Origin of the sequence: Varibaculum massiliense (genome assembly GCF_900106855.1) — a bacterium.
Lineage (GTDB): Bacteria > Actinomycetota > Actinomycetes > Actinomycetales > Actinomycetaceae > Varibaculum > Varibaculum massiliense.
Genome location: NZ_FNWI01000004.1, coordinates 979,182 through 1,036,852, shown reverse-complemented (window position 1 = coordinate 1,036,852; position 57,671 = coordinate 979,182). Strand labels below are relative to the sequence as shown.

Sequence of the window (57,671 nt, the reverse complement as noted above, 5' to 3'; positions counted from 1 at the left end):
GCCACCACACCGCAGCTATCAGCGCGGCAGCAACTATTATCCCGATAACTACTGCCCAATTTATTTTCTTCCGCTTCTTTTTACGGGCAGCTTCTTCGTCCTCTTCTTCCTGTTCAGGGTCTTCTTCTAATACCTGTGACCATTGGGCAGGAGGATAGGAAGCCTGGGGTTGCATAAAACCTTCAGTTGGGGTGCTAACTGGCAACGGAGGCAACATCGGGGCAGAAATTTCGGCGCCCGCTGCCGCCCTGACCATATCTGAACGCATAGAGGCAGCATCCTGATAGCGTTCTTCTGGCAGTTTAGCCAAGGACTTCATCACCATTCGATCAAGTTCGGGACTGATATCGGACGCAATTGAAGAGGGAAGTGGGGGCATTTCCGCTACATGTTGATAAGCAACAGAAACTGCGGAATCACCTTTAAAAGGGGCCCTGCCGGTCAGCAGTTCAAAAAGCATACAACCGCAAGAATAAAGATCCGAGCGGGTGTCAACGGTTTCCCCCCGTGCCTGTTCCGGAGACAGGTATTGCGCGGTGCCTACCACGGCATCCGTGCTGGTCATGGTTTGACCAGAATCTTCTAAAGCGCGGGCAATCCCGAAATCCATCACCTTGATCTTGCCGGTGTTGGTAATCATCACGTTGCCGGGTTTAATGTCGCGGTGTACTAACCCGCGTTTGTGGGAATATTCCAGGGCGTTAAGCACCCCGGTCATAATTTCTACTGCTTCGTTGATGGGAACCGGTTGACCATCGGTCAGCAATTGATGGACTGTATGCCCCTCTACCAGCTCCATTACTATATAGGGGACGTGTACTTCGGTGCCCTCCGGGGTAGTGACTACCTGTTCGCCAGTGTCGTAGACCTGGACGATATTCTCGTGATTCAAGGAAGCAGATGCCAGGGCTTCGCGCCGGAAGCGGGTTAAGAACACCGAATCTTTTGCCAGGTCAATACGTAGCATCTTGATGGCGACAACCCGAGAAAGCAAGGTATCATAAGCCTGATGTACCTCGGCCATCCCGCCCCTGCCGATTAGGGAACGAATCTCGTAGCGGCCTCCGCCTATGCGGTATGGAGAATCTGCCATGTGTCTTCCTTTTGTTCCGAAACTATCTTTATCATAGCTGTTTGATTGGGGTGTGCCGGGGACTTAGCGGCTGAAAAGAGTAAGCCAGCTCCCAGGCTTAGGGCGGTTACCAGAATCCATAACAATAAAGTAACCAAAACTAGGGGTAACACCGAACGCTGATTTCGCCGTCCGTGCCGGGCGCGGGAAACATCTTGGCTCCACCATTTTCGGCTGAAGGGGACTACCTTTTCGTAGGGACGCCGCAGCCGCGCTACCTCGGCGTCTAGGGGGTCTGCTTGATGCAAACCAATTTGAGATTCCAGCCGGCGACTCCAAGAAACTAAAGGCGCAGCTAGCGAAGAGGAGGTCTTGTCAGTTTCGAGAGCGTTGGGCGTGGCGTAACGAGGAGGAGCTGGGGCTTTCCGCCAGTTAAAAACTTGGGGCAAGGCTCGCAGCCTTTTCATTTGGGAACGCGGACGAGAAGCGGAAACCGGGGGAATCATCTCGGCAAATTCGCGGGGACGTTCCCGTTGGCGCAGGCGCTGAGCCCACGCGCCCTCCGGAAGAGGAATCGAGTTAGGGAGCACTTGGGGAGCGGGAACGGTGCCTCCGGAAAGATATAGCATTCGTGACCCGTCTTCTTCTTTCGGCCACGAAGCAGCAAAGGGAGGCTGCCAGCTGGAGGCGGGGGAAGTAGCAGAGGCAGGGGTAGTTTCGGCAGGCAGAGGTGAGGAGGAGGCGGGGGAAGAGGGTGCTTGTTCAGTAACTTTTTCAACGGCAGTGGAGTCTTGATTTGCCTGCTCGAGCTCGGCTAGTTCCTCTAAATCTTCTGAGAGAGTTTCTAAATCAGCAGCTGGCGCGGAAAGCGCTCCAGTTTCACTGGGGCTAAGTTCTGCCTCTTCCACAGGTGGAGACAGCTCCGGTGCCTGCTGGGCACCGGGCTGTTCCGGTTCCTTATGACCTGGATGAGAAAGAGCAAACTGTACTTCCTCCAGACGCTGCATCAAATCATCTGCGCTGGACAGGCGATTTTGCGGTTCCTTTTCCAAAAGCTGCATTACTAATTCGCACAGCTCAGTCGGAACTGACTCCGGTAGCGCCGGAACTGGTTTGTTAACGTGGGCAAAAGCGATGTCTACCGGTTTTTCCCCACCAAAGGGTCGCTTTCCAACTAGAGCTTCATAGGCGATAATCCCCAATGCATAAAGGTCACCCGCTGGCGTAGCTGGCTGTCCCATAGCTTGTTCGGGGGGCAGATATTGGGCAGTACCCATTACCATTCCCACCTGGGTTAAATTGGCTTGCCCAGGTGCTTTGGAAATCCCGAAATCGGTAAGTTTTACTTCTCCAGTAGGGGTAACCATTATGTTTCCGGGTTTTATATCTCGGTGCACAATCCCAGCGCTATGAACTGCGCTGAGGGCATCCGCGGTTTGGTACAACACCGAAAGTAGAAAATCACTGTCTAAGGTGCGTTCCCGGTCAAGGATTTCGGTTAGGGAAACCCCATCAACCAGTTCCATACTGATCCACCCCAGCCCGCCATCCTCGCCGGAAGCGTGAACTGCCGCCAAGTTAGGGTGATGCACCCTAGAAGCGTTGTAGGCTTCAATCCGCAGGCGGGAGAGGAAAAGTTTCTTTCCTGCCAGCTCTGGACGCAGAATTTTTAGCGCCAGTCTTTCCCCGGTTTTTTCATCTAGGGACTGCCAAACTTCTCCCATACCGCCAATGGCTAGGCGAGAAAGTAGTAGGTAGCGACCGGAAATCTTCATTCCCACCTTCAAAGCGGCTATCGCTTTTTGGGCGCTGGTTGCTTGCTGGGTAGAAGCGGTGACTGGATCCAGGGGGGTGGACATTTCTGCTTTGCGCCCGTGTGGCGGAACAGGTAAAACGCGGCTATCAGTCATGGTTCATCGCCGCCTGGATAATAGTTTTGGCAATCGGTCCGCTAACTGGGCCACCGTGGGGAGTCGGATTAGCAGAATCGCCCTCAACTACCACCGCAAATGCTAGGGGATAGTCGGGAATATCTGCCCAACCCACATACCAGGCATCGGTTTTGCCGGAAGCAATCTCGGCAGTTCCGGTCTTGGCGCCCATTTCCACCCCGGAAACACTGCCAGCCTTGCCGGTGCCTTCCGTTACCGTTTGGATCATCATTTCGCGTAGCTGCTGGGATACCTCTTTGGAAATAGGCCTGCCCAAAGTACCGCCGGAGCGGTAGTTGCGGGTTTCTTTGCCATCTGGTCCCAGCTCGGACGCCACCAAGAAGGGACGTACTTGAGTGCCTTGATTCGCTACCGCTCCAGCTACCGTTGCCATCATTAATGGAGAAGTCCGCACCTCATATTGCCCGATTGCGCTCATCATGGTAGAGGCTAGGCCGGGGTCAGCAGTGGGAAAATAAGGTTTTTGCACCGGTAGAGGTACATTCAAAGCAGTTTTTGGGTTGAAACCAAAATCTTCAGCTTGTTGCTTTAAAGCTTCATATCCTAAATCATGAGCAATGGTAGCGAAGGGCGTATTGCATGAAAGCGCAAAGGCGTAACTAAAAGTTGGGCTACCGTTTCCGCAATTGGTGGACTCAACATTAGAAATCCTGGCATTTGAACCGGGTAAAGGTACCGATACCGGGGCGTCAACCTCACCCTCGGGGGAGCGAATTCCCTGTTCAAGGGCAGCGGCAGCGGTAATAATTTTGAAGGAGGATCCAGGAGGGTATTCTCCGCGCAGTGCTCGATCTAGCATTGGCTGTGCCGGATCTGAGTTCAGTGCTTTTTGCGTCTTTTGTGACTCTTCCTCGCTGCCGCTAGCTAGGGTATTGGGGTCAAAACGGGGGGTAGTGACCGCCGCCAGGATTGCGCCCGTCTGGTAATTGATTGCGACGGCGGCGCCCTTGCGGTTCCCCAGCGCTTGCGCGGCGGCCTGTTGAATCTTGGGGTTAATAGTTAGGCGTACCCCTCCGCCCTTCTGGTTTTCTCCCGCCGCGTACTTAAGTATTTGGGATAATGCCTGGCTAGAGGCTTCCCCCATAAGAACTGAGTTCTGTAGCCGCTCGAGCCCGGTGGCATTGCCTCCCGGGGAAAGATAACCGGTCAGGTTAGAGTAAAGCGGTGCCTGATCAGAGTAAACCCGGTGGTAGCGCTTGCGATAGCCGGTAGAGTCTTGCGTAGGCTCTGAAGCCGCAATCGCGTTTTCGCCCACCATAATAGGGCCGCGTTCAATATATTTGGAGCGGTAAAAGGCGCGAGAGTTTCGTCCATCCGCGTTGAGGGAATCCGCGCCTAAGAACTGGATATAGGTACACGCCACCATCAGCGATAAAAACATTACGAAAACTACGAAGAAAAGTCGTTTAATCTGCGGATTCATGGCGTTCACCTCCAAAAGGTTGTTGGAGGTGGGGGGAGGCATTGGGGGCGGGCTTAGCTGGGCGGCGCCGCGCAGATCTGGGCGCCCAGGTAGCAGGCTGGGGGGCTTTGCGAGGAGGGGACGCGGTAGCTTCCGCAACTGCTGGGGAGGTGGAGGCTGCGGGCTTGTTAGCGGGTCGTTTGTCGTGTTGGCGCGCAATCACCGCTTCTAGTTCGGCGGTATCAATAACTCCGCTTTCGGTAGTTACCGGCTTGCGTGCTTCATTGGAAATTCGCAGTAATAAAGCCAGAATCACCCAGTTGGCTACTAGGGATGAACCACCTGCTGCCACGAACGGCAGGGTGAGACCGGTAGAAGGAATAACTCTAGTCACCCCTCCTACCACTACAAACACTTGGAATCCGATAGTGAAGGCAAATCCGGTTGCCAGTAATTTACCGAAACTATCGCGCACTATTAGAGCGGTGCGCAGCCCTCGTTCCACAAAAATTAGGTAAAGAGTGAGGATAGCGAGCGAGCCGGTTAGCCCCAGTTCTTCCCCTAGAGAAGCGAAAATAAAATCAGAGTTGGCAAAAGGAGTGAGCGAAGGGGACCCTTGCGCCCACCCAGTCCCCAGGATTCCCCCATCGGACATTCCGAAAAGCCCAGAAACTAGCTGTCCGGAACCACCGATGGTTCGGGAATAGATTTCGGGGTCGAGGGCGTGAAGCCAAACATCGATTCGCGCCTGCACGTGTGAAAACATTCGGGCAGCCAAGACTACTGCCGGTGCGAAAAGGATCGCCCCAATCAGCAGCCAAGAGGTTTGGTTAGTGGCCACATATAGCATCGCCACGAACAATCCGAAGATTAGTAGGGAAGTTCCCAGATCCCTTTCGAACACCAAAATCAAGATTGAGGCTGCCCACACCACTACCAGCGGCCCGAGATCCCGCAATCGCGGCAAGCGCATTCCCAGCAGGGATTTCCCGCCTTGGATTAGAGCATCGCGGCGGGTAGTTAAATATCCGGCGAAGAAAATCGCCAGACAAATTTTGGCGACCTCGGAAGGCTGGAAGGAAAACCCGATATAAATCCAGATACGGGCACCATTAATGGTGCGCCCAATCACCGGTGCTAGCGGTAATAAAAGTAGCGCTATCGCCAGCAGCATCGAAAGGTAGGTATAGTTACGCAGTTTGCGATAGTCACGCACTACCGCCAAGGTAACTACCATTAAAATCACGCCTAGCAGAGTAAAGGCAGCCTGCTTAAAGCCTACGTATAGCTGGGAATCGGGCCCATACGCCAAGTCAAGGCGGTAAATCATCACTAGACCAATCCCGTTAAGCATCAAAACTGCAGGTAGCAGTACTGGGTCGGCGTAGGGTGCTAAGAAACGAACTGCCAGGTGGGTGGCGAGAGCGAAGGCGGCCAGGATGCAAATATGCAGCACAAAGGAGGTAGGAAGAGCGCCGGTACGGTTGACATTAATAGAAAAATATCCGGCAAAACAGGCAGTTAAAGCTACTGCTATCAGAAGTAGTTCTGCCAATCGACCAGTGGGATGTTTAATCTTTACCAAAAGCGCTTACCCTCCTTTCCTTTACCGGAACCGCATTGATTTCCTTACTCGCGGCTATCACTGCCGCTTAAGAGTTATCGGCTTTAGCGGATTTAGAGGTTTCGCTTTGCGAAGGATTGTCGGTTGCAGTTTTTTCTTTCGCAGGCGAATTGTCGGTAGATTCCGTTTCAGACACCAAGGTCAAAGTGGCAGTCGGGGAGGGAGTGGGGCGAGAAGCCATTCCATAGCGCAGAGCTCCCACAAACAGTCCAATTAAGACCAGTAATCCCAGGATTACCCCAAAGACTCGACCCCAACGGAACCGAGGATTCCCAGTTTCCTCAGCTAATGCCTCCGTCGGTACCGCCGCCCGCGCCGGAGAAAAAGAATCGTCCTCGTCCCTAGCGTCATCAGTGGCAGGGGCAGGATTGTTGGGGCTAGCCGAAGGGGTGTCTTCGGGCAGGGCATCTAGCTGCCTGCGCACTTGCACCAGCCGGTCAGTGGCAGCCGCCCCTACGATTTGTGGCTCGCTTTGCTGCGGATTCTCTACAATATCGGCAACCACGCAGGTCACATTGTCCGGTCCCCCGGCCTTTAGAGCTAGTTCCACCAAGGATTCGCAAGCCTGCTGCGGAGTTTCACTGTGATAAAGCACTTTGCCGATAGTTTGCCCGGAAACGAAACCGCATAGTCCATCCGAACATAGCAGCCAGCGATCACCAACTTTGAGATCCGGATGGGACTCATCGAGATTTACGTCCTCTTGGGAATCCCCTAAAACCCGCAGCAGTACCGAACGTTGCGGATGATTTTCCGCCTGATCCGGGGTGAGCTGTCCCGTGTCTACCAGGTATTGCACGAAAGAATGATCATTGGTCATTTGCCGCAGTTCCCCACCCCGCAGCCGGTAGGCGCGCGAATCCCCGATATGGGTCATAGTCAGAGCGTCCTCACTGCGGCGAATAGCGATACAGGTAGTGCCAAAGCCGGTCAGGGCAGGATCTTGGGTGGAGCGTTCACAAAGTTCCTGATGAGCCTGTCCTAAGGCAGTGCGCAGACTGTCCAGTGCCACATCGGGGTTTTCAGCTACGGAGTCGAGACCGCGCACATGGTCGATAGCTATTGACGAGGCAATATCTCCACCGGCTGGCCCTCCCATCCCGTCTGCTAGTATCAGCAGATTCGGACCGGCGTAACCCGAATCCTGATTAGATTGCCGGATCTTACCGATATCGGAGAGGGCAGCATAGTTGAATCCGATGCTCATCTAGTTAGCTCCATTGTTGTTTGTCCAATCCGCACCACGACTCCTAGCTCTAGGGGCTGAGCAGCGGTGAGGCGTTTGTTACCAACGAATGTTCCATTCGTTGAGTTCAGATCCTCAATAAACCAGTTCCCGTTGTTGTTGTAAATGCGGGCGTGTTTATTAGAGGAGTAGGAATCTTTTAAGGGAACCGTACACTCGCCTGAACGCCCTAATAAGATGGGATTCCCGTCAAGTTTTAAACGATTTCCCGCCAGGGCGCCACCGGTGAAAGCCAAGTAGCGAGGGCGACCTTTGCGTTTGGATTTTTGCGGTTTACTTTTCTTATTTTGCGGGTTCCGTCCGCGAGAACGATTGAGAGAAGATTTCGCGGATGCCGAGGACGCCAGGAAAATGTCGCGGCGTAGCACTAGTACCAATCCGATTACCAGCAGCCACAATAGGGCTACGAAACCGAATCGAAGAATAGTGTATAAAAGTCCTACCGCCACAATTACCGCCTATTATTCATCCGCGCTTGATGTCCAAAATAGCAGGTGAGTGCGACCGATAGTTATTTCGTTTCCATCTAAGAGGGTGGCGGCACTAATGCGATGACCTTCCACATAAGATCCATTAGTGGATCCTAGATCGGTAGCGATTACTCCTTGGGAAGTGATTCGCAGTTCCAGGTGGCGGCGGGATACTCCCGGATCGTGAACCACAATGTCAGCTTCAGATCCGCGACCTATCACCGTGACCGGTTCGGTTAGTAGCCACTGTTGTCCCTCGATATCAATAATCGGATGGGCAGGACTGGCGCCAGCAGTGGTCACCGGGGCGGCAGGGCCGCGCCGGATGGCGTTTTCGATTTTTAGTTCTCCCAGCGGATATTCTCCGGCAGAAAAAGTAACTTCCACTGGTCCCACAAACACGTAGCTTTGTTCCGTGGCGTAAGAAGTGGCGTCTTGCGCCAATTCTTGCGCGAATACTTGCGAGTTCTGATCCATCACTGACTGGAAGTCTTTTTCGTTGAGAAGTACCCGGTACTCGTTAGCGACTACTACCCGACCATCGCTCAAAGTAGCACGGGAATTATCCATGCTTTCTCGGATTGCCGACTTTACATCTACAGCTTTAATTGAACTGGCGAACATCTTAGAAAAAGGGGCATTCACCCCCTGGGATACGGCTCTTTCGAAGCGGTCAACCACTCCCATATTTTCGTCCTCTCTGTAATAACCAGATCTGAAGCATCTTGCGGCGCTATTTTTATCTGGCAGATTTTGCCGGTAAAAACAGCGGGCAAGAAATACATCTAAGTCCCAGGGTAATAGAAAAATGTCTGAGAAGTATTATCGCAGGGTAAATAGGGCGATATTAGGCGCGGCGGCGGAACGAAAAAGTCTAAAGCAGCAGGGAAAATCCGCCCGGGGTCGCAAAATTGGGCGGCGAACGTTGTGAAACGTAACGCCTTTTGCCCCTGGGCTTGCTCCCGCCTTTGGTTTCGGGGTAGATTTCTATTCGTTGGTTAACGCTTTCGGGCGTTAAACCCAAGCGCAAGTGGCGGAATTGGTAGACGCGCACGGTTCAGGTCCGTGTGCCCTTTACCGGGCATGGGGGTTCAAGTCCCCCCTTGCGCACCAAATATTAAAACTCTTACCAGCGATAACGCAAGAATCAAAATGAAAAAGTCCCGGCGTTGTCTCAACGCTGTCTCATGAAATTGCTGCGTGCAATATCGAAATCACTTCTACCGCGGACGCGTCCTAGTCATCTACAAAGGCACAAGTGTGAGTGCCGGAGGCAGTAAGTTTCCCGTCCTCGGAAAAAATCCTTAAAAAATAAGTGGCAAGGGTGCGCCCGCTTTGCGCTAAAGTCGCCACGCAATAAACCCGCCCCGCGAACGCCGGACGATGATGGGTGACAAAAATATTCGACCCCACCGCGTGTTTGCCTTCCGGAGCCAGATAGTTGGCAGCCAAAGACCCGGTAGTTTCCCCCAACACTGCATTCGCCCCGCCGTGTAACACTCCCAGGGTTTGGCGGTTACCCTCTACCGGCATGGAACAAACCATTAAATCCCCGCCCAAGTGGTGACAACGAATCCCCATCGTCTCAATAAGTTGAGCTTTAGTCGAGGGACACTTGTCGGAAACATCCGGCAATGACCGCAAGAACTGAGCAGTTTCTTCCGGGTCGCTCAGATCCGGCAAAGTAATCGGGTCATCAACTTCGTCGCGGTAAACCAGTTTTTTTTGCATACACCCATACTATTGCTGGCAGCAAGGAGTGAATGACTAGATTTCGATTTCCGAGGCTCAATTTCTTTAGTGTCTTAAGGCGGCTGCTGGAGGGATTTTAGCAGCACGTAAGGCAGGAACCAGGGATGAGAGTATTCCGATTATCATCCCTCCGGGAATTAATAGCAGCGGTATTAGCGGGTACATTACTGGCGTCCACCCTTGTAGTCTGACTAGCACTAACAGTGACACTAAGCCGAGAAGTACTCCAAAAAAAGCGCCGATGCCTCCAAGAAACACTCCTTCGATAATAAACTGGTATGCAATGTGACGCGGACGTGCCCCAAGCGAACGACGCAACCCTATTTCTGTAGTGCGTTCAATAACCGAGGTTAGTGTAGTTGTCATAATTCCTATTGCGCCTACTACTAGGGAAAGAATAGAAACCCCGATTGCCATTGTGTTTAATGACGTTGTTACTTTACCTCGGAGTTCTTCGGTGCTTGGTGGCATTCTGACTGCGACTAGCTCCGAATGTCTGGCAGATACTGCATACGGAAGCGCAGCTGCCACTTTTTTAGTGGCACCTAACTCGGTTTCAACCACGCCAGCAAGTCCGTCTCCAGCTTGATATGACACATCACTGCCGTCTAGATTCTTGGAAATAATTACCGCTGAACTTGCGCCCGCGGCTTGGCCGGTGGAGGATAAGACCCCAAACACTGGAATAGATTTGCCATCGCAAATAATTCTTGTGGTGCCGTCAGTTGTGGTCATATCCAAGTTGTTAGCAGCAGTTGGCCCTAACAAGGCGACCGGCCCCGGAAATTTCTCGATGCTTTTGTCGAAAAATCTCCCGCTTTTTACTTTCATCCCACTGGCTTGTAAAAACCCGGGATCAGCCACGATTATAGGAGTGGCTCGAGTCTCGCCGGGGTGAGTGCGGCAGTCGGCTTGGGGTGCGCTGCTGTAACGTCCTGCTGCTTTTACCCCCTGCATTTTCATTACCCTGTCAGTGAAGTTTTTATCTAGTATTTGCTCAGCATCTTCGCGGGCAGTAACGGTTATGGTAGTCGCTGTGCGCTCATCGAAAGTTGCGTTTATGTCGGCGCTGGCGGAGAGAGACCAACCTAAGGTGACCAGAAAAACTAGAATCCCCACGGTTATCCCAAACGCGGTCATGACGGAGCGCATTTTTCTGCCCCAGATGGCACCAAGAGATTGCTGTAGTAGCAGTCCCCAATTAACTCTTGTCATAATCGATCTGCTCCACGTTTCCATCTACCACCAAATAGCCGTGGCCGAAGTGGGCGCGCACTTCCGGCTCATGCGTGACCACTACCAGAGCGCATCCGCTGCTCCGTTGTACCTGCAATAAGAGTTCAATAGTTTTTTGGGAATTAGCTTGATCGAGATTACCGGTGGGTTCATCAGCTAACAGTAGACTGGGCGATCTAGTTAAGGTTCGTGCAATGGCTACCCGCTGTTTTTCGCCCCCAGATAAGGTGCTAATGCGAGCGGTTGCTCGATGTTCTAGCCCCACTGCAGATAGACAAAAGAGTGTTTTTTCTTTTCGTATGTTCCTTTCGAGATTGCTGTAGGTAAAACCCAACTCGATATTTTGTATTACATTCAGGTAAGGAATTAAACCGAAATCCTGAAAAATAAAACCAATGTAATCAGCTCGTAATTGATCAATTTGTGCTGGTTTTAGTTTACTGCAATCCTTCCCATGTATCCTTAACGTGCCTTCGTAGTTGGGGTCTAACAATCCCAGGATATTTAGGAGAGTGGATTTTCCCGCCCCAGAAGGACCGGTAATTACTACTGATTCCCCTTTTTTTATTTTTAGATTCACATTTTTTAACGCATAAACAGTAGAATTTCCTGTCCCGAAGGTACGGTTTAAGTTATGTATTTCTATAATAGGGGGATTATTAGTAGTCGAAGGGGCTATATCAAAGGTATTAACCTGAGCATTAAAGTCCACTTATTTATCTCCCAGCAAGACAGTTTCTCCAGTTTTTACTGCCCCTTTAATGGCTACGGCTCCATCGCCACTTTCTATAATTTCAACATAAGTTTTCTGGGTAGAGTCTCCGGTCTTCTTTTGCACATAAGTCCCTCTGTTGTCCTCACGGATTGCTGCCGCGGGCACAGTGAACGGATAAGTAGTGTTGGAACCGATAGTCACGCTCCATTGACAAGTAGTTAGGGCGTTATTTGGGGGATTATTTAAGGGAATACGCAGAGTGTATGTTGGCTGTGACTTTTGTTCTTCATCTTTATCATTGGAGTCGGGGGAGTTGGGAATTGCGGGTAATGTGGTCTCGTTATTCCATTGACCAGACTCCAGTTTTATCGGTAAACCTTCGCGCAGCTTCAGTATCTGTTTTGCGTCTAATTCCAGGATTGCCAAGGGTGCGCCTACCCCGATTTTCACGCTAGTTTTTTCACCTAGATAACTGCCCAAATCAGGCAGCTCGGTAATAGTGGAATTGGCAGGTAGATAGGCGACTTCACTGCGGGGGATAACTAATGAATCATCTGAGGCAGTTTCATTTTCAGTGCTATTGGTGTCCGATTCGGCCTGGGGTTTGTTGCCAGGCGTATCCTGACGTGCGTTTCGTGTCTTCGGGTTCTGGGCCGGAGCATAACCGTTGTTTCGATAGAGCTTCGCGACGAGCTGGGCAGTGTATTTTCCTAGTTGTCCATCTGTTGCAACTGAATAGCCACAGCTATTCAAAGCTTTTTGCAGCTGGGTGACATCCTTGCCGCTGTCGCCGATATGGAGGTCGCGGTAGGCAGGTATTAATCCGTTCAACGCTAAAAGGGGACGCCCTGATATTTCTAGTAAAGTGTGACAGTAGGGAACAGGTTTTCCAGCGCTGACTGGCAACGCCGAGATTACCCCTACTTCATCCTCGCTTCTAACTGAAAGAGGAATTTCTCTTTCGCTAGAGGACGAAATGTTAGCTGTTCCTGTTAGCGTGCGAGATAGTTTTCCAGCTTCTACTTTCGCGGTAGCGACCGGGTGAGCGCTAGAGATAGGACGCGCCTTGGAGGGGGATAAGAAACTCAGCGTCAGAAGTAAAACAAAACCCAGACATATAGCTGCTCCAGTGGCAGTAAAAATGACTGTTTTCCACGTAACTCTGCGTTTACTGCGGCTCAAGAATTTCAAGTTATAGCATCCTAAGTGGTGGGGCGAAAATATTAGTTTTCTCCGGAAATATTTTTACTCTTTTTTAGGCTATCTTGGCGTAGTTCTTGCCACTCCGTGATTAGCCCTGGTTTTTTCGCTAATATCTTATGTACCGCTAGTGCCTCTGCTTTGGAAACTTTTTCAAGATACCTGGTGCTTATCATGCAGCGAGAAGCGGCCTGAGCTGCCTTTATTTCTTCTATACCGGGATTTGGTGCTGGCCAAGACATGTCGGGAGCTTCATCCCCCTTCGGGCTAGACAGGGAAGAGGGAGATAAAAACTGAGCGTATCCCTCGTTTTTCATGCATTTATTCCAAGATCCTGCAGCTTTTTCTTTCGTTGTGGAGATTGCGTCTGCGGCTTGTAAGGAAATGTTGGTTGCTTCCTGCTCTAGTTCGACCATGCGTTTATATTTTGGAAGTACCTCTTTCAGAGCTTCGTTCGCACATCCTGAAGGATTTTTACTGTTTTCCTCTCCGTAGAGCGCCCGATCCTCAGGAGACGAAACTTTATCGTCTGGAGCTTTATTATCCTTGTCGTACCATCCTGGAGCTGCGACGCCGTACTTTACCGCATCTTCTTCCGAGACATATTCATAAACATTTTCAATTGCCTTTTCGTTCATTGAAATCAAATCCAATGATGGGGAATTGGTGTCTGTGGGAGTATAAGAAAATCCTTGTTTCTGCATACAAGATGTAACTGCGGCATAATACGCGTTACGCAACTGGTTAGTTTCTGCCTGTGGGGGATAGAGAATAGCGTTGGTCTCGCTTAGATAAATGTGGCTATTTACGGCAGATTTACTAGGAGTCCACTCGGCGCTATCTTCAACCGGATGCGAAGCGCACGCCGTCACAAAGCTAACCAGTGAAATTCCGCAGAGTATTTGTAAGATTTTCAGCGCCTTTTTGGCTCTCATACGAATCCTCAATATATCTGGAATGGAAAGTAGGAAATCCCTGCCCAGCTGGGGCGGAATAGGAATCTCTTAAACTTTGTTAACGATGAATCAATAGGCTAACTATAAAACCAGATTCTTATGTTTTCAATGGTTTTCGAGGACGAATTTTGGGCTAACTTTTCTTAAGCGCCCTGAAGGGAATAAAGTTAAGTTCTGACCGTAAAACTTAAGCAGACCCGCGCCCGGAAAGGGCAGAGTCTCCTACTGATAGGGACGAAATGTCTAGTAACGATCAGAATCTTCAACCCGTATCCCCCCAGAAATCCCAGAAAAAATCTCTCCTGGGTTTCTGGAAACTTCACGGTGATGGCCGCTCTATCGGTCCCGGTGAAGTGGTAATGCCTCGCGAGAGGCTCTCCTGGCCGCGCACCGCTGGCATTGGCGCCCAACACGTAGTTGCCATGTTCGGAGCGACTTTCCTGGTGCCTTTGCTAACCGGCTTTCCTCCCAACACCACCCTGTTCTTTACCGCCATTGGAACTTTGCTCTTTGCACTGGTAACTGCGGGTAAACTGCCCTCCTATTTGGGTTCTTCCTTCGCTTTGATTGCCCCCATCACCGCGGTATCTTCCCAGTACGGACAGTCAGCGGCGCTCGGCGGGGTGATCAGCGTCGGGGTAACTTTGGCGCTGATTGGGGTTATCGTGCATTTTGCGGGCATCGTCTGGATTGACCGCATCATGCCACCCACCGTGACCGGATGTATCGTGGCTCTAATCGGCTTCAACCTGGCGCCAGCCGCCTGGAACTGGTTTAAAGAGGGCGCGATTACCGCAGTCATTACCGTTACCTCCATCGTGCTGATTACCGTCCTCTTCAAGGGGATCATTGGTCGCCTGTCCATTCTGATTGGTGTAGGTGTGGGCTATATTGCAGCGGTAATCCAACATGAAGTGGACTTCAAAGCCATTGGCGAAGCCGCCTGGATTGGTCTTCCCGAATTTCACAGTCCCTCTTTTGAGCCCTCTACCTTGGGACTCTTTATCCCGGTAGTGCTGGTGTTGGTGGCAGAAAATGTCGGTCACGTGAAATCGGTATCCGCCATGACCGGAGAAAACCTCGACCACTTGACCGGGCGTGCCCTATTCGCAGACGGGGTTTCTACCGTATTGGCCGGTTGTGGCGGCGGTAGCGCCACCACCACCTATGCGGAAAACATTGGGGTAATGGCCGCTACTCGCGTCTACTCCACTGCCGCCTATATCGTGGCTGCTTTCGTGGCGCTGGCACTATCAATGTTCCCCAAGTTTGGGGCGGCCATAGCCACTATTCCCCCCGGGGTGCTCGGAGGCGCAGCTACTGTCCTCTACGGCATGATCGGGATGCTGGGCGTGAGGATCTGGGTGCAAAACAAAGTTGATTTCGCCGATCCGGTGAATCTCAATACCGCCGCAGTCGCCATGATTATTGCCATCGCTGACTACACCTGGCAGATCGGCTCCCTGACCTTCAACGGTATTGCTTTGGGCTCGGCCGCCGCAATCGTGGTTTACCACGTAATGCGGGGGATTTCGAAGGCGCGCGGTACCTTCCTCGAGCAGGCATCCCCGGCATCTGCTCCCGCAGGTACGGATTTAGAGTCTCGCTCTTATGAAAAGCGGGTAGCGTCTGCACCGGGTAGTTCTACCCCGCAAGCGCACGAATAATCTGCTAACGGCGAGAATGCTCAACCTCGTGGAGTTTAGGCGATCTGCACCAGCTTGCAGCCGTCTCTCTCTTCAAGATTCTTTTGCACTTCACCTTTGAATTTTTCGGGGGTAACCATATCGGAGTACCGAGATCCGATAGTTACGGTTACATCCGAGGTGGGGCGGGGATCTAAAACGATTTCTGCGTCCTCGAAGACACGCGACAAAGTGTAGGCAACGTTAACCCCGGTGGGGCCAGTAATAATCTGAATATTGCCCTCATAAGAGCCGGTGGTGATATTTCCGATATCTTTCACCGGGATTCCCCGCTCCTTCAACCCCGCGGCAACCTTGCCAGCCAGCCCGGAAACATCGGTGCCATTGACGACATGAACTTCCATTTTGTCAAGGGGAACCGCTTTTTCAGAGGTCGGACAGGGGACATCTCCAGCCTGAGCGTATTGGGGAGCCTTCTTGAAGTCATTGAAGAACGGGAAAGGTAAAATTCCGAAACCAATCAAAATGGAAAGCACTAAGAGACCGGCCATCACTGAACCGATAATAGTGAAAACCATGGTTTCGCGTTGTTGCCGGCGGCGTACATAACGCTGGTAGGGGCTAAGATTTGCCAGCGGGTCACCAGTATTAGGGGTTGTCGTCATTTCCGGCTGTTGCAAGTCTTTTTCGCCGCCCGGGCTCACCTGGGTTTGATTCATGCTTGCTACTTTACCTCCCTTGGGGGCTAAGACGGGTCGGCGGTGCGTTGCCTAACTTAAAACAGGTAAAGTAAAGCCAGGAAAACCACCGAACCAGAGGAATTTATGGCGAAAAAACTGTCGCTGTCCCGCCCTGCGGGGACATTAGCGATCATCACCAGTGTGTTCCTCACGTTGCTTTCCGTGTTGCTAGCTGCCGGGTTCATGATTTTGTTGGGCAGTGCCTTAGGGCAAGCGTTATCGGGAAAAAGTTTCTCCGGGCAGCTGAGCGGCTTGATTGTCCTAGCTATTGGGATCGGAGGAAGCGAGGGGACGCGAATTGCGATTGAGCAGCGTTCCGTCCATAAAGAACAAGTGGCTTTGCAGTCACGTCTGTTGCGCAGCTATTTTCACCAAGGACCCGGAGTGCTCGCCCACCGCCGTGCTGGTTCCTTGGTCGACATGATTACATCGGGTACCGAAAAAATTCAGCGTTACCGCCAGGCGTTCCTTGGTGCCATGATGGGAGCGATGCTCAGCCCGCTGCTGGTACTGGTAATCATGGCATTGTTTGTTGACCCCTGGTGTGCCTTGATTTTGCTGGCTTTTGTACCTTTAGTACCGTTGTTTATTTTTATTTTTTCTAAACTGACCCGCAAAGTTTCCAGCAAATCACGGCGGCGACGCAACCAACTAGCCGCCGCCTATCTGGATGCTATTTCTGGTTTGGAAACTTTAAGTTTGCTAGATGCTACCGACTCGCGGGGGCAAGAACTAGCAAAAGCCGGGGAAGAAAACCGGCTTTCTACTATGCGCTTGCTCGCGGCCAACCAGCTAATCTTGCTGGTTATTGACTTAGGATTTAATCTCTTGCTGCTTACATGCGGGTTCGCGCTCACCCTCTGGAAGGTTCTCAACGGCTCTTGGGGAACCGATATTACCGTGATCGCTCCGGTGGTTTCCATGTTGGGATTAACCCTGCTGCTGTTGGAGCCGATGAATAAAATTGGCGCCTTTTTCTACGTGGGGATGGCGGGGATGGCAAATCAACGCCTGGTACGTGCCTTTTTAAGCGGGAAACCCCCCTCCCGTCCACAGCACAAACCTGGAAAAGAAGCGCTCTTAACCCCAGAAAATACGGTTGCAGGTGGAGGGCAGACCTGCTCAGAGTACGCCGCCGTGGGTATGGGTGACGGGAAAGATTTAGGTAACGATTGCAATAGGGATGCCAACCAAGATTCCCGTATTGAGGACGGTTTTGAGAGCCACCAGGACTTGGGTGCCGAAAGTGGTAGCCCTGACCTATTGCTAAGTATGCGTGGATTAAGCTTTGCTTACCCCGGTGGCAAGCCCGTCCTCAGCGAGCTCAATTTGCAGGTAAAAAGCGGGGAATGGGTGGCAATTTGCGGGGCTTCCGGAGCGGGAAAATCCACGCTAATGGAACTGCTGAAAGGCAACCTGTTGCCCAGTAAAGGTGCCATTTATCTGCAAGGACACCTCTTGAATGCGGAAAGTCGGGACTGGTTTAGAAGGCAATCTGCCCTGGTGCTTCAGCGCACCTGGATTTTTAGTGGCACTATTCGCTCTAACTTGATGATGGTTTCTCCGCGCGCCAGCGAAGCAGAGCTATGGGATTGCCTAAAGCAGGCGCGCCTCGACCAGGAAATTCGTTCTTTCCCGCAAGGACTAGATACCCCGGTGGGCGAGGATGGCTATGCGCTTTCCGGGGGACAAGCCCAGCGGCTATCGCTAGCGCGGGCATTATTATCTGGGCGAAACCTACTGCTCTTGGATGAACCAACTTCGCAAATAGATTTGGAGTCTGAGGTGGCGATTACCCAGGCGCTCGCGGAGGTAGCGAAAGAAAAAACCGTCGTGCTGCTCACCCACCGTGCCAGCGCCCTGGCTAACGCCGACCGGGTTCTCTATCTCAAAAACGGTGCTTTAGAGGAGGTGACACCGTGAGTAAGAAACCGGGATTTTTCAACAGCTTGCGTCCCAGTAAAGGTGATGTAGAAGACCATAACAGCTCTCAACCTGGGCAAACATCTGCTGCGGCGAGTGGTGAAGCGGCAGGGTCGCCCGTCGCCACGGTGGGGACCCGCCAGCTGATTGTCTGGTTGCTGCACTTGGCACGTCCGGTACTAAAACCCTTATATATATCGGGGGCGGCTCGGTTATTAGACCAGGGACTAGGCATCGGCCTGATAGCTTTCGGGGTTTACCGGGTTAGCGCCGCGGTGGTAGAAATCGCTGGCGGCGGCTCCTTGCCACTGTCATATCTGTGGGTGAGCGTTGCGGTAATGGCGGCATTGGCGTTCCTGAAAGCATTTTTCCGTTACTTGGAACAGTTCGCCGGCCACTATGTGGCCTTTAAAGCCCTGGAAATTTTGCGTCAAGAAATGTTCATGCGGCTGGCGCCCCAATCCCCGGCCTGCATGGTGGGGGCGAAAAGCGGGGACCTATTGGCGCGTATCACCGCGGATATTGACCGAATCGAAGTGTTCTTTGCCCACACCCTGGTTCCAGCGTTTAGCGCCCTGATAATCCCGCTCGGGGTCTCGATTCTGACCGGATTCTTGGTTTCCCCCCTCAGCGGCGTCCTCCTATTCCTGATTTACCTAGTAACCTTGACTTCTTTAGCCCTGTTGGGTGGGGGAGAAGGGAACCGGGCAGCCGATGCCTCTGCCAGCGCCAAAGGGCAGGTTTCGCAGTCGGTGACCGATTCGGTCAACGGGATTAGTGAGGTGGTCGGCTATGGTTTGCAGCGCATGCGGATTATCCAACTAGAACGCTATATGTCGATTGCTGGTGCCGCTTCTCGCGCGTTGACCTCGCTATATGCGCTGCGGCGCGCCTTGACGCAAAGCGGAATGTACTTGGCGGCCCTAGCGGTTATTTGGGTGGGAATGCCGGCGGCAACAGATCTGACAGCGCTGGCTCCCGCCCTGGCCGCCGTATTCGCGGTGTTGCGCTCTTGGGAGGTTTGTCAGGGAGTCGAAGATTTCTCTACGTATCTATCCAACTCTTTCGCGGCAGCGCGCCGAGTGTGGCAAGTTGCCAACACCCCTCCTCAGGTACCCTCTGGTGGAAAACAGCTGCCAGCGGATCCTTTCCCGATTATTTTCGAGGACGTGTCTTTTAGCTATCCCCAAAGCGGTAAACAAATCTCGGCGCCTGCGGCGCTCAGCGATATTTCCTTTACCATTCCTGCCGGTTCCTGGACGGCTATCTGCGGGGCAACCGGGAGTGGAAAATCTACTTTGGCCAGGTTGTTGCTGCGTTATTGGGATGTCGATAGCGGTCAGATTCTGCTGGGTGACCTGCCGCTAAGCGAGTCAGATCCGGAGGCTCTTCGCCGCGCCATTGCCCTGGTTACCCAGCGGATTCATATTTTTTCGGCTTCAATTGCTGATAATTTGCGGCTGGGAAAACCTGACGCCGATGAAGAACAGCTCTGGCAGGTGCTGAAGATTGTGGAACTGGATCAGGCGATTGTGGATTTACCTGCCGGTTTAAATACCCGGGTTGGAAAACATGGCGGGGCGTTATCTGGGGGGCAGCGGCAAAGGCTCTCTTTGGCGAGGGCGTTGCTTACCGACTATCCAGTGTTGGTGTTAGATGAGTTCACCGCCCATTTAGAGGCGGCGTTAGCGCAGAGGCTGCGTCTCCGGGTGCGCGAGCTTCGCCCGCAAGCCACCATTATTGAAATCACTCATACCTTGCGACAGGTGGAGGAAGCTGACCAGGTGTTGGTGCTATCGCGGGGCGAGCTAGTAGAACAGGGCGCTCCGGGGCAGGTGCTGTCGCAGGCAGGTGAACTGGCGAAGTTAGTTGCCCACGAACACGAAGCAGACTTCACGCTTGGGCAAGAAAATACGGATCAATAGGCACCAGGAAAGCACGTGGGGGCTCCCAAAAGTGGCGAGTGACAAAAACTATCCGCAAAAAATCTAAAAAAGCTGTGAAAATGCGCACGTCCTCGCCCCCTATGTGGCATAATCAGCGGTTTCAAACTAGCATTAATACTTGCGTTTGCCGTAGCCCGATGTGGTCTGGTCTGCTGATTCGTCTCTAAAATGCGCAAGGCGGTCACGAAGCAACCAGCGCCCGGAAGGGGCCGGAAACCAGAAATACGCGCGAAGTTACGTCGTCCGGAAGGAATCCTTTTGGCTGCTGAAACCGCATCTGCCAATAAGCCCTCTCGCCTGTCGTTTGCAAAACTGCAGGAAGTTATGGCTCCCCCGAATCTGCTAGACATTCAAAGAAAATCCTTTGAATGGCTCTTAGGCACCCCTCAGTGGCGCGAGAGTGCAGAAGAAAAAGCGAAAGCGACCCATCGCACCGATCCGGTGCTTTCTGGTTTAGAGGAAATTTTTGAAGAGATTTCCCCCATCCAGGACTTTGCCGGCTCTATGTCGCTGTCGTTTTCTGACCCCAAGTTCGAGCCCCCGAAGTATTCCATCGAAGAATGTAAAGCCAAGGATTACACCTATGCGGCTCCCATCTTCGTTACTGCGGAATACATGAATGAAAACACCGGCGAGATCAAATCTCAGACCGTGTTCATGGGGGATTTCCCGCTAATGACCCCGCGGGCAACTTTCATTATTAACGGCACCGAGCGGGTGGTCGTCTCCCAGTTGGTACGCTCTCCCGGTGTTTATTTCGAGAAAGTCGCGGACAAGACCTCTGATAAGGACATTTACGGCTGCAAGTTCATTCCCTCTCGAGGAGCATGGCTAGAGCTGGAAATCGATAAACGGGAAAATGTGGGAATCCGCATCGACCGGCGCCGCAAACAGTCCGGTACCGTGTTCTTGCGCGCCCTGGGAATGACTGCGGAAGAAATCCGCGAAGAGTTCCAGGACTACCCGATTATGCTTTCCACCTTGGAAAAGGATTCGGACAATATTCAGTCCACCGATGACGCGCGGGCAGACATTTACCGGAAGATTCGCCCCGGTGAACCGGCCAGTGCCGAAGCCGGACGCAACCTGATTGAAGGCTTCTACTTCAACCCCAAGCGCTACGACCTGGCCAAAGTTGGTCGCTACAAGGTCAACCGTAAACTGGGTTTGAACAGCGATATTCATACCTCGACTTTGACGCTGGACGATATTGTTGCCGGTTTCAAATACCTGTTGGCGCTGCAAAAGGGTGACCAGACGGTGTCTGCTACCAACGAGGACGGCGAAATCGTCGACCTGCGGGTAGAAACCGACGATATTGACCACTTCGGTAACCGCCGGATTCGCGCAGTTGGGGAACTAATCCAGGCGCAAATCCGCACCGGACTTTCCCGGATGGAGCGGGTGGTACGCGAACGGATGACCACTCAGGATGCGGAGGCAATCACTCCCCAGTCCCTGATTAACATCCGCCCGGTAGTGGCCGCGATCAAAGAATTCTTTGGAACTTCGCAGCTGTCGCAGTTCATGGATCAAAACAACCCGCTATCGGGGCTAACCCACAAGCGGCGTTTGTCTGCGCTCGGTCCGGGCGGTCTTTCTCGTGACCGCGCCGGCATGGAAGTTCGTGACGTGCACCCCTCCCACTACGGCCGGATGTGCCCGATCGAATCTCCGGAAGGCCCGAACATTGGTCTGATCGGTTCGCTGGCGACTTATGCGCGCTTGAACTCCTTCGGTTTCATTGAAACCCCCTATCGCGTGGTTAAAGATGGAAAAGTCACCGACGAGGTTCACTATCTAAGTGCTGATGAAGAGGCCGGTTACAATATCGCCCAGGCTTCGGCTCCCCTAAACGATGACGGTTCTTTCGCGGAAGAACTGGTGCTGTGCCGGATTGCCGGGGAAGACCCGCAGGAAATGCGGCGCGAAGAAGTAGACTTCATGGACGTTTCGGCGCGGCAAATGACTTCGGTAGCCGCCGCCCTGATTCCGTTCCTGGAACACGATGACGCCAACCGCGCCCTTATGGGTGCCAATATGCAGCGCCAAGCGGTTCCGCTGCTAACCACCGAGGCTCCGCTAGTTGGTACCGGCATGGAACGGCGCACCGCTATGGACGCCGGGGAAGCATTAATCAGCGAACACGCCGGGGTAGTAGTAGAAGCCGATGCCGCACACGTACAAATCATGTGCGATGACGGCTCCTACTTCACCTATAACCTGGACAAGTTCCACCGCTCCAACCCGGGCAACTGCTACAACCAGCATGTACGGGTCGCCGCCGGTGACCGGGTTGAGGTTGGGCAGCTAATCGCTGACGGTCCGGCAACCGATCATGGCGAACTGGCCTTGGGTAAGAACCTGCTGGTTGCCTATATGTCGTGGGAAGGCCTCAACTACGAGGACGCGATTATTCTTTCCCGCCGGGTAGTCCAAGATGACGTGCTCACTTCGATCCATATTGAAGAACACGAAATCGATGCCCGCGAAACCAAGCTGGGGCTGGAAGAAATCACTCGCGATATTCCGAATATCTCCGAGGACGCCCTCGCTGACCTCGACGAACGCGGTATTATCCGCATCGGCGCCGAGGTGCAAGCTGGCGATATCCTGGTCGGAAAAGTTACCCCCAAGGGTGAAACCGAGCTGACCAGTGAAGAACGCCTGCTGCGCGCTATCTTTGGCGAGAAAGCCCGGGAAGTGCGGGACACCTCGCTGCGGGTTCCTCACGGTGAATCCGGGATCGTGATCGGGGTTCGCGAGTTTAACGACGAGGACGACGAACTACCTCCCGGTGTTAAACAGATGGTGCGCGTTTATGTTGCGCAGCGTCGCAAAATCACCATTGGCGATAAAATGGCTGGTCGTCACGGTAACAAGGGTGTGGTTTCCAAGATTCTACCGATCGAGGATATGCCCTTCTTAGAGGACGGCACCCCGGTTGACATTATTTTGAACCCCATGGGTGTGCCTGGTCGTATGAACATCGGGCAGGTTTTGGAGTTCCACTTGGGCTGGATCGCTCACCAGGGTTGGGATACTTCCCTGCTGGCAGAAGAGGGCGCCAAGTGGATTGAGAAACTTCCCAAGGAAGGTCTATCGGCTCCTGCCGGTCAAAAGGTGGCCACCCCGGTATTCGACGGTGTGGAAGAAGACGTGCTGACCGGACTGCTCGGATGCACCCGCCCGAACGCGGATGGGGATCGCCTCATCAATGCGGACGGTAAAGCTCGCCTGTTCGATGGGCGCAGCGGCGAACCGTTCCCCTACCCGATTTCGGTGGGCTACAAGTACATGCTGAAGCTACACCACCTGGTAGATGACAAGATTCACGCTCGTTCTACCGGGCCTTACTCGATGATTACGCAGCAGCCCCTGGGTGGTAAAGCCCAGTTCGGTGGGCAGCGTTTCGGCGAGATGGAGGTCTGGGCGATGGAAGCCTATGGCGCTGCCTATTCGCTACAGGAACTGCTGACCGTGAAATCTGACGATATTACCGGCCGGGTGAAGGTCTACGAGGCGATTGTTAAGGGCGAGGATATTCCTGAGCCTGGCATTCCGGAATCTTTCCGCGTCCTCATACAAGAAATGCGCTCCCTCTGCCTGAATGTAGAGGCCCTGGACGCCGAAGATAATGTGGTGTCCCTGGCTGAAGACGATGACGGTGCTGAGCGTGCCAGCGAAGAGTTGGGAATCAATATTGGCTCACGGCCAAACCCCAATGTTTCTTTGGAAGAAATCTAGGCAGCAGGGAAGAGAAGGTAAGAGTCGATTATGGATGCAAATAAATTCGATCAACTACATATCGGCATGGCGACCGCCGAAGGCGTGGCTGAATGGTCATTCGGGGAAGTCAAGAAGCCGGAAACTATTAACTACCGCACCCTAAAGCCCGAGAAAGACGGTCTTTTCTGTGAGCGGATTTTCGGTCCTACCCGGGACTGGGAATGTGCCTGCGGAAAATACAAGCGTGTGCGCTACAAGGGCATTGTTTGTGAACGCTGTGGGGTAGAGGTAACTCGCTCTAAAGTGCGCCGCGAACGCATGGGACATATTGAACTGGCTGCCCCGGTTACCCATATTTGGTATTTCAAGGGCGTGCCTTCCCGTTTGGGTTACCTGCTGGATCTAGCACCTAAAGACCTCGAGAAAGTTATTTATTTCGCGGCCTATATGATTACCGAGGTCGACGAGGATGCCCGCCACCAGGATCTTCCGAATCTGGAAAACGAGCTCAGCTTGGAAATACAGCGTTTGAATGAACGCTTTGAGGCCAAGATTGTTGCTCGCCAGGAAAAACTGGAAAAAGATTTGGCGGCACTAGAGGCTGAAGACGCCAAGAATGCCGAAAAGGAAAAAGTGCGCAAAGCTGCCGATAAAGAGGTGGCGCAACTGCGGCGGCAACTGGATCGGGAAGTTTCTCACCGTGACGAGGTCTTTACCCGCTTTAAGGAACTGCAGGTAGGCGACCTTGAAGGTAATGAGCGGCTCTACCGCGACTTGGAGATGCGTTATGGCATTTACTTCAAGGGCGATAAGGGTGCGCAGGCAGTCCAAAAGCGTCTGCGGGACTTCGACCTAAAGGCCGAGGCTGAAAAGCTGAAAGAGGAAGTGGAAACCGGTACCGGTCAGCGCAAAACCCGCGCCCTCAAACGGCTGAAAGTGGTTTCTGCGTTCTTGCAGACCGGAAATAGGCCAGAATCGATGGTACTGGATCGTATCCCGGTGATTCCCCCGGACTTGCGCCCCATGGTGCAGTTGGATGGTGGTCGGTTTGCGACCTCTGACCTGAATGATCTGTACCGCCGGGTAATTAACCGTAATAACCGCTTGAAGCGACTGCTGGATTTGGGCGCTCCCCAGATCATTGTGAATAACGAAAAGCGGATGCTGCAGGAATCTGTGGACGCCCTATTCGATAACGGTCGCCGGGGACGTCCGGTGACTGGTCCGGGTAACCGTCCGCTGAAGTCACTGTCCGATATGCTCAAGGGCAAGCAAGGGCGTTTCCGCCAGAACCTGTTGGGTAAGCGGGTTGACTATTCCGGTCGGTCTGTAATCGTGGTAGGCCCGCAGCTGCGGCTGCACCAGTGCGGTCTGCCCAAGCAGATGGCTCTGGAACTGTTCAAGCCGTTCGTAATGAAACGGCTGGTGGAACGGCAAGAAGCTCAAAACGTGAAGGCCGCTAAGCGGATGGTGGAACGCCAGCGTCCGCAGGTGTGGGACGTGCTTGATGAGGTCATCACCGAACATCCGGTGTTGCTGAACCGCGCGCCTACCTTGCACCGCCTAGGTATTCAGGCTTTCGAACCGATTTTGATTGAGGGTAAAGCTATCCAGTTGCACCCGCTAGCTTGTGGGGCGTTCAACGCGGACTTCGATGGTGACCAGATGGCGGTACATCTGCCGCTGGGTGCGGAAGCCCAGGCTGAGGCGCGGATTTTGATGCTGTCTTCGAACAACATTTTGAAGCCGGCTGATGGTCGTCCGGTTACTATGCCTTCGCAGGACATGGTGATTGGTATTTACCACTTGACTTCGGATCCTGATCCGGCGCTACCGGTTCCAACCGACGATGACGGAAATCCGATTACCCCCAAGTTCTCTTCACTGGGTGAAGCCATTATGGCCTTTGACCAGAACCGCTTGGATATTAACGCTACTGCGCTGATTCGTTTCGAGCCGGGTACGGTGCCGCCGAAGGATTGGCAGGCTCCGGAAGGCTATGAAGAAGGCGATTCGGTAGAGTTCGAAACCTCTATTGGGCGTTGCTTCTTCAACGAGGCGTTGCCGGTTTCCTATCCGTTTGTAAACGAGCAGATTGACAAGAAGGGGCTTTCTCGGATTGTCAATACTTTGGCCGAGCGTTACGACAAGGGCAATGTAGCGGCCTCCTTGGATGCTTTGAAGGAAACTGGTTTCCATTGGGCAACCTGGTCGGGTACCACTATCGGCTTCGCTGACGTAGTGGAACCGCCGGCAAAAGCGAAGATTCTCGCCGAGTACGATGAGAAAGCCACTCAGGTGCAAGAGGACGCCGATCTCGGTTTGATTACCGCCCAGGATCGCTACAACGAACTGGTGGATTTGTGGACCGAATGTACTGCCAAAGTGGCGCAGGCAATGCGGGAGAACTTCCCGGCACGTAACCAGGTAAACCGGATGGTTTCCTCTGGTGCTCGTGGTAACTGGGATCAGATTCGTCAGATTTCCGGTATGCGTGGCCTGGTGGCTGACCCCAAGCAGAAGCTGATTGAGCAGCCGATTAAGTCGAACTACCGCTCGGGGCTGTCGGTGCTGGAATACTTCATCGCCACCCACGGTGCTCGTAAAGGTTTGGCCGACACCGCGTTGCGTACTGCAGACTCGGGTTATTTGACCCGCCGTCTGGTGGATGTTTCTCAGGATGTTATCGTGCGCGAACAGGACTGTGGCACTCGCCGTGGTCTGGTGCTGCCCATTGGTGGGGTCACCGAGGATGGTCACGTTTACAAGCTGGATATCGTAGAAACCACCGCCTATGGGCGTACCTTGTCCAAGGATGTTACCGATAAGGACGGCAACCTGGTATTCGCTAAAGGTACCGATGTGGGTGACGCCCAGATTGATGTGCTGATCGAAGCGGGAGTCACCGAGATTCCGGTGCGTTCCGTTTTGACCTGTGAATCCGAGGCCGGTACTTGCGCCTCCTGTTACGGGCGCTCACTGGCGACCGGTAAACGGGTTGATATCGGCGAGGCCGTGGGGATTATCGCTGCCCAGTCGATTGGGGAGCCGGGTACTCAGCTAACGATGCGTACCTTCCACACCGGTGGTGCCGCGGGCGCTGCTGATATTACCCAGGGTTTGCCGCGTGTACAGGAGCTCTTCGAGGCACGTACTCCTAAGGGTGAAGCGTTGATCACCGAGGCTTCGGGACGCGTAAAAGTAGTTGATGACCCCGGTCAGACCCGTCACCTGGTAGTGGTACGCGATGACGGTCAAGATGACCTGATTATCGATGCTCCTCGCCGCATGAAACTGATTGTTTCTGACGGTGACCATGTTGAGGTAGGTCAGCAGCTGACTGAGGGTCGCCTGGATCCGAAGAAGGTGCTGCGCATCTTGGGTGTCAACTCTACCCAACGACAGCTGGTAAACGAGGTGCAAGAGGTTTACCGTTCGCAGGGCGTGGATATTCACTCCAAGCATATTGAGGTGATTGTGCGTCAGATGTTGCGGCGGGTAACCGTGTTGAAGTCCGGTGATACGGATCTGTTGCCGGGTACTCTGGTGGATTCGATTCGGTTCCGCTCTATTAACCGTAAAGTTGTTTCCGAGGGCGGGGAGCCGGCTGCGGCACGTCCGGAGCTGATGGGGATTACCAAGGCTTCACTGGCAACCGATTCTTGGTTGTCGGCGGCATCCTTCCAGGAAACCACCAAGGTGCTAACTGATGCGGCCTTGAGCGCGAAGAAGGATCCCTTGGTAGGCCTGAAAGAGAACGTGATTCTCGGTAAGTTGATTCCGGCGGGTACTGGTCTGTCGATGTTCCGGGATGCCAGCGTAGAACCTACTGAGGAAGCGATGGCTAAGATGGGCTGGTCAGCTGACGATTTCAAAGTCACTGAACTAGACGATGACTTCTTGGCCGGCATTAATTTTGAAGATTCTTTCGGTTTGAATCTTTAATCTAAGTAGTTGAGTTCCCGAAGGGGGCTTGCCTAGCTAGCTTAGCTAGGCAAGCCCCCTTGGCTTTTACCTGTGGTTTTATTTGAGGCAAAGCGGCGGACAGCCATATATGAAAAAGCTCTCAAGGAAGATGAGACTATCACCTTGCCTTAATCTTACCGCTTGGTAAGATTTGACTATGAGTATGAGTCGAAAAAGGAATATTTTAGTAGCCACCTTAACGATGGTGGGGCTGGCAATGGGGGGACTGTTCGCAGTTTCTGGGAGCCAAAATGTGCAAGCCGCTGACCGCACTCCTACGGTGCGCGAATGCCGGGTAATGCATAACCAGGTAGCTAAAGGGCAACCCATCACCAATATAGATACCTTTTTGATTGGCGCTACCAGCGCCGACTCTTATACTTTGTCCCTATATTTGGGTAACACCAAGTTCCGCCCAGCAATCGAAGCCGCAACCAAGATGTGGACTGAACGCAGTGGCGGAAAGATTAACTTCCGCTTCGTGGATTCGATGGCTAATCGTCCGGTACGGGTAATCGATTCCCCCTATTCCGAGGGTAAAGCGCTCGGTACTGCCTATGCCGCGCAGCGGCTGCTGTATCTACGTCTTGACCGTAGCGGTTGGCTGACTCAGGTTTCTACAGTTGCCCACGAAATCGGGCATCTTTTAGGTCTGGATCACACTTGTAAAGGCGATTTAATGGCCGCCGGTATGGCAGGGGTTAAAGATTTCAAGAACCCGATTGGGGACGCCGATGTGGCTTTAGCGCTACAAGGTTTAGAAAAATATTTAGGCTACCCGGCGGGCTCCGAGCCGGCTCAGCCCACTCCCAATCCCACTGCTGAGGTTCCTCAGCCCAGTGAAGATCCAACCGCTGTTCCCGAGCCCACACAGGATCTGGCGCCTAGTGAAACCGCGCAGCCCAGTGAAGATCCGACGACTACTCCTGAGCCCAGCCAAGAGCCAGAGCCTACGGCTCAACCTACGAGCGAACCGGCTCAGCCGGAGGGTCCCAGTGAAACCACCAATCCGACCCCGAATCCCACTGCTGAGGTTCCACAACCCAGTGCAGATCCGACCACTGCTCCTAAGCCGACTCCGGATCCGCAGCCAAGCGTAGAACCTACCCCCTCCACCCCAGAGCCTACCTTTACCGAGGCGCCAACTCCGGACGATCCGCCTACTGCGGTACCGGAGCCAACTACGCAGCCAGACGAGCAAGCCGATAACTCCAATAATTTTGTAGTTAAAGTTCGGGTGTTCTTCGTGAGGGTGTTCTCCTGGTTCGGCGGATTCTTCCGCGCGATCTTCTCCTAGAGTTTAAAACCAATAAGTGAGCCCGCTGGTTTTTTCCAGCGGGCTCACTTCGTTTAGGGTGCGTATCGGTTAGCGATCGGCTTTCTGAGCGCCGAGCTGAGCCTCAATCTCGTGGGAGCCGTCCTCCCGGATTACTGTGAGTTTTACTTTGTCCCCCGGGTTGTACCAGCGAACATAGCCGGTCAGTGCAACTCCGGAACCCACCAGGCGCCCATCAATCTTAGTAATCAGATCCCCTTGCTTGAGCCCGGCTTTATCGGCTCCCGAGCCGGGAACTACCGAGGACACCCTCGCCCCCATACGAGCCTCCCCAGAAATCTGGGCAATTCCGGTCTCAATGGTGACTCCCAGCATCGCGTGGGTAACTTTGCCCGAGGTGATAATCTGATCGGCCACGTTACGCACCAGGTTCACTGGGATAGCAAAACCGATACCGATGGAACCGGCCTGTCCCTCCCCAGAGGAACCTAGAGAAGCAATCGAGGAGGTAATCCCAATAACCTTGCCTGAAGCATCAAAGAGAGGCCCCCCAGAGTTGCCAGGATTAATCGCCGCATCCACCTGGATAGCATTGGTAACGACCCGTTCCCCGGCACCAGAACGCTCATTAAGTCCCGGAATCTGAATCCCCGATTTACCCGAAGACTGGGTGACTACTACCGGGCGATCCAGAGCCGAAATGATTCCGGTGGTAACCGTGTTCTCTAGCCCCAAAGGAGAACCGATGGCGGCTACCGGCTGGGCGACTCGCAAATTCGAGGAACTGCCCAGCGCAGCCATCTGTAAATCTTTCGGAGGTTTCACAAACTCTAGAACTGCCAGGTCAGTGGAAGAATCAGTACCTAAAATTTTGGCTTCATAGATTTTGCCGTTATTCAGCTCTATCTGTACTTTCGCTTTCCCGGAAACCGCGGAGGCAACTACGTGATAGTTGGTAATCACGTGTCCGGCCTCATCGAAAATTACCCCGGATCCGCTTTCCCCGGAATCGCCGGAAGCCACCTGGATAGCTACCACCGAGGGCTGGACGGCTTTGGCGACTGCCTCCCAGTTGGTCTGTTTGGCGTTAGCTTGCACTACCGGCGCTTCGGTTGCCACCTTTACTGGAGATTTGCCAAGCGCAGTAGTACGGGACCCAAATTCGGCTGGCAACAGCCATACGCAGAGGGCGGCTGCCACCGCGATTGCGATAGTGGCTAGCCAACCCGGACCCCGTTTAGTTTTTTCTTGTTTCCGGGGAGGCATCGCGGCCGGTTCCCAAGCGGGATGCTCCGGGGAGGAAAATGTTCCCTGGGGTGAGGGGGAGTAGGGGAATGTAGTAGTGTCTGTCATCTGCTCGGGGGCAAAGTCGTTAGAGAAGAAACTTTCATTTTGCGAGGGGGAGTCTCCGCTAATACCAGAGCTGTAGGGGGAAGGATATCCCTCTAGTCGTGCCTGCCCAGCGGGAAAAACCTGATCAGTATGGGGACTGATTCCACTATTGGAGGGTGCCTCCCCGCCGCTAATCGCCGGGTTGCCGGGTTGAATATCGGTAATCCTACCGGTTAGTTCCGGTTGTGCGTGTTCGCCCTCGCCGGAGTTAATGTTTCCGTTGTTCCCGGGATCTGCTGTCGGAAACCTATTACCGCTCGGCTCCGGGATTTCTCCGGGCCAGCCGGCGCTTTGCCAATCGTCCATTTCCCAGTCGTCGAGCGGCTGATGAGCATTATCGGGTCGGGGTGAATCATTGTTGTTCATCATCAATCTCAATCTCCTCTTTATCTCTTTGCCCCCATAATGGCACCGACAACTGTTTCCACTCTGGATGTTTTCTGGATGTTTTCTGAATAGGGAAAGTGGTCTTTGTTGTTCGGACACCAGCTGTTTTTACTGGAACAAGCGTTTTTACCGTGGTCGCCGCTGCTTGCGTTTCTGTTTGTTATGTGTCGCCTTCTCAGAGGTCTTTTTCCCACTTTTTTCGGCTGACTGCTTATTGTGCTTCAGACGGGGAATCTCTAAATTCCCGTCACCTAGTTGCTCGCGGTACCAGGCGGGAGCTAGCCGCGTACCCCGGGAAGGCGCAAATCCCAGCTGGCGATAATAGGCGCGCAGCCACGCCGGACGCACTCCCTCCGGATAGTAAAAGTTGGTTAAACCCCAAATAATCCCTACTAAGCCGATAAGCGCACCGATTAAAAATATAGTCAGCAGCAGATAGTTCCAGGGTCTGGGGGCGGCGTTTGCGGGCAGAGTTGCTCCGATAGTCAGGAAGAACAGTCCCAGCGCCGGCAAGAACACCAACACCCAGCGTTCGTCCATAATCAGAATGCCGGAGCGGGAAATGTCTTTCTTTTGCTTCGGGATCCAAAAGCGGGCTCTCGCACTGCCATGCCGAATCCAGGCTGAGCCAGCCAGTAATACTGCTCCCATAAGCAAGGCGACAATGTGGTTCATAGCAACTAGCCTAACCTGTTTTCAGGCTTGCTTGAGTCTCGCGTCAATACCATCCTCTAAAATTCGTAGACACGTCCCGGGAGTCCCGGTAGCTATCAGCCGCCCGCAGCAACTAGAGATATTGACTAGCTAGCTGCACAGTGTGAGGACCGTAAGATCCTCCGAAGAGGTTAGCGTGTACCGCCAACATATGGATTTGGTGCAGGCCGATGCGTTCTTGCCACCCCGAAGCTAGGGGAGAGACCTGGTTGTAACCCTGGTAGATTTCCTCCAGGTAGGGCTGCCCGAAAACTCCCAGCGCCGCCAAATCAGTCTCCGCGTGTCCACCCGAAGGAGCCGGGTCAATCAACACCCCCACCACTGAAGGCAAGGCTTGATCGGGGGTGGCGCCTCGCCCTGCCAGGGCAGGAAAACGCTTTAACGCTCCCGAGGGAGCCCACATTACATTCCCGGTCCACAGGTCACCGTGGGTTCGAGCTGCCTTGGTTTTTACAAGCTCCGGTTCGGGAACGTCGAAGATTCCATCCCGCAGGCGCTCGGCCAGCCGCTCTAAAACTGCTGCTCCGGCCGAATCGATAGAACCGTTAGCGAGGGCGGGCGGCAGGTTAGGCATAATCCGGTGATCAGCGAAAAACTCGCCCCAGTTTTCCCCGGCGTCCTCATAAATTAACTCTAGGCGGGAGCGACCCATGAAACCGGGTCCGGAATAGCTAAGTGGGGGCTGCCCGTACCAATCGGCTCCGCCCGCGTGGGTAATCGCCAAGGCTGCTCCGAAGGCGTACGCGGCCTCGCGGGTAATCGCGCTGGAGGGGATTAGTTCGGTGTCTAAAAACCCGCGTCCAGATGCCGCGACTTTCGCCACGTGCACTCCGCCTTTATCCATCGGCTCTGCCAGCCACTTTAGCCCCAGTTCTTCAAGCTCCAGAGCCTGGGGATGGCGATTATCAACCTTGTGGTAAACCTGCTCACTCATATTCCTATTGTGCCAGCTGCCTGCCGGTGTGGGCTAGCTCGCCAGATTTGGCGAGAAATACGCCTGGCAGTCTAGGCTTAAAGCATGACTCCAGAAGAACTAAGTGCCCTAATCCGCCAGATTCTTTCTCAACTGGCAGCCGACACCGGTTTAGATTCGGATGCTATCCCGGAAACCGTGAAAGTTGAGCGTCCCCGTTCGCGCGATAACGGCGATTGGTCAACTAACGTGGCGATGCAGCTGGCAAAGAAAGCGGGCATGGCGCCGCGCGACCTCGCCGCTAAGATTACCGACCAGCTTGACCAGGTAGCAGGTATCTCGAAAACCGAGGTGGCCGGGCCGGGATTCGTAAACATTTGGCTGGGAGCCGCCGCTGCCGGGGCGCTTGTTTCCACGATTTTGCAGGCCGGGAAAGACTACGGTCACAGCGAAATTTTGAGCGGGCAAAACATCAACGTGGAGTATGTGTCAGCCAACCCCACCGGTCCCATCCATTTAGGGGGAGGGCGCTGGGCGGCAGTGGGCGATACCCTCAGCCGGATTCTGGCGGCCAGTGGGGCAAAAGTGACTCGCGAATACTATTTCAATGACCACGGCGCCCAGATCACTCGCTTTGCCAAGTCGCTTCTGGCGCGTTGGCAAGGCAAAGAAGTGCCGGAAGATGGTTACGGCGGGCAGTACGTCCTCGATATTGCCAGTAAAGTGGCTGAGCGCGCTAAAGCAGAGGGCGTGCAACTAGCAGAGCTACCGGAAGCGCAGGCAGAAGAATACTTCCGGGAAACCGGCACCACCTTGATGTTTGGTGAGATCAAAGATTGTTTGCATGATTTCCGCGCCGATTTTGATGTTTTCTTTCACGAGGACGAGCTGCACACTTCCGGGGCGGTCACTGACGCGATCGAAGAGCTGCGTTCCCGCGGGGTAATCTATGAAAAGGACGGCGCCACCTGGCTGAAGTCCACTAAATATGGGGATGATAAAGACCGGGTGATTTTGAAGTCGGATGGTGATCCCGCCTATTTCGCAGCCGATATTGCCTATTACCGGGATAAACAGCGCCGGGGAGCCACCCATGAAATCTTGATTCTGGGGGCTGACCACCACGGATATATTGACCGCATGTATGCCATGTGTGCGGCCTTCGGGGGCAAGCCTGGCGAAAGCCTGGAAATCATTATCGGGCAGATGGTTAATCTGAAAGAAAACGGCGTAGAAGTGAAAATGTCTAAACGCGCCGGCACCGTGATTACTCTAGATGACCTGGTAGATGCGGTGGGAGTCGATGCTGCCCGCTATTCGTTGGTGCGAGTATCGATGGATTCCACTGTCGATATTGATCTAGATTTGCTGCGCTCCCATACCAATGAAAACCCGGTTTACTATGTGCAATATGCTCATGCCCGCACTTGTTCGGTGGGGCGCAATGCCGACGAAGCCGGAGTGAAAGCTGACGGTAACTATGAGGCCTCCGCGCTTTCTAGCCAAGCCGATAAGGATCTGCTCGGGGTTTTGGCGCAATACCCGGCTGAACTCAAACTGGCCGCCGAAGAGCGCGAACCTCATCGGATCCCGCGTTACCTGGAGAAACTGGCGGCTGGCTATCACACTTGGTACAACCAGTGCCGGGTGATTCCCCGCTCCGGCGAGGAAATAACCGCCGCGCACGTGGCGCGCCGGCACCTGAACGAGGCTGTGCGGCAAGTGCTCGAAAACGGGTTGGATCTTTGCGGAGTGATAGCTCCCGAGCGGATGTAATGGGAAGATAGGGGCATGGCAACCGTACCGACCACCAAGGCTGCGCGCGAGGAAGCAATCCGCGAAATCCTCAATCAACAGGAAATCTCTAGTCAGTCGCAACTGCTGAGCCACTTGGCTGAACGGGGAATCCCTACCACCCAGGCCACTTTGTCGCGCGATCTGTTAGCGTTACGTGCCACTAAAGTGCGTGCTACCAGCGGAAAAACTGTCTATATGCTGCCGGAACCCTATCCGGTGCGCGTGCGGAGGGGACAGGAAGATCCCGGTAATGAAAAGTTGGCTAAATGGTGCCAAGACCTGCTGGTATCTTCCGCAGTGGTACATAACCAGGTAGTGCTGCGCACCCCGGCGGCCGGTGCCCAGTTGCTCGCGGGCGCGATCGATATGGCGTGGTTTGATACCGTGCTCGGCTGCATCGCCGGTGACGATACTATCCTGGTCATCTGCAAAACCGATGAAGATGCAAACGCCTTAAACGAGCTGTTTATGCAGTTCGTTACCGATTAGTTTGCCGAAATTTACCGCGGGGCTGGCTCGGTAAAAGCACTCCGGGGACCCCGTGACCTGCTACGCAGGTCAAGCCCCTCTCGTATCTTTTACCGGCCGCACCCCGCGTGTAGTGACCGCAAGATATATCCACTGTTTGATTGAACGCTTGGTGTCCGAAGCTTTAGCAGCGTGATGTGAAATCTGGCTAGCCCTCGGCATGAATCTGCCCCTACGCGCTACGTTACAGGTCGCGACCCTTGCTTTCCTAATGCCGCCTGCGCATTTTCTGGTGGATAACCTCTACTGTTTTTCCAGCCCCGCCATGGTCGCGAGCGATGCAATGAGCGTGGGGTCTGGGTTTTATCCGAGTGGGTGCGGTGGGCATAAGAATTTGGAAAACGTCGCTACGTTTTCCCAATTCTTGGGCGGGAGGAAAAATCCAGACCCCGCGCGTTCCCACCGGGACGTCGAGGTGTGAATCGCATTAAATAAGCTGTCTCAGATTTGGAGGGCTTATCGGCTCTGTCTTAAACTGAGGTAGTTGCTTAGGTAACGGCAAATGCGCTCGTGGCTCAACGGATAGAGCATCTGACTACGGATCAGAAGGTTGCAGGTTCGAATCCTGTCGAGCGCGCCAAACCCCGTCCTCGTTGCGATCCAGCGGTGACGGGGTTTTTCCAATTCCCCGACTCAGGAACGCAGGGTTAAAAGGCGCAGGTAGCCAAGAGCCTGTATCGTCTTTTTTCGGCAATAAGTCTGTGGTGTCTAATCCAAAGAATTCTGCCAGAGTATAGATTTCCTCAATACTCCATCCCACTTTACCTGCAACTTTCTTGCTGGCATTTACTCGTGAGCATCCTAGAACATCACTTACCTTTGTTCTGGTTATGGTAGCGGCTTGCAGGTATTGAGCAACCGTAAGCCCTACGGCTTGATCTGCACTTAATTGGCTAGGTGCGATTGCTTGTTTCGTCATATCTCTATTTTATCATAAAACGTCAAAAGGTCAAACAGTCAATCTGATAATTGCTAATTTTAACAAACGTAACTATTCTGAACGTATGACTGTTGAAACGCTTAAAGATAATGGTTTGATCGGTACCTCAGAAGCCGAAGGGTTGTGTGGGGTGCCGGGTCAAACTTTGCGCCGCTGGGCAAACGCTGGAAAGCTCTCCCATTTGCGCACCGCGACAGGAAGATATTTTTTCTATCGCGAGGAAGTAAAGAAAATTAATTTTCTGCTGACTCCAAAGATGTTTGAGGCGTTCCACGAAAAACAATCTTCGCTGGTGATCTAGGTGCGCACCGCGACTTGTATATTTAATATCTTCCCCTCTGTGGTGGAGGGTTTAGGCGCGTGGTTGCGTGCCTGGCCGGTACCGGGCTTTTTAGCATTTTCCCCGGTACCGGCTGTTTTTTTCTACATAACCAACCCTCGGAAGGGGTGGTGTTTATAGGTTAGCCGTATTTGCTGTTTTTAAGGGTATTTCCCGTTTAGTTTCTCATTTTTATTTCACCTGACCAGCGGTGTTTTAGCTGGTTGGGTTAGGTTTTTGTATTCTTTTTAGGAGTTTATTGTGTGTAAAGATTGCGGTGTTGTTGAGCTTGCTCAAGGCCTGGAAGAAGCTGCCCGCGCGCTGGTGCGCGGCGAAATAGCGGTTTCTGGTCAAGGCGAAGTGTTAGTGGCTGCCGATATGGCTAGAGATGCTGCCGAGATATTACAGGGCGTGGCTGATGGCGTTTTCGGCCCGCTTGTAAGTGTGGTTTCCCCTTGCCCAACCGCGCGTTGCCTGGGTGGTGTGTCATGAGTATTAGGGCATTTACGTGGGCATTTGATGAAGTAGCAGGCGTTAATCGCGGCGAAAAGCTAGTTCTTTTAGCTTTGGCCGAGTTCGCTAATGATGACGATATTACCTGGCGTGCCCGCCACGAGATAGCGAGGCGGGCGCTTTGTTCAGATCGGTCTTTAACGGATTATTTAACCTCGCTTGAAGCTAAAGGGTTTATCGAGCGGGAACCAAGGTATCGGTGGTGCGATTCAGGGGAGGGCGCGTGTGAGGGTAGACCCTCGCATAAGCATCGGTGCGGCACCACTTACCGGGTACGCCGGGATCGAAAAAATCCGGTAATCATTCCGCCGCTGTCCACATCCGCAAAATCTGCGGGTGTGGCAAAAAAGAGTGTTAATGCTGGTAGCGCCACTAACGCAAAATCTGCGGGTGTGAAGCCACATCCGCAAAATAGCGCCGTCCACACCAGCAAAATACTGCGACCATATGATTCATATAACCGTCAATTAAATTATCCCAACCCCCCTACCCCCCAAGTGGCACCTGGCCGCGTAGAGGCGGGGCTGGTTGGAAAAAAATCTGAAACTACTTCTGCCCGCTTGCAGCAAAGCTGCTCCGCGGGCAAAACAGCCACTCAACCGGGTGCGCCGGATTGGGATTTGATTCGAGATTGCCTGCCTGCCGATCTGCGTAAACTGTCTACTTCGGCAGCAATAAAAGCTACTAGCCTTCTGCGTGAAAGACTAGGTAATGGCTGGTCTAGGCAAGAATTGCAAAGATTTATCGGGCAGGATCCACTACCCGATACAGTGAAAAATCTTTCCGGCCTAGCGTGTTGGAGAATCGAAAACACTCCCGCTGTGCCACCGGAACGATTAACAGCAAAACAGCAGGTAATACTGCCTTTAGAGGAAGAAACAGCAAGTGAAGCAGAGCCGTTGACGGTGGAAGTGGCGCGGGAGGTGGCCTGGTTTTTTACCCCTGCCGCGTTAGGGATCAACAAGTCAGCCGTTGGTAACGAAAAACATTGGCGCAAGCGGGCAGAGAAAATCTTAGCTGCTGGTGGCGGCGTGTTCGATAAGGCGATTCAGGCAGGAGAATCGGTGTCGCAATCGCTTAGAAAAGCCGTGCAAGCAGGAGTGAGCCATGAGTGAGGGCGGGTTTAATCCAGGCGGGTTTCGCCGCGCTGTATGGGAAGTTGAACAGGCTCCAACTGCCCGTTTCGTGGCGTTAGTGTTGTCTGGTTTGGCTGATGAGTCAGGGTTTGTGATGCGTCCGGTGTTTCGGGTAGCCGATATTACCGGGTTTAGCGTGCGCACGGTACAACGAGTGCTATCCCGACTGGTCAGGGCAGGGTTGATTCAAATGTTCGGGTTGCGATTCGGTGCGGTGCTACTGATCGGTTGCGTGGGTAGCGAGGTGGAGTGAGTGGGTGTGCAGGCAGCAAACTGGGTTAGTCTGCAACAAGGCTTATCCAAACCAGCTAGGGCAGGCCTATTTGAGCTTGCCCGCTGGGTGGACTCACGCGGGGTAGCGCTTGGGGTTTCCAAAGAATACGTAGCGCAGGCCACCGGGTATTCTGTCAGCTCTATCTCGCGGGCTTGGCTATGGCTACAAAACGCGGGTTTACTTGAGATTTCACAAAACTGGGTTGCGGGTTTCAAGGGGTCAATCACGGTTTCCCGTATGGGAATGCATATATTGCCGCAGGTTGAGCCAGCGTTGGTGTTGCCGGTAGAGGACTACCGTTTTGTTGGGGTAACTAAGCGTGACCCGTTGCAACTAGCGTTGCGGGTAGCGCATGAGCGTTGCTGGGATGATGCTGCCCGTGCAACAGTGGTTAATGAACTCTCGCGCGGCCTGGCTGAGCGGTGCAAGTTCGTATCAGCTAATCTCTTGGCGCAGGCATGGGAGTCTGTGCGGGTACTTCGTGCAGATATTATCAACTCATCTGATCCTTGGAGGATAGTGCTACTGGATGCGTTCCGTAAAGTGCAGGCAGAGAAAGATTCCCAAAAGCGCACCCCGCTATTGCTGGGAGATGTAGAGATTTCAGACTTAGCATTTGCCCGAAAGGTTGCGGTACCCGTAGCAAGCGGCCTAGATGCCAGCGATCTTGTAGATTTCGAGGTGCTAATGGCTTCGCGCCCGCTAGTATCATTGGTGCTGGTTTTAATAGAAGGCGGCACGCCTGCCCCCTTAGCGTGGTCAGGCACGCTAAGGGTAGTGCAAATAGCGGCAGCGAATAAGCCAGCACACCGATACCAAAAGGTAAAAGAAGATCGGCTATTGGCCGGCATGGGTGTAATGCCAAAACAGGCTGAGCAATGGATGCGGCTAGTAGTCGGTGCGCGCGGCGCGGGAAGTAAAACGCTGGTTCCCGATGGTGCCGAAAAAGCAGCCGGGCTTGCCACCTGGCTAGGACAGGTTCGAGCAGCATAAAAGACGTGTGAGGGAAGTCATAGCGCCGGTGTTATCAGGGTGTCATGGTGACACCCTGATATTTAAGCGTAAGTGCGATAGCTCACAGTAGGGCTTATGAGTATTCACCCTGGATATGGGTGAGTGCGTTCAATAAGTGATTTGTTTGCCGAGGGGTCTTTATATAGGCGCGGGATGCTGCGCCGATATATGGGTGCGGTTAAACGCTTCGACAAAAGGATCGCTTTGAAGAATAGAACAAGAAAATATGCCGCCGTGGTGGCATTAGGAGTCGCTTTCAGCCTGGGTGCGGGCGCGGTAGCGGGTGCGGGTGCGTATTGGAAAGACTCTGCCAAGGCTACTGAGGTTATTATCGAGCCAGGCAATCTGGATATAAACGAAGTTGGTAGTCAAAGCGCAGTACGCGACATATCCGCTGACGGTATTAGAAACGGCACCATAGTCGATCTTAGTAAAGACAAGATGGTGCCAGGAGATACGTGGGCAAGGGATATTGCCTTAGATGTTGCCCTGGACGGCAAGAACATGGTGGCGGATTTCAAGGTTGATCCTAAAGCCAAAGGTACGGGTGAGTTATTAGCTGATTCTCAAGGCGTAACGTTCACTACCGCGATATTTAAAGCCGATGACAAGGGCGCGCCTATGGGTAAAGCGCTTGCCAGCGGAAACTTAGTATCAACAAAACTTCAATTGTGGCCTAAAGACGTTACTAAAGAGGCCGATGGAAAAGCCGATTACGTGCTGCGGATCAAAGCCGATTTTGATAAAGATACCCCGGATCGGGTAAGAGCGGCCACCAATGCGAACTTAGTGGGTATTAACGGGCAGTTAATCCAGATTAAGGAGGCCAAGTAACCCGTGAAGGACAAGAAAAAACTACTATTACCAACATTATTAGGCGTTTTTGGTTTATTGCTGGGGGGTGCTGGCGCTGCCATATCCCACTGGGAGGATGCAGCAGATGCAGGCAATATCGCTATCCAATCCGGTGACCTAAGAGTCGAGATTACCGGACTACCCACGATCACCCATGACTGTGACGGGAATGTTGAAGCAGTAACGGATGGAGCCGCGTTTGTGGAGCCGGGCGAATCCTACAAGGTGTCCTACCCGGTGAGGATCAGTGCGGAAGGAAAAAACATTGCCGTACAAATATCAGGCAGTAGCGAGATCACCGATAAGGCAGGCAAGAAGATAGATGTAGTACACGGCAGCACCGAAGGATTGCTAACTAAATCGGTGAAAGCCGAGGGAACCAAAGATGCCACTTTAGGCGGGTTGCTAGCGGGGCAAGCACCTCCTGCGAAAGTCCTAGAAGATGCCAAGATTACCGGAAAGCAGGTGCGTGACAATGGGTAAACACGCGAAAACTAGCTCTATTAGACGGCGAGGAATACTTGCTTTAGGCATGGGGCTGGCCTTGTCGTTTTCGTCTGTGTCCTCAGCTATGGCGCTATGGAGCGACAGCGACAGTGCGCCCGGCCTCACCGTTAAAACTGAGGCATTTAACGTTATGGGGATCAAAGCTAATGGGGAGGAAAAATCCATATTCTCTAAAGCTGACGTAGACAGCAGGGAATGTAACGCGGTTGCTATCCCTATGGATTCTTACAGTGCTTCGGGTAAGCCCTTCAAAGTTGCCTTGGATATAGCACCGAAACTACCAGGCTATGAATACAGCGTCAGTGCAGTAGATGATCCTTCCAAATGTTCCTGCGATGCTGCGAGCGGGAAGATTGAAGATATTTCTTCCACCGCTAAATATGCGTGTGTGGTAGCTAAAACATCCGGTGCTAACAAGGAAAAACAAGTAGGGGAGTACGAAAACATTGGTCAAGTTACGGGTGTAAACGTGTACGGGCAAAAGGTCGAGGATAAGGACACCTGGAACGCCAAATTAACCGAGAAGTACCGTGACGAGCAGCCGATCAGCGCGAAGGTAAATCTTTACCGTGAGGCGGTGAGGTGCAAGTGAAAATCCTAAAGAAACTTTGCGGTACGCTCGGCACGCTAGGGATTATCGGGATTATAGCGGTAAACGCTTACCCGATCCTGGTGGGCGGTAAGTTGTACCAGATCAAAACCGGATCAATGGAACCAACCATTCCGGCAGGATCATATGTGTTGGTTAGGCCGGTTACCGATCCTCAAGTTGGGGAAGTCATCCTGATTGACGCGCCAGGATACCAGGTACCGATAGTACACCGAATAGTAGCGATAGGCGCTGGTGGTAAAACTTTGACCACCAGAGGCGATGCCAACGAAGTAGATGATGCATCCATTGACCAATCTCAAGTAATGGGCATAGTGACCGGCATTTTTAAACAAAACGGTGTTTATCACCGCCCCTATCAGATCGGGGTGGGTATTTGCGCCCTGGCACTTATCTGGTTATCGCTAACCAAGACTTCACCGAAAGGCAGGAAAGATGCTTAGCGCAATCATATTATCGGCAGCCCTGGCGGCAGGAGGCTGCGGCGGTGCCGATTACGACATTTCGTTCACCGAGGACGGGGTGCAAAGCTCCACCGCTGACTTTGTGAAGGAAGGAGATGGCTACGTGGCCGAACTGCCGATCTTGGAAGGTGGCACCATAGCACCGAGTATAAACGAGAAAAAAACGTTTAAGGTGTGCAACCACACGAAGAAACAGATCCGGCTCAAATCCAGCCAATGGTCAATCCTTAAAGGCGGAACGGATGACTTTTTCAAAGATTTAACGGTAAATGGTATCCCGGTAAAAGATATGACCACTCCACTGCCACTTCAAGGTATTGACGGAGCAGAACTGAAAGTAGATGAAGCCGCGAATACGGTACTAGATTACAACTTCGATTTTGAAGCCACCAGTGGAAATAGGGTTAATGCGGGGTGGCAAAAAGCGGTAGTAAAGATAAGGGTTGAAGCAGAATATCCAGACCCTCCCAAAACCGAAACCCCGCCCGCGCCTGCCACGGTGGTGGCATCCCCTGACAAACCAAGCATTTCTACACCCTTAGCGGTTACCGGTGCCGGGATTATGGCCGCTATCGGTATTAGTGCAGCCGGTATTGCTGGTGGTATCGGGATTAGGAGGCATCGTGAGTAAAACATTAGCGGGAATAGCTGGCTTAGGAATGATTCTATTATCCCCGATCTGTTACACGCTTAACCTGCCCCTTGTGAGCGTGCTGTTAGCAATCACAGGGTGGGCAGTGTTAATAGTTCTTGCCAGCAAAATCGAGGTGAACCAGTGATCAAAATACTTCTCGCGTTCCTAGCGACAGCCTGCCTGCTTGCTTGCCCAGTATTACTAATACTGGATCAGTTATATGTATCCGCTGGTCTTGGGGTTACCGGGATAGCGATTGCGACATGGCTGCTGATTAGCACAGGAGAAAAGAAACATGAATAAAAGCGTTTTGAAAAAACTGGCTGTTATGATTCCGCTGCTAGGCGTAGCCGTTACCGGCCTAATGGGGATTAGCTCCCCAGCTAGGGCGGAAGATAAACCAGAAGTCTGCGAATTTAACTGCGGCATTGGCGGGAAAAGTAACTTTTCGTTAAACGATGCGCAAGTAACTGGCGGAAAAAAAGTGCCTGGGGATATTCCTGGCACCACCTATACATATAGCCCTGATGGGAAGTTTAGGCTTGTCCAGGGAAAACGTATGTATGTGGAATACGTAGATAAAGCCGCGATCACCGATTACAGTGGCCAGGCTCAAAACATTCCCGGCAGCATCACTTTGAGATGGCCAAAAGCCGCTTACGAAGCCAAAACCGGGGAACTATTGGATGTGGAGATAACGCTTAGTGATATAGCGCTTCGGGTAGCCGACTACACAAACGAACGCACCAATGAGTATGAACTTAGATATATGATTGATAACTCCCCGCTGGTGTTTATGCACAACAATGCATGTGGCGGGCATGATGACCAGGAATGTAATTCATTTGATAGCGACATCGAGAAAAAACTCAACCCCCATTTCAGCGGTTTGGTTGCTAACACTACTTCGCCCCCATATGACCTAGTGGATTCTACCAACCGTATAACGTATAAGTTTATTAAGCAGGACGGTAAAGAAAGCGACCAGGAAGGCACTACCGCTATCGGTGATTTTACAAAGCCGGGAATGATAGGTAGCCCCGGCCAGTGGACTGCCAACTGGAAACAAGTAGATCCTATGCAACCTCACGTTAAAGTGCTTTCTAAAGGTAACTGCTTACGGCGAAATACATCCGAATTCCCGTGGGAAAAGCCGGGCTTGCAGTTTGGTGAGGAAAGCCCTTGTAAACAGGCTTGGTCAAAACAACCCGATCCTAGTGGTTACGGTGCAGAATTCGCTGAGATGACTATGAAGTCGGGGCTAACTATTGAACTGGCCAACAAGGACAAAACTGTAATCAGCGTTGGTAGTTCTGCTTGCGAAAGACCTGATATGCCTGGGGAACTGCGGATAAGCAAATACGGTAACGGTAAAACCTCTGGCTTGCCTATCGCGCCCGGCTCCGAAGTGGAATTTACTTACAAGGTTAAGAACATTGGCGCAAGCCCGGTGTGGGATATTAAGGTTACCGACTCCAAGGGCGTGAAAGTTACCTGCCCGAAAACATTCCTTGGCGCTGATGAGTCCATGACGTGTACCGGTACAGGCATCGTTAAGTAGCTGTATCTCGTGGGAGTGGGTAAAAGTCTTAATACTTAGACAAACCACGCCCGACAGTTAGTGTGAGCGAGGTCATAATGCTTGGTGGTATCAGGGTGTCATAGTGACACCCTGATATTCGGGCGCGAGTGTGATAGGTCACAGGGGCTTTAGTGGGATGGTTTCCACGATTTTCCCGCCACCTAGCCGTGGGTGCGCGGCCGGGGCGGGTGAGTGATTTGGCGCAGGTGGCGTACCAGTGGGCTGCGGGTTTCCTTCTTGAGGGATGATTGCCGGCCAGGTTCCTGCCTTCGTGGTTATGGTGCAAGGTATGGGGCTATCCCAGGCTTTGGCTTTGGTTTGTATCTCGGCTATCGCGTCTTTAAGTGTTGCGTGGCTTTTGGTGATGCCTCGAAGATTTGTAGTGTAGGTGCCTTCTGGCTGGATTTGAATATCTGCCGGATGCTGGTTTTCGCTTTCCATCAGTTTTCCTTCCTTTAGGTATGATTCTTCCCGCTTTTATATAGGTGGTGTGCCGGGCGGTCTTTATATAGGTGTGGAGGAAGGGTTTTTAGGGCTGCCAGCGGAGATTGCGTTCGCGGTAGAGCCACCAGCGCCTAGCCCGGTGCTTTCTGAGAGTGTTCAGGATGAGCCGGGCAGATTTTTGCTGCCCGATCCGGCAAACTCGGCGCAGGTCGGCCCCTCCCGTTTTGAAACGGTGAGCGCGCCAGGCGTGGTCTTAGCATCGCACGGCGGGTCACGATCTTCTTCTCTTGGGCATTGGCTTGGCCTGCCGGTACTGAATCCGGGCGTGTTCCCCTCGTGTGCATGGCCGGTAATAGGGCTGGTGGCGTGTACTGCTTCGGCTTACGGCCTAGAACAAGCATCAAAGGCCGCTCAAGTGTGGTCATCTGGGCGGGGCGGCGCGGTTAGTGAGTTGTTTCTGGTTGCCACCTGCGCGATTCCCGGCAGGATTTCAAGGGAAGTGAAAGCGCTTTTCAAGCTGGTTGGGGGCGCTTTTAGTGAAGCGTTTCTTGTGCCATTTTCTGAGGAATGTTATTCGGTGGCCTCCGTGGAGGGGCTGGCTGCTCCGAAACAAGTTTTGAAAGTCAAACATTTGATTGAAAGGAAAAATAAATGATTATCGACACTATCAACGCGGTATCTCACTTGGTTGGGATTGTAGGTGCGGCTGCACCGGATGTTCCGGCGGTTAATCCTCCGGGCTGGGATAAATTCCTAACAATGGGCGGCTGGGTTAAGTCCATTGTTACCTTGCTTGCGGTTATCGGGTTCTTAATTGCGGGCGCAATGTTGGCGTTACAGGACGAAAATCGTTCTGCCGGTGCTACCAAGCGGCTGGGTCTTGCTATGGGTGCTTGCGTGATTATTGGTGTGGCCACGCAAATAGTTTCCGCGCTCATGTAAAGGGGGCGCGTTGTGGGTAGAAGAAGCAGGAGGCTTGACTCAGGCCGTAAAACCTGGCCGGGATGGGGCTTTGGTTTGGCCGCGCTGTTGCTGGCGGCGGTCGCGGTAGTTGCGTGGAGCTATTTACCAGGATTGTTTGAGTCGAAGGATAACATTGGGCAGGCCGAGATAATTGCCCGGGGGGATTCGCCCTGCAACATGGGTGCCTCTGATAGAGAGAACTTAGATTCTGGTAGCGGCATTGATTGGCGGCCAGTGAGTTCTGGTACTGATATTGGGTATGTGAAAAATGTCGGCCCCGGCCTGGTTACTAAGGCGGGTGCCCCGCGCTGTTTTGAACATTCCCGTGCCGGCATGGCTTTGGCGGCGATGAACATTTGGCAGGCGTGGGATACGTCTGCTCGCCCTGATGTGGTTAAGTTTTCTGTGTCTGGCCCGAACTTGGCGCAAGCCCGCCAGATAACTGCCGATTTTGATAAAGCCGATCTAGATAATCTCGCGGTACGTGGGGGGAGCAAGGTATTTGCTTACCGCGTGACCGGTTACGGCAAGGTTAATGGTGAGGTTGAACTAGTTTCCGATACCCCGATAGGCACGAGTGTATGGGTAAAAATGCCGATGGAATTTACTGGCGGAGATTGGCATTGGCGCATGGTTTTCGGCAGTGCCAATATGAAGGTTTTAGATCAGCTCGACTTGGATGATTCCTGGCGGTATGTGCGGGTGGGTGATGAATAATGTGTAAAGCCCGCCGGGTTGTTTTAGTATTTTTAGCTGTTTTTCTTGCGTTGGCCTGCTTATTTACTGCTCCGGTTGCTCAGGCTGACCCGTCTAATGATAGGGAACAGCAGTTGGAGGCTATTAAAGCCCCGGTGCAAGATCTTGTCAAAAAGACAAATGCTTCGCTTGGGAAGGGACTTTCTGCTACGACAAATGCTACGACAAATGCTGTGACAGGTGCAGTGGCTAAGGCTGCAAACAGTCCGAGTTTGTCACCATCTGAGATTATGAAGTCAGCGATAACGGACGCGCTAACTGATGGGTTCGGGCAGTTAGCGAGTTCTGCTTTTGAAGGGGTTATAGGGTTTATTACTAAGCCACTTTCTTGGCTTTTAGCGATGTTAGGGAAAATGTGGATCGAGTTTACCCCGATCCTGCCCGATTCAGCGATGGGCGCGAAAATCACTAATAAAACTTCCACCTCATTTGGCGCGTTAGCAGGGCTGTTAATGGTGTGTTCGTTAATGATTGGTGCGGCACGGATAGTGATTACGCAGCGCGGTGAGCCGTTGCGTGATATTGCGCGTGGCCTGTTCACGTTCGCGCTAATGTCCTCGGGCTGGCTTTCGGCGTGCATTTTAGGTTTGGCTGGTACGGATGCGTTGGCTAAATGGATTGCTGGCCCGGTAAAGCCTGACGGTCTGGCTAAAATGGTGGGGTATTTAGCTGCTGGGGCTGGCCCGGCGGCTGGCCCGGCAGCTTTTGGGCTTATGTCGTTTATTCTAGTTATTTTCGTGCTAATAATTTCGCTAATTTTGATGTTCCAGTTGGCGCTGCGCGGCGGTATTCTACTCATTTTGGCCGGTATGGGGCCGATCGCGGCCTCGTTCGCGTCCACTAAGCTCGGTTGGGAATGGTGCCAAAAGATAGTGGCATGGACGGTCGCGTTCATGCTGTTTAAGCCAGTTGGTGCCCTTATTTGGTCAGCCGCGCTGATGCTTTGTAACACGCCGCTTAAAGATGTTAATGACGTAAATTCAGTTACGGCGTTTGCCTTGACTCCCCTAGCTTTATTGCTTGGGTGCGTGTTTGCAATGCCAGCCCTTATGAAACTGGTAATGCCAGCAACCGCCAGTGCCCTTGGATCCTCGGATTCTTCGGCAGGTGGTATGGCTGCTGGAATGTTCGGTGCCACCCTGGCGGGCGGAGCGACTATCGCTCAGTTCAAGATGATGTCAAAGATGCTTGGCACGTCTGGTTCATCTTCTGCCAGCGGTGCCAGCGATACTGGCGGCTCTGGCTCTGGCTCTGGTGGCGGCGGTTCTGCGGGCGCAACCAGTGAGGGCACAGGGAGTGGCGGCAGTTCATCTTCTGCCAGCGGTGCTGGTAATGCTGGCGCTGCCAGCGAGGCTGGCGCGGCTGGTGCGGCCGGGGGTGGCGCGGCTGCCGGTGGAGCCAGTGCCGGTGCTACGGCAGGGGCTGCGGCTGGCCCGGTAGGAATAGTTGCCGGTGCGGCCGTAGGTGCTGCGGCTGATGGCGCTAAGAAGGCTGCGTCCATGACCGCTGATGCTGCTCGCTCTAGTGCTGAGGGGGCGGTGGAATATAAGTGAGTGAGGTTCGCAAGGTTCCTGGTTATGGGAACTGGCGTAAGCCCGCTTCGGCCGGTGTATGGAAATTTTCCGCGTTTACTACTTATTCGTTCGTAGTGTTATTCGCGGTAAGTATGCTGATTATTTTATTTACCAACTCGCTTCGCTATGGCGGCTCCCTGCTAGCGGCAGGGGCTTGCGCGCTAGGGGTGTTCTCGATTCGTGGCCGGTCTGGCAGGTCTGTTGGTGATGTTTTAGGAGATAGGATGAGCTTTTTTCGATCCCGCAAGGCGGGTACAGATAAATATGTTTCAGGGCTGCTAAATGTGGCTTCTCGGGGGTCTTATCGCCTGCCAGGGATTCTTGCTGCGACCGCGCTGTATGAGGCGCGCGATGCCTATGGGCGATTATTTGCGGTTTTACACCACCAGCAGACCGGGTACTACTCGGTAGTGTTGGAGGTTTCCCCTGATGGTATGGCACTGGTGGATCGGGATGTGATTGATAACTGGGTAGCACAGTGGGGTCAGTTTTTGGCTGAACTCGGGCACCAAGTGGGCTTGGTGCAGGCTCAGGCGTGTATAGAAACTGCACCAGATTCCGGATTCGGTCTGCGCGCTGAAATCGAGGGTAATATGGCGCGAGATGCGCACCCGTTAGCTAAAGCAATGCTTGATGAGGTAGCGGATTCTTACCCGGTGGGCGCAGCTAGGATCGGTGGATACGTGACTTTAACCTATGCCGGTCAGGCGCGTTCAACCTCGAAGGCGCGCGGGGTTAAAGATATGTGTCACGAACTGTCAAGCCAGCTACCAGGGCTTACTTCGATGCTTTCCGGGGCGGGCGCGGGTAATGTGCGCCCGTTGGACGGGGCGGGGCTGGCCGCGCTGGTGCGGGTAGCATATGACCCTGATTCGCAGGACGTGTTTTCGCGTGCTGCCTATGAGTCAGGCAAGGCACCAAAGATTAGGTGGAAAGATGCTGGCCCCGGTGCGTCAAAAGCATATTGGGATCGGTATCGCCATGAGGGTGCAACCTCGATTACGTGGGCAATGTGTGATGCCCCCAGGGGTGTGGTTAGATCGGATGTTCTCAGCTCCCTGCTTGAGCCTTCTTCCCAGATTCGCCGCAAAAGGGTCACGCTGGTTTATCGCCCTATCCCGGCAGGAAAAACTGCCACTGTGGTGGACAAGGATTACCGGAATGCGGCGAAACGTTTGCAGGGTAACAAGAAAGAGGTTGCGCGTCTTTCGTTAGAGGCCGCGAACGCGGCTCAAACTGCCTCGGAAGAAGCCAGCGGTGCCGGACTGGAAGAATTCGGGTTGTTTGTGACTGCTACGGGTTCTTGGGATTGTTCGGTAGATGATGTAGCGGCGGTGGTTGATAATCTCGCCTCTGCGGCCAGGATCAGGCTTAGGCGTTGTTGGGGGTTGCAGGATTCAGGGTTTGCGGCCTGTCTGCCCTTGGGGATTGTGCCGAGTGAGTATTCCCTTCTTCCTGCGGTAATGGAGGGATAACGTTGGCACGCAAGAAACGGCGGGTTAAAGCCTTGGATAAGTGGGGTGCCCCGGCAGCAAGATTTTCTGGACGTATGATGCGGGTTCCACAATTGCCGGTTTGGCGTGGAACTTCCGTGCAGGTTTGCGGGTTGTATCCGTTCTGTTCGGGTACGTCTGCCCCGATGATCGGGGTGCCGTTGGGGCTTAATTTACGTACCGTATCGACTGTGTGTTGCGACCCGATCTCATGGTTTGAGCGCGCGAGCCTTATTTCTAACCCGTCCGTGTTTTGCCTGGCTAATCCGGGTACGGGTAAATCAACTTTGATTCGCCGGATGGCGCTTGGGTTGGCCGGGCAGGGCACGGTGCCGCTGGTTTTGGGTGATACTAAACCGGACTATGTGGACTTGGTGGCTGCCTTAGATGGGCAGGTTGTGTCTGTGGGTGCCGGTAAAGACCTGATTAACCCGCTCGATACGGGCGGGGCTATGCAGGCGGCACGCCGTATTGGTGGCCAGGAAGGGGAGTTGCTGGCCGGTGAGGCGCGCTCTAGGCAGGTGCAGATGGTGTGCGCACTTATTGAGTTGGTGCGCCGTGGCGGTATCGGGGATCGTGATGAGTCGATCCTGTCTGAGGCGCTGCGCGTTTTTGATGAGAATAATCCTGGGAAGGTTCCAGTTATTGCGGACGTGTTAGAGGTTATTCGCGCTATGCCACCGGCTTTGGATGATGTAGCACTTTCTAGGGGTGATCGTAGCCGTTATGAGGAAGCTACGGAGGCTTTAGAAGCCTCACTTACAGCGCTTACCGTGGGTAGGTGGGGTCAAGTGTTTGGGCAGGCTACCACGACCGCGATGCGTCTGGATCGCCCGGTGGTTTTCGATGTTTCCGACTTGGATCGCGCCGCTCAGGATATTCAAGGCGCGGTACTGCTGACTTGTTGGTCTTATGGTTTTGCGCAAGTAAACGTGGCGCAAGCGTTAGCGAACGCGGGTCTTGCCCCGCGCCGCCATTATTTCATCGTGATGGATGAGCTTTGGCGTATTCTTCGCGCGGGCGTGGGCATGGTTAATCGGATTGATGAACTAACCCGGCTTAACCGTGCGCGCGGGGTAGGGCAGGCAATGATTACTCACACCCTTAACGATCTTGAGGCTTTACCTAATCCGGAGGATGTGGCCAAGGCTAAAGGGTTCGTTGCCCGCTCAGGGATGGTGCTGTGCGGGGGGTTGAGTGCGGAAGAAACTGAGAAAGTAGCGAAGGTGATTCCGCTTTCTAGCCAGGAAAAAGCGATGCTAGTTTCCTGGCAATCCCCGCCGTCTTGGCAGATAACAGCGGGTGAAAAGCAGGCTCCACCCGGTCAAGGAAAATTCTTAATTAAGGTGGCTGAGCGGCCTGGTATCCCTATCAAGGTGCAGCTAACTAACCGTGAACTGGCACTTAGTGACACTAATAAGTTGTGGGCTAACCGGCATGAGGCGGGTAGTGGTGAATAAAAGCACTACGGGGGCGCGTGGCACGTCCACTTTTTGGCACGAGTGGGGAGTTATCACTGCTATTGGTGGCGGGTTCGCCCTGGCTGTGCTGGTTTGGGCAGGCTATGAGCTAGGCGGGCTATTTTCTGGTTCTCGTATGGGCGGGTTTCGGCCAGTCCAGTTATTGATTGAAACACTATTAGGTAAACGGATATGGACTCACGCTCAGATCGGGTGTACCGCAGCCCTGTTTGCGGTGACGTTTGTCCTGATAGTCGGGTTATTTGCCTTGCGTAAAGTTCTACGCGGTAAGCGGGAACTGGTTGATGATATGGCGCGAGTGATGGCTCCGCGCGGGGTAGGCAGGGCAAGTCTGGCCAATACCCGTAAATCCTCGAAAGCGTTAGGCGTGGCCGCGCCGGGGATGCTTATTGGCCGCGCCGTTGGCGCGGGAAGTGGTGTTTATGCAGGGTTCGAGGATGTCATGATTGATATTTGGGGTCCTCGGCGTGGGAAAACTACCGCGCGGGCAGTACCGCTTATTTGTGATGCCCCCGGTGTGATAGTTGCTACCTCAAACAAGCGTGACCTGGTAGATATTTGCCGTAGGTATCGGGCGCGCCGCGATGAGGTGTGGGTGTTTGATCCGCAAGGTGTTGTGGGTGAAGCCACCTCGTGGTATTGGGATCCGCTTACATTTGTGACGGATGCGGTGAAGGCTAAGGAGTTGGCAGAAATTTTCGCGTCTGCTACCCGGTCTGCTGACGCACGGGTCGATCCTCACTTTGATCCTGCCGGGCAGGATTTGCTGGCTGGCCTATTTTTAGCGGCAGCTAGGGGAGGGTTCCCGATCTCCCAGGTGTGGTCGTGGCTGCAAAACCCGAACGATCTATCCCCAGTATCGGTGCTAAAAGAGTCTGAGTATTCAGGTGATGGTGCATTGGGTGAGCTAGTAGCGGGTATGTATGCGGTCAATCCGAAACAGCGTGATGGATATATACAGACTGCGCGCGGGTTTTGTACTGTCATGCTAAATGCTGCCGCTATGGCCTGGGTTACCCCGAGTCCGGGTGCCCGCCGGTTTGACGTGGCCGAGTTTGTGTCTACCTGGCATAAAGAGGGCGCGGCTAACCGGCAGGGAGGAAAAGAGAATCGGCAAAGCCTGTTCATGATTTCTAAGGAAGGTGAGGGCACGGCAGGCCCGCTGGTTACTGCGCTAACAGTGGCGGTGGCACAAGCGGCCGAACGCGAAGCGGAACGGCAAGCGAGAGGAAGGCTGGCGGTGCCGATGATGCTGGTACTCGATGAGGCGGCAAACGTCTGTAAGTGGTCGCGGCTACCCGATATGTATTCCCACTATGGTTCACGCGGCATTATCGTGGACACGATTTTGCAGTCCTATTCCCAAGGCGAAGCGGTGTGGGGTAAAGAGGGTATGCGAAAACTTTGGTCTGCCGCCACGATCAAGGTTTATGGGGGCGGGGTATCGGAAACCGAGTTCCTTAAAGCAGTATCAGACCTGGTGGGTGAGTATTGGACAACCCACGTATCTACTTCCTATGGGAAGGGTATGGGGGTTTCTACTTCACGGCAGGTATCGCGCGAACAGATTTTACCCGTAGCTGATCTAGCGGCACTTCCTACGGGTAGGGCTGTGGTTATGGGGGCGGGTATGCGGCCGGTGCTGATTAACCCGGTTCCTTATTGGAGGCGCGACTATGTTCCTGCCCTGCCCGGTTTAGAGGAAATGAAAACTATTCATTTACTTAGCGCTGAACAGGTAGAGGACTGGACACCGCCACCTAATCCTGACCAGGTAGATACGCAAGTGTTTGCATTTGATACCAAACAATTTAGACAAGGAGATTACTGATGCAAGAAAGTGATGAAACCTGGGGTGAAGTGCTGCGCACTGTCCATTCTGGCCAGCAAAGGGTTGGGCAGGTGGCCGCTAGGGTAAGCGATATTGCTAGAGAAACTATCATTATGCGGCAGTATGCGTCCTGGGCACCTGGCAATTTTGAGAAAATGATTACTCAATCCGGCGGTGATAGCGTCCGGTTAGCCAATCTTATTGACGGGGTTTCCGATAGTGAACTTGAAGCTCTCATTGCCGAAGCCAACGCGCTAGAGGCACAGGCAGATCGGTTAAAAGATTCGGGCGTGGATCGCGGCGAGGTGGCAGATTCCCTTGATCGGCAGGCACGGGAAGTCATAGCTAATGAGGATGCAAGGGATATTGAAGCCGATTCGGAGCTAATAGATGATCTTCAAGCCGATTCCCGCCATGCTCGCACTGATAGCTTGGAGGCGGCCTCATCTAGTGAGGTGGTGTATGGGTCTAGTGAGCATAAGCGCGAGGTTGCTAATGGTTTGCAATCTAGCGGTGCTAGTAAAACTGAGGCGGCGAGTATTGCCGATCAACACGCGGCTTTCGGTAAACCTATTGCTGGGCGCAGCCCTGATCCGAAACAGGTCAAGGGTAAACAAGTACGGCGCGTGCGGGTAAGGCAGGCTCGCCGTCAGCGCGCTACCTCAATGAGTAAATAGTGTGCAGGGTTTGCCACTCAATCTTTATAGAGATGCAAGACCCATTAAGGGTGCAGTTTCCATAAATGATTGAGTGGTGAATTTTAATGGATGATTACTGGCGTGACCGGATGCATCTTAAAATCCTTCGAGAAAACCCGATGACGGGGGTGAGAACATTTGCTATCCACCCCAATGATTGGCCATTGGTGGAGAAGTTTTATCATGATCGCGGCTTGAACCCGGCAGATCATATTCGTAACCACCGGGTAAATAGCGCAGGCCAACACACCTTTAGAGGCGGGCTGGGCTATGACGTTATAGATGCGGATTTGCTGGGCGGTACCGGTGATGGGCGGCTACACCGGGAGTTTGAACGCAATACCGGCAGGTACGTGAATTATTCGGATCGGCCGTGGCCGCGCAATTACGGTCAAGAATCGGCCGTGCCTGGCGGGGTTTCTGAGGGTGAAAAAGCCCGGTTGCGTGACATGAATAAAGCCCTTGGTACTGCCCGTAGCGCAAAGCCCGCCAGTAAAGGCGCGGCCACATCCACTGCTCATACCGCTAACAGCGCGGTAAAGCCCGCTGTGCGGCGGGCACCTAGCGCTGCCCCTGGCCTGGCATAGGCAGGTGCAGATAATGAATGATGATGTTGAGGTGGTAGTCTATACAAAACCGGACTGTATGCAGTGTAAATCGACTACTAGGTGGCTGGAAAAAAACAATATCCCGTATAGAAGTAAGTATGCTCCGCACTGGGTAGATCAGCTAAAGGCACAGGGATTTTCTTCCGTACCAGTGGTGATGGTAAACAGGGGTGGTGACCAGATCAAGGCATGGAGCGGATACCGGCCTGACCAGTTAAAATCTGTTCCACCCTTGTTTAAGCCTAGCGATAATGACGCGGTACTGACCGAATCGTATTGGACGGGAGGTGTACCCCGTTATCGCATCTGGAAGGACAATCAGGGCAGGGTACACAACTCGGACGGTGCAGCGTATCAACAATTCTTAGAAAACGGGCAGTTGTTTCAAGAACAGCACGTAAATCATGGCAGAGTCCTGGACGAACGGGTGTTTTATGACGAGAATAACTGGCGGGAAGAATCATATGCTTATCACCGTGATGGCACGTTGAAAGAAGTTCGGCGTACCAAGAACGGGGTACTCGATGGCGGGCGGTGTGTGGAGCGCTACGACAAGCAAGGTAAAGCGATCTATATAGAGTCGTGGAGCGAAGGCAAAATGACCTATTCGGGTGCGCCTCCCGTGCGTAAGAATAAGCCACCCAACCCGGTACGTCCACGCGCGCTACCGCAGCCAGGCATGGCCATGTAAGAAAATAAGCGTGTACCCCCAGGGAATACCTGGGGGTACACGCTTAACCATTTGTATTGAGGTTTTAACGCGGTTATATGCCGCGTTGGTGTCTGGATAGCTGGTAGGGTTTTTGTCCTCTCACACGCGAGTCTGGCCGTTTTTCTACGGGTAGTAGGGTGCGTGCTTTCTTGGTGGCTTGCATGATGTCGTGCCAGGCGGCTCCTTCCATGAGCGGCGTGGTTTCGGCGAAAAGGATCGGCCCGGTTTTATATCCGGCCTTTTTTCCGGCCTGTTCTAGGTCGGGGTTTTGGTCAAGCCGGGCGGTATCGAACGCGACTTTGAGGGTGCGTAGGCGGGAGGCGAGTTTTTCTGCTTCGTTGTCGGGAGGGTTGGCGGCAATGGTGAGGTTTAAGTTTTTTCCTCGCTGATTCGGGGTGAACAGGCTTAGGGGTACTACCGGAATTATTGGTCTGGGATCGGGGTTGCCAGGAATATCGGCAATGCTGGTATTGCTGGCATTGCCAGTATTGCCTGCTTCGCTGTTTGGTGGTGTGAGGGTGGCTACCCTGGCGTTTTCTATTCTGCGTAGTGCAGCTTTGCCCCAAAGCGGCCTGGGGTCATCTTCAAGGCCGGATAGGATTTGTCGGATTGCATATATGGTGCGGGAATAAATATCTGCGGCCAGGATTTGGTCACCGCCAGCCCATCGGGCAGGCGGTGGTGGCGGGGGTGGAGCCTGCGGGTCACGTATGTGTTTGCACAGGGCGTAGGTGGCGGCTTGTGCCACAATTTCACCGCTGCCGTCATGGTTGATTTGTAGGTTATCGGGTTGGTCAATGATGTGACAGGTCGCGTGGATCAGTGGCGGGGTGAGTGGGGTTTCGGGTAGTTCTATTGAGTGTTGATTCTCGCTTAGGCGGCCACCTCCCGGTGCTGTGCTGGTGCGGGTTACTGATAGTGCGCGGCGTGCTAGTAGGGCGTGCAGGCGGTCTTGGAGTGCGGGCGCGGCTATCGGTGTGGGTAGGGCTTCTTTGCGGATTTTGCGGCCATAGGTTTGGGAATAGGTGTAGATTTGGCAGGTTTGTTCTTGGCCTTCTAGGTCAAGGAATGTAAGAGTTAGTGGTTTGGCGGTTTTTTTGATGGCTCTGCCTCTCCCCCCTGCTGTGAGGTAGTTCCAGCCAGCTCTAGTAAGTGCTAATTCTCCTATGGCTATGTTTGGATCAGTTTTAGCTAACTCGGTTTGCCAGGCCGCGATTTGGTAGGCGTTGGCAGGGGAGTAATGGTAAAAGCGCGGCATGGAGTTTAATAGCCGTGCCCAGGTTACTTGGTCATCTAGGGTGGCGAGATTACGCCAGATTGGTTCACTCATTTTCGGGTTCTTCCAACGGGGTTGCGAGTTGGTTTTCAAGGACGCTGATTCGGCTTAAAGCACCTTCGAGTTCGGCTTTAAGTTGGTCTACGGTTTCGGCTAAAGATCCGATTAGCAGGTTCATATCATTCATGGCTGTTTTCCTTTACTGTTGTTTGTTTTCTTCGCTTTGGAACGCGAGTGCGTCTATGGCGGGGGTGAGGGGGAATTCTTCGGCTTGGTAGGCTACGGCATCACTGTGCCCTCCTACGCAATGTCTAAAGCATCCGCCGGGTTGGGTGAGTGCATCCATCTCGTAGTCGAAGAATTGTAGCCATTGCGCCATTTCGGAATAAGAGTCGGAGGTGAACGCGAATTCATACCATGCCCACAGGAAGGTTATTCGCGTGTACGCTTCGGGGTGGCACCACCACTGTGGGCACCATTGCCTAGAGGTGTCATCGCGTAGGTTCCGATCCCAGTTGTATCGGATATAGCGTTCAGTAAAATCTGCCGCGTTTTCAAAAATTGTTTCCATCAGTTTCCTTCCTTAGATTTCAAGATCATGAGAGGTGCCGCGTGGCTTTGGTGTTACCTGCCCGGTGCTTGCCGGGCGCGGCGCAGCGGGTGTGGGAATGTTGGTGAAGGTTGCCCAGTTGTGGCCAGCCTTGTTTGTGCGGGTTAGTTGGCCAACTTTCACCTGGTCTTTTTCGCCATCGTTTCGGGTTACAGTAACGACTTGTCCAGGGGTTAGGTTCTTTCCTTTGATTAGCCATGTGTCCTTGCCTTTCGTGTAAATAATTCTGCCAGCGTCTATTGCTTTATCTAGCTCGCTTTGCGGCACTAAGTCCGCTATCGGGCGGGCAGTTAAGGGCGCGCCTGCTTCTGGCGGGTTGGCTTGTAGTTCCGTTAAGGTTTGACGGATCACTTCGTGGATTTGGTTTGCGGCACGGTATTGTTCTTGTAGCTGTTTTTGTGCCCGTAGATGCCCGGCCATGATGATTGAGGCGGCCAGTATCCGGTTGGTGTTAGATCGGGTGAGTCTGGCCGATATTAGTAGGGTGCGTGCAAGCATTTTTGATTCACGCATTACTTGGGTTGGGTTTTGCCTTCGCGCGGTTTCTCCTGCCCGGTATAGGGTAAGGGCTGCTTGCCATAGTTTTCCGGGCTGGTCTTTCTCGATTCTCATGCTCATAGCGGCTAGAACTGAGCCTGCTTCTCGCGCGCGTGTAGCCCATGCCGGTGAGGTGGGCGCTGTGCGAGAAAATGCACGAATACGCCGGGCATAGTCGGGCATAACTTTTGATAGCGGGGGTGGCGCACCAAAAGAGATTGCGTAGCCTTTTTCCCACTGCAACCGTGCGGCTTCGAGGTTGCTGGTTTTTTCCCATCCTTGGTCTTGCCGCAGCGCGGGTAGGGTGAGGTGTCGAGAGAGTTTCCCTGCCGCGTACCAGGGGCACTCGGGATCGCCTTTTATTTTTACTGCATACCCGGTAGCGTTACCGTCTTTTCCAAAACGCGGGTTTATATCTAGCCCGCTTATTCGTAGTAGTGCTGCAAACTCTGCTTCATTGTTTGCTGCTAGTGCGGCAGAGGCTACGATGCGTTGCAGATAACGTGATTCTTTAACGGTTCGCCCGCGTACTTTGCGGCGTTTTTCTTCTGCTTGTTTCCAGTCGCGGTGGGAGTATCCGGCTCGCTCAGTTTCGATTGGTTTTAGACCGAACTCGTCCTCGATCTTTCTTTTGGCTTTTATTGAGCGGCGTTTCCAGTTCGAGTCCGGGATCATTTGCCCGTTAGCCATTACGGTGGATACCGCAAAATGAATGTGAGGACTTCCCCCGGCAGATTTACCGTGTGCGATAGCGATTACAGGTGCATAGTTCCCGTCTGGTTCTTGCCAACCCATGAGGGTGGAGTAGCGGTCTACTATTTTTGCCCAGGTTTCATCACTTGGCGGGGTTTCGTCCGGGTCAAGGGATATTACCCCGTGATACAGGTTTAGCTTATCCCTACTGTTATTTTTTGCCCCTTTCCGATTGGATTTGAATGTGCGGGTTGATCCGTACTCTTTGAGATAGGTTTCAAAATCGGTAGCTAGACTTTTAGCATCTTTTTTTGTGATCGGCACCGCCGCATCGGCAGGGGATGCTTGGTTGTTATAGATAACTCGCTGATCTATGTGTTCGTTGTGTTTTCCTTCCCCTGCCAGGTACTCAAACAGGCTGGTTGCATCCCTGGCAGGAATGAGCTTTATTATCATGGCAAAAGCTCCCTAAGCGCGTCTACTACTTCGGCGCAGCGCTGGCGTTGCGTATTGATTACTTGAGTGAACTGAATAGCGGTAGCAGGAAAGTTCTCGTTCGCGTTTG

General features: G+C 53.2%; 53 protein-coding genes, 2 tRNA genes and 1 pseudogene (2 of these 56 cut by a window edge). 33 read left to right on the top strand and 23 right to left on the bottom strand.

The window, feature by feature from the left end; all coding sequences use genetic code 11:
- The 7 genes from pknB to BQ5456_RS04640 form a co-directional block, all read right to left on the bottom strand.
- A protein-coding gene (pknB, locus tag BQ5456_RS04670; protein WP_071128979.1) for a Stk1 family PASTA domain-containing Ser/Thr kinase crosses the window boundary here: on the bottom strand, positions 1-1,093 show its 5' portion. Its footprint begins 707 nt before the window's first position; only the first 1,093 of its 1,800 coding nucleotides appear in the window; its start codon is at positions 1,091-1,093; its stop codon lies beyond the left edge, outside the window.
- The gene (locus BQ5456_RS04665) at positions 1,069-2,982 is read right to left on the bottom strand and encodes a serine/threonine-protein kinase (protein WP_071128978.1); all 1,914 of its coding nucleotides are present in this window, start codon (positions 2,980-2,982) and stop codon (positions 1,069-1,071) included. Before BQ5456_RS04665 ends, pknB begins: the two co-directional genes overlap by 25 nt.
- The gene (locus tag BQ5456_RS04660) at positions 2,975-4,447 is read right to left on the bottom strand and encodes a peptidoglycan D,D-transpeptidase FtsI family protein (RefSeq protein ID WP_071128977.1); all 1,473 of its coding nucleotides are present in this window, start codon (positions 4,445-4,447) and stop codon (positions 2,975-2,977) included. The genes BQ5456_RS04665 and BQ5456_RS04660 overlap by 8 nt, the downstream gene beginning before the upstream one ends.
- Positions 4,431-6,011, bottom strand: coding sequence for an FtsW/RodA/SpoVE family cell cycle protein (locus BQ5456_RS04655; protein ID WP_071128976.1), 1,581 nt, complete (start codon positions 6,009-6,011; stop codon positions 4,431-4,433). The genes BQ5456_RS04660 and BQ5456_RS04655 overlap by 17 nt, the downstream gene beginning before the upstream one ends.
- A 67-nt stretch (positions 6,012-6,078) precedes the next feature.
- Complete coding sequence (locus BQ5456_RS04650; protein ID WP_071128975.1) at positions 6,079-7,257, bottom strand: PP2C family protein-serine/threonine phosphatase; 1,179 nt, start codon at positions 7,255-7,257, stop codon at positions 6,079-6,081.
- Entirely contained in the window at positions 7,254-7,745 is a 492-nt protein-coding gene (locus BQ5456_RS04645; protein WP_071128974.1) for an FHA domain-containing protein FhaB/FipA, read from the bottom strand. Before BQ5456_RS04645 ends, BQ5456_RS04650 begins: the two co-directional genes overlap by 4 nt.
- Positions 7,746-7,757: 12 nt before the next feature.
- Positions 7,758-8,453: an FhaA domain-containing protein gene (locus tag BQ5456_RS04640; RefSeq protein ID WP_071128973.1), complete on the bottom strand. Its 696-nt coding sequence runs from the start codon at positions 8,451-8,453 to the stop codon at positions 7,758-7,760.
- 337 nt (positions 8,454-8,790) lie between these two features.
- Here BQ5456_RS04640 and BQ5456_RS04635 point away from each other — a divergent pair.
- Positions 8,791-8,879, top strand: a tRNA-Leu gene (locus BQ5456_RS04635).
- Between the two features lie 123 nt (positions 8,880-9,002).
- Here the strand turns inward: BQ5456_RS04635 and BQ5456_RS04630 are convergent.
- From BQ5456_RS04630 to BQ5456_RS04610, 5 genes are all read right to left on the bottom strand, one after another.
- Complete coding sequence (locus BQ5456_RS04630; RefSeq protein WP_083378360.1) at positions 9,003-9,497, bottom strand: PaaI family thioesterase; 495 nt, start codon at positions 9,495-9,497, stop codon at positions 9,003-9,005.
- 66 nt (positions 9,498-9,563) lie between these two features.
- Positions 9,564-10,733 (bottom strand): ABC transporter permease, encoded by a 1,170-nt coding sequence (locus tag BQ5456_RS04625; protein WP_159428760.1) that lies wholly within the window; start codon positions 10,731-10,733, stop codon positions 9,564-9,566.
- A complete protein-coding gene (locus BQ5456_RS04620) occupies positions 10,720-11,466 on the bottom strand; it encodes an ABC transporter ATP-binding protein (protein ID WP_083378358.1) in 747 nt (248 codons plus the stop codon). Before BQ5456_RS04620 ends, BQ5456_RS04625 begins: the two co-directional genes overlap by 14 nt.
- Entirely contained in the window at positions 11,467-12,651 is a 1,185-nt protein-coding gene (locus BQ5456_RS04615) for an efflux RND transporter periplasmic adaptor subunit (RefSeq protein ID WP_143037032.1), read from the bottom strand. It abuts the gene before it with no gap.
- Positions 12,652-12,692: 41 nt separating this feature from the next.
- The gene (locus BQ5456_RS04610) at positions 12,693-13,409 is read right to left on the bottom strand and encodes a hypothetical protein (RefSeq protein ID WP_143037031.1); all 717 of its coding nucleotides are present in this window, start codon (positions 13,407-13,409) and stop codon (positions 12,693-12,695) included.
- Positions 13,410-13,864: 455 nt separating this feature from the next.
- On the opposite strand from BQ5456_RS04610, the gene BQ5456_RS04605 reads away from it, so the two are divergent.
- Positions 13,865-15,292, top strand: coding sequence for a uracil-xanthine permease family protein (locus BQ5456_RS04605; RefSeq protein ID WP_071128969.1), 1,428 nt, complete (start codon positions 13,865-13,867; stop codon positions 15,290-15,292).
- A 35-nt stretch (positions 15,293-15,327) separates the two neighbouring features.
- On the opposite strand, the gene BQ5456_RS04600 is transcribed toward BQ5456_RS04605, so the two are convergent.
- Positions 15,328-15,990 carry a LytR C-terminal domain-containing protein gene (locus BQ5456_RS04600; RefSeq protein WP_083378357.1) on the bottom strand — a complete coding sequence of 221 codons (663 nt, stop codon included), beginning with the start codon at positions 15,988-15,990 and terminating at the stop codon, positions 15,328-15,330.
- Positions 15,991-16,095: 105 nt separating this feature from the next.
- Here BQ5456_RS04600 and BQ5456_RS04595 point away from each other — a divergent pair, with 105 nt between their 5' ends.
- From BQ5456_RS04595 to BQ5456_RS04575, 5 genes are all read left to right on the top strand, one after another.
- Positions 16,096-17,934 (top strand): ABC transporter ATP-binding protein/permease, encoded by a 1,839-nt coding sequence (locus BQ5456_RS04595; protein WP_071128968.1) that lies wholly within the window; start codon positions 16,096-16,098, stop codon positions 17,932-17,934.
- A complete protein-coding gene (cydC, locus tag BQ5456_RS04590) occupies positions 17,931-19,859 on the top strand; it encodes a thiol reductant ABC exporter subunit CydC (protein WP_083378356.1) in 1,929 nt (642 codons plus the stop codon). Before BQ5456_RS04595 ends, cydC begins: the two co-directional genes overlap by 4 nt.
- A 279-nt stretch (positions 19,860-20,138) precedes the next feature.
- The gene (gene rpoB / locus BQ5456_RS04585) at positions 20,139-23,627 is read left to right on the top strand and encodes a DNA-directed RNA polymerase subunit beta (RefSeq protein ID WP_071128967.1); all 3,489 of its coding nucleotides are present in this window, start codon (positions 20,139-20,141) and stop codon (positions 23,625-23,627) included.
- Between the two features lie 27 nt (positions 23,628-23,654).
- Positions 23,655-27,554 carry a DNA-directed RNA polymerase subunit beta' gene (locus BQ5456_RS04580; RefSeq protein ID WP_071128966.1) on the top strand — a complete coding sequence of 1,300 codons (3,900 nt, stop codon included), beginning with the start codon at positions 23,655-23,657 and terminating at the stop codon, positions 27,552-27,554.
- Between the two features lie 178 nt (positions 27,555-27,732).
- Positions 27,733-28,872: a reprolysin-like metallopeptidase gene (locus BQ5456_RS04575; protein ID WP_143037030.1), complete on the top strand. Its 1,140-nt coding sequence runs from the start codon at positions 27,733-27,735 to the stop codon at positions 28,870-28,872.
- A gap of 69 nt (positions 28,873-28,941) precedes the next feature.
- Here the strand turns inward: BQ5456_RS04575 and BQ5456_RS04570 are convergent, their stop codons facing one another.
- The 3 genes and pseudogenes from BQ5456_RS04570 to BQ5456_RS04560 all read right to left on the bottom strand — a co-directional run.
- Entirely contained in the window at positions 28,942-30,612 is a 1,671-nt protein-coding gene (locus BQ5456_RS04570; protein ID WP_071128964.1) for a S1C family serine protease, read from the bottom strand.
- 144 nt (positions 30,613-30,756) lie between these two features.
- A complete protein-coding gene (locus BQ5456_RS04565; protein WP_071128963.1) occupies positions 30,757-31,305 on the bottom strand; it encodes a hypothetical protein in 549 nt (182 codons plus the stop codon).
- A gap of 112 nt (positions 31,306-31,417) precedes the next feature.
- Positions 31,418-32,281 (bottom strand): annotated as a pseudogene (locus BQ5456_RS04560) (fructosamine kinase family protein); the annotation flags it as partial.
- An 81-nt stretch (positions 32,282-32,362) separates the two neighbouring features.
- Between BQ5456_RS04560 and argS the strand changes: the two are divergent.
- The 3 genes from argS to BQ5456_RS04545 all read left to right on the top strand — a co-directional run bounded on the left by argS (position 32,363) and on the right by BQ5456_RS04545 (position 35,162).
- Positions 32,363-34,033, top strand: coding sequence for an arginine--tRNA ligase (gene argS / locus BQ5456_RS04555; RefSeq protein WP_071128961.1), 1,671 nt, complete (start codon positions 32,363-32,365; stop codon positions 34,031-34,033).
- Positions 34,034-34,048: 15 nt separating this feature from the next.
- Entirely contained in the window at positions 34,049-34,543 is a 495-nt protein-coding gene (locus BQ5456_RS04550; protein ID WP_071128960.1) for an arginine repressor, read from the top strand.
- 543 nt (positions 34,544-35,086) lie between these two features.
- Positions 35,087-35,162 (top strand) — tRNA-Arg (locus BQ5456_RS04545).
- Here BQ5456_RS04545 and BQ5456_RS10725 read toward each other — a convergent pair.
- Positions 35,118-35,501 carry a helix-turn-helix domain-containing protein gene (locus tag BQ5456_RS10725; protein WP_083378509.1) on the bottom strand — a complete coding sequence of 128 codons (384 nt, stop codon included), beginning with the start codon at positions 35,499-35,501 and terminating at the stop codon, positions 35,118-35,120. The two genes, BQ5456_RS04545 and BQ5456_RS10725, sit on opposite strands and share 45 nt — an antisense overlap.
- Before the next feature lie 85 nt (positions 35,502-35,586).
- Between BQ5456_RS10725 and BQ5456_RS04540 the strand changes: the two genes are divergently transcribed.
- The 13 genes from BQ5456_RS04540 (at position 35,587) to BQ5456_RS04490 (ending at position 43,409) form a co-directional block, all read left to right on the top strand.
- Positions 35,587-35,823: a MerR family transcriptional regulator gene (locus BQ5456_RS04540; protein WP_071128959.1), complete on the top strand. Its 237-nt coding sequence runs from the start codon at positions 35,587-35,589 to the stop codon at positions 35,821-35,823.
- A gap of 279 nt (positions 35,824-36,102) precedes the next feature.
- Complete coding sequence (locus BQ5456_RS04535) at positions 36,103-36,333, top strand: hypothetical protein (RefSeq protein WP_071128958.1); 231 nt, start codon at positions 36,103-36,105, stop codon at positions 36,331-36,333.
- A complete protein-coding gene (locus BQ5456_RS04530; RefSeq protein ID WP_071128957.1) occupies positions 36,330-37,469 on the top strand; it encodes a helix-turn-helix domain-containing protein in 1,140 nt (379 codons plus the stop codon). Before BQ5456_RS04535 ends, BQ5456_RS04530 begins: the two co-directional genes overlap by 4 nt.
- Positions 37,462-37,743, top strand: coding sequence for a helix-turn-helix domain-containing protein (locus tag BQ5456_RS04525; protein WP_071128956.1), 282 nt, complete (start codon positions 37,462-37,464; stop codon positions 37,741-37,743). The genes BQ5456_RS04530 and BQ5456_RS04525 overlap by 8 nt, the downstream gene beginning before the upstream one ends.
- The gene (locus BQ5456_RS04520; protein WP_071128955.1) at positions 37,744-38,757 is read left to right on the top strand and encodes a hypothetical protein; all 1,014 of its coding nucleotides are present in this window, start codon (positions 37,744-37,746) and stop codon (positions 38,755-38,757) included.
- A gap of 123 nt (positions 38,758-38,880) precedes the next feature.
- Positions 38,881-39,612: a hypothetical protein gene (locus BQ5456_RS04515; protein WP_143037029.1), complete on the top strand. Its 732-nt coding sequence runs from the start codon at positions 38,881-38,883 to the stop codon at positions 39,610-39,612.
- Between the two features lie 3 nt (positions 39,613-39,615).
- Positions 39,616-40,116 (top strand): hypothetical protein, encoded by a 501-nt coding sequence (locus tag BQ5456_RS04510; protein ID WP_071128953.1) that lies wholly within the window; start codon positions 39,616-39,618, stop codon positions 40,114-40,116.
- Positions 40,109-40,732 carry a hypothetical protein gene (locus BQ5456_RS04505; RefSeq protein ID WP_143037028.1) on the top strand — a complete coding sequence of 208 codons (624 nt, stop codon included), beginning with the start codon at positions 40,109-40,111 and terminating at the stop codon, positions 40,730-40,732. The genes BQ5456_RS04510 and BQ5456_RS04505 overlap by 8 nt, the downstream gene beginning before the upstream one ends.
- Positions 40,723-41,193 (top strand): signal peptidase I, encoded by a 471-nt coding sequence (locus tag BQ5456_RS04500; protein WP_071128951.1) that lies wholly within the window; start codon positions 40,723-40,725, stop codon positions 41,191-41,193. The genes BQ5456_RS04505 and BQ5456_RS04500 overlap by 10 nt, the downstream gene beginning before the upstream one ends.
- Complete coding sequence (locus BQ5456_RS04495; RefSeq protein ID WP_071128950.1) at positions 41,186-41,845, top strand: hypothetical protein; 660 nt, start codon at positions 41,186-41,188, stop codon at positions 41,843-41,845. The genes BQ5456_RS04500 and BQ5456_RS04495 overlap by 8 nt, the downstream gene beginning before the upstream one ends.
- Positions 41,838-41,993 carry a hypothetical protein gene (locus tag BQ5456_RS10410; protein WP_159428759.1) on the top strand — a complete coding sequence of 52 codons (156 nt, stop codon included), beginning with the start codon at positions 41,838-41,840 and terminating at the stop codon, positions 41,991-41,993. Before BQ5456_RS04495 ends, BQ5456_RS10410 begins: the two co-directional genes overlap by 8 nt.
- Positions 41,990-42,151 carry a hypothetical protein gene (locus BQ5456_RS10405; protein ID WP_159428758.1) on the top strand — a complete coding sequence of 54 codons (162 nt, stop codon included), beginning with the start codon at positions 41,990-41,992 and terminating at the stop codon, positions 42,149-42,151. Before BQ5456_RS10410 ends, BQ5456_RS10405 begins: the two co-directional genes overlap by 4 nt.
- Positions 42,144-43,409, top strand: coding sequence for a hypothetical protein (locus BQ5456_RS04490; protein WP_071128949.1), 1,266 nt, complete (start codon positions 42,144-42,146; stop codon positions 43,407-43,409). Before BQ5456_RS10405 ends, BQ5456_RS04490 begins: the two co-directional genes overlap by 8 nt.
- Positions 43,410-43,547: 138 nt before the next feature.
- On the opposite strand, the gene BQ5456_RS04485 is transcribed toward BQ5456_RS04490, so the two are convergent.
- Complete coding sequence (locus BQ5456_RS04485; RefSeq protein WP_071128948.1) at positions 43,548-43,871, bottom strand: hypothetical protein; 324 nt, start codon at positions 43,869-43,871, stop codon at positions 43,548-43,550.
- A gap of 49 nt (positions 43,872-43,920) precedes the next feature.
- Between BQ5456_RS04485 and BQ5456_RS04480 the strand changes: the two genes are divergently transcribed.
- From BQ5456_RS04480 to BQ5456_RS04435, 10 genes are all read left to right on the top strand, one after another.
- Positions 43,921-44,529 (top strand): hypothetical protein, encoded by a 609-nt coding sequence (locus BQ5456_RS04480; protein WP_143037027.1) that lies wholly within the window; start codon positions 43,921-43,923, stop codon positions 44,527-44,529.
- Positions 44,526-44,816, top strand: a complete 291-nt coding sequence (locus BQ5456_RS04475) for a hypothetical protein (RefSeq protein WP_071128946.1) — start codon at positions 44,526-44,528, stop codon at positions 44,814-44,816. Before BQ5456_RS04480 ends, BQ5456_RS04475 begins: the two co-directional genes overlap by 4 nt.
- 12 nt (positions 44,817-44,828) lie before the next feature.
- A complete protein-coding gene (locus BQ5456_RS04470; protein ID WP_143037026.1) occupies positions 44,829-45,554 on the top strand; it encodes a DUF8175 domain-containg protein in 726 nt (241 codons plus the stop codon).
- A 251-nt stretch (positions 45,555-45,805) separates the two neighbouring features.
- Positions 45,806-47,146 (top strand): hypothetical protein, encoded by a 1,341-nt coding sequence (locus BQ5456_RS10400; RefSeq protein WP_159428757.1) that lies wholly within the window; start codon positions 45,806-45,808, stop codon positions 47,144-47,146.
- On the top strand, positions 47,143-48,642 hold the full coding sequence (locus BQ5456_RS04460) for an SCO6880 family protein (RefSeq protein WP_071128943.1): 1,500 nt from the start codon (positions 47,143-47,145) through the stop codon (positions 48,640-48,642). Before BQ5456_RS10400 ends, BQ5456_RS04460 begins: the two co-directional genes overlap by 4 nt.
- A gap of 2 nt (positions 48,643-48,644) precedes the next feature.
- Positions 48,645-50,120: an ATP/GTP-binding protein gene (locus BQ5456_RS04455; RefSeq protein WP_143037023.1), complete on the top strand. Its 1,476-nt coding sequence runs from the start codon at positions 48,645-48,647 to the stop codon at positions 50,118-50,120.
- On the top strand, positions 50,113-51,972 hold the full coding sequence (locus BQ5456_RS04450; RefSeq protein WP_071128942.1) for a type IV secretory system conjugative DNA transfer family protein: 1,860 nt from the start codon (positions 50,113-50,115) through the stop codon (positions 51,970-51,972). The genes BQ5456_RS04455 and BQ5456_RS04450 overlap by 8 nt, the downstream gene beginning before the upstream one ends.
- Positions 51,972-52,649: a hypothetical protein gene (locus tag BQ5456_RS04445; RefSeq protein WP_071128941.1), complete on the top strand. Its 678-nt coding sequence runs from the start codon at positions 51,972-51,974 to the stop codon at positions 52,647-52,649. Before BQ5456_RS04450 ends, BQ5456_RS04445 begins: the two co-directional genes overlap by 1 nt.
- An 86-nt stretch (positions 52,650-52,735) precedes the next feature.
- Positions 52,736-53,257 carry a hypothetical protein gene (locus BQ5456_RS04440; RefSeq protein WP_071128940.1) on the top strand — a complete coding sequence of 174 codons (522 nt, stop codon included), beginning with the start codon at positions 52,736-52,738 and terminating at the stop codon, positions 53,255-53,257.
- A gap of 13 nt (positions 53,258-53,270) precedes the next feature.
- The gene (locus BQ5456_RS04435; RefSeq protein WP_071128939.1) at positions 53,271-53,969 is read left to right on the top strand and encodes a glutaredoxin domain-containing protein; all 699 of its coding nucleotides are present in this window, start codon (positions 53,271-53,273) and stop codon (positions 53,967-53,969) included.
- 73 nt (positions 53,970-54,042) lie between these two features.
- Here the strand turns inward: BQ5456_RS04435 and BQ5456_RS04430 are convergent, their stop codons facing one another.
- The 5 genes in view from BQ5456_RS04430 to BQ5456_RS04415 are tightly spaced (at most 12 nt apart) and all read right to left on the bottom strand, a layout consistent with a single transcriptional unit that may run on beyond the window.
- Positions 54,043-55,320: a hypothetical protein gene (locus tag BQ5456_RS04430; protein ID WP_071128938.1), complete on the bottom strand. Its 1,278-nt coding sequence runs from the start codon at positions 55,318-55,320 to the stop codon at positions 54,043-54,045.
- A complete protein-coding gene (locus BQ5456_RS10395) occupies positions 55,313-55,453 on the bottom strand; it encodes a hypothetical protein (protein WP_159428756.1) in 141 nt (46 codons plus the stop codon). The genes BQ5456_RS04430 and BQ5456_RS10395 overlap by 8 nt, the downstream gene beginning before the upstream one ends.
- Positions 55,454-55,465: 12 nt before the next feature.
- Positions 55,466-55,837, bottom strand: a complete 372-nt coding sequence (locus BQ5456_RS04425; protein WP_071128937.1) for a DUF4913 domain-containing protein — start codon at positions 55,835-55,837, stop codon at positions 55,466-55,468.
- A 12-nt stretch (positions 55,838-55,849) separates the two neighbouring features.
- A complete protein-coding gene (locus BQ5456_RS04420) occupies positions 55,850-57,562 on the bottom strand; it encodes a relaxase/mobilization nuclease domain-containing protein (protein ID WP_071128936.1) in 1,713 nt (570 codons plus the stop codon).
- Positions 57,559-57,671, bottom strand: the 3' portion of a protein-coding gene (locus BQ5456_RS04415) for a plasmid mobilization protein (protein ID WP_071128935.1). It continues 268 nt past the right edge of the window; the window shows 113 of its 381 coding nt (coding positions 269-381); its start codon lies off the right edge, out of view; its stop codon occupies positions 57,559-57,561. The genes BQ5456_RS04420 and BQ5456_RS04415 overlap by 4 nt, the downstream gene beginning before the upstream one ends.

Excerpts from the sequence above, each read along its gene's own strand:
- BQ5456_RS04550 (WP_071128960.1), top strand. The coding sequence starts at position 34,049 with ATGGCAACCGTACCGACCACCAAGGCTGCGCGCGAGGAAGCAATCCGC.
- BQ5456_RS04425 (WP_071128937.1), bottom strand. The coding sequence starts at position 55,837 with ATGGAAACAATTTTTGAAAACGCGGCAGATTTTACTGAACGCTATATC.
- BQ5456_RS04420 (WP_071128936.1), bottom strand. The coding sequence starts at position 57,562 with ATGATAATAAAGCTCATTCCTGCCAGGGATGCAACCAGCCTGTTTGAG.
- BQ5456_RS04650 (WP_071128975.1), bottom strand. The coding sequence starts at position 7,257 with ATGAGCATCGGATTCAACTATGCTGCCCTCTCCGATATCGGTAAGATC.
- BQ5456_RS04430 (WP_071128938.1), bottom strand. The coding sequence starts at position 55,320 with ATGAGTGAACCAATCTGGCGTAATCTCGCCACCCTAGATGACCAAGTA.
- BQ5456_RS04490 (WP_071128949.1), top strand. The coding sequence starts at position 42,144 with ATGAATAAAAGCGTTTTGAAAAAACTGGCTGTTATGATTCCGCTGCTA.
- BQ5456_RS04625 (WP_159428760.1), bottom strand. The coding sequence starts at position 10,733 with ATGACAAGAGTTAATTGGGGACTGCTACTACAGCAATCTCTTGGTGCC.
- BQ5456_RS04570 (WP_071128964.1), bottom strand. The coding sequence starts at position 30,612 with ATGATGAACAACAATGATTCACCCCGACCCGATAATGCTCATCAGCCG.
- BQ5456_RS04595 (WP_071128968.1), top strand. The coding sequence starts at position 16,096 with ATGGCGAAAAAACTGTCGCTGTCCCGCCCTGCGGGGACATTAGCGATC.
- BQ5456_RS04540 (WP_071128959.1), top strand. The coding sequence starts at position 35,587 with ATGACTGTTGAAACGCTTAAAGATAATGGTTTGATCGGTACCTCAGAA.
- BQ5456_RS10395 (WP_159428756.1), bottom strand. The coding sequence starts at position 55,453 with ATGAATGATATGAACCTGCTAATCGGATCTTTAGCCGAAACCGTAGAC.
- BQ5456_RS04640 (WP_071128973.1), bottom strand. The coding sequence starts at position 8,453 with ATGGGAGTGGTTGACCGCTTCGAAAGAGCCGTATCCCAGGGGGTGAAT.
- BQ5456_RS04435 (WP_071128939.1), top strand. The coding sequence starts at position 53,271 with ATGAATGATGATGTTGAGGTGGTAGTCTATACAAAACCGGACTGTATG.
- BQ5456_RS04445 (WP_071128941.1), top strand. The coding sequence starts at position 51,972 with ATGCAAGAAAGTGATGAAACCTGGGGTGAAGTGCTGCGCACTGTCCAT.
- BQ5456_RS04605 (WP_071128969.1), top strand. The coding sequence starts at position 13,865 with ATGTCTAGTAACGATCAGAATCTTCAACCCGTATCCCCCCAGAAATCC.
- BQ5456_RS04475 (WP_071128946.1), top strand. The coding sequence starts at position 44,526 with ATGATTATCGACACTATCAACGCGGTATCTCACTTGGTTGGGATTGTA.
- BQ5456_RS04600 (WP_083378357.1), bottom strand. The coding sequence starts at position 15,990 with ATGAATCAAACCCAGGTGAGCCCGGGCGGCGAAAAAGACTTGCAACAG.
- BQ5456_RS04575 (WP_143037030.1), top strand. The coding sequence starts at position 27,733 with ATGAGTATGAGTCGAAAAAGGAATATTTTAGTAGCCACCTTAACGATG.
- BQ5456_RS04665 (WP_071128978.1), bottom strand. The coding sequence starts at position 2,982 with ATGACTGATAGCCGCGTTTTACCTGTTCCGCCACACGGGCGCAAAGCA.
- BQ5456_RS04525 (WP_071128956.1), top strand. The coding sequence starts at position 37,462 with ATGAGTGAGGGCGGGTTTAATCCAGGCGGGTTTCGCCGCGCTGTATGG.
- BQ5456_RS10725 (WP_083378509.1), bottom strand. The coding sequence starts at position 35,501 with ATGACGAAACAAGCAATCGCACCTAGCCAATTAAGTGCAGATCAAGCC.
- BQ5456_RS04630 (WP_083378360.1), bottom strand. The coding sequence starts at position 9,497 with ATGCAAAAAAAACTGGTTTACCGCGACGAAGTTGATGACCCGATTACT.
- argS (WP_071128961.1), top strand. The coding sequence starts at position 32,363 with ATGACTCCAGAAGAACTAAGTGCCCTAATCCGCCAGATTCTTTCTCAA.
- BQ5456_RS04505 (WP_143037028.1), top strand. The coding sequence starts at position 40,109 with ATGGGTAAACACGCGAAAACTAGCTCTATTAGACGGCGAGGAATACTT.
- BQ5456_RS04440 (WP_071128940.1), top strand. The coding sequence starts at position 52,736 with ATGGATGATTACTGGCGTGACCGGATGCATCTTAAAATCCTTCGAGAA.
- BQ5456_RS04495 (WP_071128950.1), top strand. The coding sequence starts at position 41,186 with ATGCTTAGCGCAATCATATTATCGGCAGCCCTGGCGGCAGGAGGCTGC.
- BQ5456_RS04530 (WP_071128957.1), top strand. The coding sequence starts at position 36,330 with ATGAGTATTAGGGCATTTACGTGGGCATTTGATGAAGTAGCAGGCGTT.
- BQ5456_RS04660 (WP_071128977.1), bottom strand. The coding sequence starts at position 4,447 with ATGAATCCGCAGATTAAACGACTTTTCTTCGTAGTTTTCGTAATGTTT.
- BQ5456_RS04565 (WP_071128963.1), bottom strand. The coding sequence starts at position 31,305 with ATGAACCACATTGTCGCCTTGCTTATGGGAGCAGTATTACTGGCTGGC.
- BQ5456_RS04485 (WP_071128948.1), bottom strand. The coding sequence starts at position 43,871 with ATGGAAAGCGAAAACCAGCATCCGGCAGATATTCAAATCCAGCCAGAA.